At 58.5% G+C, this 51,791-nt stretch carries 65 protein-coding genes and 1 other RNA gene; 13 read left to right on the forward strand and 53 right to left on the reverse strand.

Annotated features, from left to right (window positions below; genetic code table 11):
* The first annotated feature begins 27 nt into the window (after nucleotides 1–27).
* Nucleotides 28–492 (forward strand): Lrp/AsnC ligand binding domain-containing protein, encoded by a 465-nt coding sequence (locus AKL25_RS22105; RefSeq protein ID WP_050479885.1) that lies wholly within the window; start codon nucleotides 28–30, stop codon nucleotides 490–492.
* A 23-nt stretch (nucleotides 493–515) separates the two neighbouring features.
* Here the strand turns inward: AKL25_RS22105 and AKL25_RS22110 are convergent, their stop codons facing one another.
* The 9 genes from AKL25_RS22110 to gpmA all read right to left on the reverse strand — a co-directional run bounded on the left by AKL25_RS22110 (nucleotide 516) and on the right by gpmA (nucleotide 10,654).
* A complete protein-coding gene (locus AKL25_RS22110) occupies nucleotides 516–1,667 on the reverse strand; it encodes a branched-chain amino acid ABC transporter substrate-binding protein (RefSeq protein WP_050479886.1) in 1,152 nt (383 codons plus the stop codon).
* Nucleotides 1,668–1,803: 136 nt separating this feature from the next.
* Complete coding sequence (locus AKL25_RS22115) at nucleotides 1,804–3,825, reverse strand: TonB-dependent receptor (protein ID WP_050479887.1); 2,022 nt, start codon at nucleotides 3,823–3,825, stop codon at nucleotides 1,804–1,806.
* A gap of 142 nt (nucleotides 3,826–3,967) precedes the next feature.
* Nucleotides 3,968–4,531, reverse strand: a complete 564-nt coding sequence (locus AKL25_RS22120) for a hypothetical protein (protein ID WP_240475833.1) — start codon at nucleotides 4,529–4,531, stop codon at nucleotides 3,968–3,970.
* Between the two features lie 293 nt (nucleotides 4,532–4,824).
* Complete coding sequence (dksA, locus tag AKL25_RS22125; protein WP_050479889.1) at nucleotides 4,825–5,229, reverse strand: RNA polymerase-binding protein DksA; 405 nt, start codon at nucleotides 5,227–5,229, stop codon at nucleotides 4,825–4,827.
* 753 nt (nucleotides 5,230–5,982) lie between these two features.
* Nucleotides 5,983–6,738 (reverse strand): HesA/MoeB/ThiF family protein, encoded by a 756-nt coding sequence (locus AKL25_RS22135; RefSeq protein ID WP_050479891.1) that lies wholly within the window; start codon nucleotides 6,736–6,738, stop codon nucleotides 5,983–5,985.
* An 85-nt stretch (nucleotides 6,739–6,823) separates the two neighbouring features.
* Nucleotides 6,824–6,898: non-coding RNA, sX9 sRNA (locus AKL25_RS23965), on the reverse strand.
* 61 nt (nucleotides 6,899–6,959) lie between these two features.
* Nucleotides 6,960–8,489, reverse strand: a complete 1,530-nt coding sequence (locus tag AKL25_RS22140) for a S41 family peptidase (RefSeq protein WP_050479892.1) — start codon at nucleotides 8,487–8,489, stop codon at nucleotides 6,960–6,962.
* A gap of 3 nt (nucleotides 8,490–8,492) precedes the next feature.
* Entirely contained in the window at nucleotides 8,493–9,893 is a 1,401-nt protein-coding gene (locus AKL25_RS22145; protein ID WP_240475834.1) for a murein hydrolase activator EnvC family protein, read from the reverse strand.
* A 14-nt stretch (nucleotides 9,894–9,907) separates the two neighbouring features.
* Nucleotides 9,908–10,654, reverse strand: coding sequence for a 2,3-diphosphoglycerate-dependent phosphoglycerate mutase (gene gpmA, locus AKL25_RS22150; protein WP_050479893.1), 747 nt, complete (start codon nucleotides 10,652–10,654; stop codon nucleotides 9,908–9,910).
* Between the two features lie 112 nt (nucleotides 10,655–10,766).
* Between gpmA and AKL25_RS22155 the strand changes: the two genes are divergently transcribed.
* The 5 genes from AKL25_RS22155 (at nucleotide 10,767) to AKL25_RS22175 (ending at nucleotide 13,760) form a co-directional block, all read left to right on the forward strand.
* Nucleotides 10,767–11,192 (forward strand): rhodanese-like domain-containing protein, encoded by a 426-nt coding sequence (locus tag AKL25_RS22155; protein WP_050479894.1) that lies wholly within the window; start codon nucleotides 10,767–10,769, stop codon nucleotides 11,190–11,192.
* On the forward strand, nucleotides 11,189–11,449 hold the full coding sequence (gene grxC / locus AKL25_RS22160; protein ID WP_050479895.1) for a glutaredoxin 3: 261 nt from the start codon (nucleotides 11,189–11,191) through the stop codon (nucleotides 11,447–11,449). The genes AKL25_RS22155 and grxC overlap by 4 nt, the downstream gene beginning before the upstream one ends.
* A 77-nt stretch (nucleotides 11,450–11,526) precedes the next feature.
* Entirely contained in the window at nucleotides 11,527–12,021 is a 495-nt protein-coding gene (gene secB, locus AKL25_RS22165; protein WP_007875372.1) for a protein-export chaperone SecB, read from the forward strand.
* Between the two features lie 138 nt (nucleotides 12,022–12,159).
* Nucleotides 12,160–12,612: an SH3 domain-containing protein gene (locus AKL25_RS22170; RefSeq protein WP_050479896.1), complete on the forward strand. Its 453-nt coding sequence runs from the start codon at nucleotides 12,160–12,162 to the stop codon at nucleotides 12,610–12,612.
* 146 nt (nucleotides 12,613–12,758) lie between these two features.
* Complete coding sequence (locus AKL25_RS22175) at nucleotides 12,759–13,760, forward strand: NAD(P)H-dependent glycerol-3-phosphate dehydrogenase (protein WP_050479897.1); 1,002 nt, start codon at nucleotides 12,759–12,761, stop codon at nucleotides 13,758–13,760.
* A gap of 92 nt (nucleotides 13,761–13,852) precedes the next feature.
* Here AKL25_RS22175 and AKL25_RS22180 read toward each other — a convergent pair whose 3' ends face one another.
* The 6 genes from AKL25_RS22180 to AKL25_RS22205 form a co-directional block, all read right to left on the reverse strand.
* Nucleotides 13,853–14,095 carry a hypothetical protein gene (locus AKL25_RS22180; RefSeq protein ID WP_050479898.1) on the reverse strand — a complete coding sequence of 81 codons (243 nt, stop codon included), beginning with the start codon at nucleotides 14,093–14,095 and terminating at the stop codon, nucleotides 13,853–13,855.
* 246 nt (nucleotides 14,096–14,341) lie between these two features.
* Nucleotides 14,342–14,974: a protein-methionine-sulfoxide reductase heme-binding subunit MsrQ gene (locus AKL25_RS22185; protein WP_050479923.1), complete on the reverse strand. Its 633-nt coding sequence runs from the start codon at nucleotides 14,972–14,974 to the stop codon at nucleotides 14,342–14,344.
* A 219-nt stretch (nucleotides 14,975–15,193) separates the two neighbouring features.
* Nucleotides 15,194–15,853, reverse strand: coding sequence for an HAD family hydrolase (locus tag AKL25_RS22190; RefSeq protein ID WP_050479899.1), 660 nt, complete (start codon nucleotides 15,851–15,853; stop codon nucleotides 15,194–15,196).
* Nucleotides 15,854–15,865: 12 nt separating this feature from the next.
* Nucleotides 15,866–17,017, reverse strand: a complete 1,152-nt coding sequence (gene ccsB, locus AKL25_RS22195) for a c-type cytochrome biogenesis protein CcsB (protein ID WP_050479900.1) — start codon at nucleotides 17,015–17,017, stop codon at nucleotides 15,866–15,868.
* Nucleotides 17,018–17,128: 111 nt separating this feature from the next.
* Nucleotides 17,129–19,249 (reverse strand): cytochrome c biogenesis protein ResB, encoded by a 2,121-nt coding sequence (locus AKL25_RS22200; protein WP_050479901.1) that lies wholly within the window; start codon nucleotides 19,247–19,249, stop codon nucleotides 17,129–17,131.
* A gap of 121 nt (nucleotides 19,250–19,370) precedes the next feature.
* On the reverse strand, nucleotides 19,371–20,039 hold the full coding sequence (locus tag AKL25_RS22205) for a c-type cytochrome (RefSeq protein ID WP_050479902.1): 669 nt from the start codon (nucleotides 20,037–20,039) through the stop codon (nucleotides 19,371–19,373).
* Nucleotides 20,040–20,221: 182 nt separating this feature from the next.
* Between AKL25_RS22205 and yihA the strand changes: the two genes are divergently transcribed.
* The 6 genes from yihA (at nucleotide 20,222) to cuyB (ending at nucleotide 25,993) form a co-directional block, all read left to right on the forward strand.
* Nucleotides 20,222–20,947, forward strand: coding sequence for a ribosome biogenesis GTP-binding protein YihA/YsxC (gene yihA / locus AKL25_RS22210; protein WP_050479903.1), 726 nt, complete (start codon nucleotides 20,222–20,224; stop codon nucleotides 20,945–20,947).
* Nucleotides 20,948–21,303: 356 nt separating this feature from the next.
* Complete coding sequence (gene hemB, locus AKL25_RS22215) at nucleotides 21,304–22,317, forward strand: porphobilinogen synthase (protein WP_050479904.1); 1,014 nt, start codon at nucleotides 21,304–21,306, stop codon at nucleotides 22,315–22,317.
* Between the two features lie 254 nt (nucleotides 22,318–22,571).
* On the forward strand, nucleotides 22,572–23,603 hold the full coding sequence (locus AKL25_RS22220; protein WP_083444835.1) for a taurine ABC transporter substrate-binding protein: 1,032 nt from the start codon (nucleotides 22,572–22,574) through the stop codon (nucleotides 23,601–23,603).
* 55 nt (nucleotides 23,604–23,658) lie between these two features.
* Complete coding sequence (locus AKL25_RS22225; protein ID WP_240475835.1) at nucleotides 23,659–24,486, forward strand: ABC transporter permease; 828 nt, start codon at nucleotides 23,659–23,661, stop codon at nucleotides 24,484–24,486.
* Nucleotides 24,483–25,295, forward strand: coding sequence for an ABC transporter ATP-binding protein (locus AKL25_RS22230; protein WP_050479906.1), 813 nt, complete (start codon nucleotides 24,483–24,485; stop codon nucleotides 25,293–25,295). Before AKL25_RS22225 ends, AKL25_RS22230 begins: the two co-directional genes overlap by 4 nt.
* Nucleotides 25,292–25,993, forward strand: a complete 702-nt coding sequence (gene cuyB / locus AKL25_RS22235; protein ID WP_050479907.1) for a cysteate racemase — start codon at nucleotides 25,292–25,294, stop codon at nucleotides 25,991–25,993. The genes AKL25_RS22230 and cuyB overlap by 4 nt, the downstream gene beginning before the upstream one ends.
* 262 nt (nucleotides 25,994–26,255) lie before the next feature.
* On the opposite strand, the gene AKL25_RS22240 is transcribed toward cuyB, so the two are convergent.
* The 3 genes from AKL25_RS22240 to AKL25_RS22250 form a co-directional block, all read right to left on the reverse strand.
* Nucleotides 26,256–27,428 carry an ABC transporter substrate-binding protein gene (locus AKL25_RS22240; protein WP_420840727.1) on the reverse strand — a complete coding sequence of 391 codons (1,173 nt, stop codon included), beginning with the start codon at nucleotides 27,426–27,428 and terminating at the stop codon, nucleotides 26,256–26,258.
* A 134-nt stretch (nucleotides 27,429–27,562) separates the two neighbouring features.
* Entirely contained in the window at nucleotides 27,563–29,158 is a 1,596-nt protein-coding gene (locus tag AKL25_RS22245; protein ID WP_050479908.1) for an aldehyde dehydrogenase (NADP(+)), read from the reverse strand.
* 14 nt (nucleotides 29,159–29,172) lie between these two features.
* On the reverse strand, nucleotides 29,173–30,312 hold the full coding sequence (locus AKL25_RS22250; protein ID WP_050479909.1) for an iron-containing alcohol dehydrogenase: 1,140 nt from the start codon (nucleotides 30,310–30,312) through the stop codon (nucleotides 29,173–29,175).
* Nucleotides 30,313–30,495: 183 nt separating this feature from the next.
* Between AKL25_RS22250 and AKL25_RS22255 the strand changes: the two genes are divergently transcribed.
* Entirely contained in the window at nucleotides 30,496–31,437 is a 942-nt protein-coding gene (locus AKL25_RS22255; RefSeq protein WP_050479910.1) for a LysR family transcriptional regulator, read from the forward strand.
* 73 nt (nucleotides 31,438–31,510) lie between these two features.
* On the opposite strand, the gene AKL25_RS22260 is transcribed toward AKL25_RS22255, so the two are convergent.
* The 35 genes from AKL25_RS22260 to AKL25_RS22425 all read right to left on the reverse strand — a co-directional run.
* On the reverse strand, nucleotides 31,511–32,149 hold the full coding sequence (locus AKL25_RS22260; RefSeq protein ID WP_007875357.1) for a peroxiredoxin: 639 nt from the start codon (nucleotides 32,147–32,149) through the stop codon (nucleotides 31,511–31,513).
* Between the two features lie 167 nt (nucleotides 32,150–32,316).
* On the reverse strand, nucleotides 32,317–34,077 hold the full coding sequence (dsbD, locus tag AKL25_RS22265; RefSeq protein ID WP_050479927.1) for a protein-disulfide reductase DsbD: 1,761 nt from the start codon (nucleotides 34,075–34,077) through the stop codon (nucleotides 32,317–32,319).
* 55 nt (nucleotides 34,078–34,132) lie between these two features.
* Nucleotides 34,133–34,465 (reverse strand): divalent-cation tolerance protein CutA, encoded by a 333-nt coding sequence (cutA, locus tag AKL25_RS22270; RefSeq protein ID WP_050479911.1) that lies wholly within the window; start codon nucleotides 34,463–34,465, stop codon nucleotides 34,133–34,135.
* A 34-nt stretch (nucleotides 34,466–34,499) separates the two neighbouring features.
* Nucleotides 34,500–35,276 (reverse strand): ABC transporter permease, encoded by a 777-nt coding sequence (locus AKL25_RS22275; protein WP_050479912.1) that lies wholly within the window; start codon nucleotides 35,274–35,276, stop codon nucleotides 34,500–34,502.
* A gap of 15 nt (nucleotides 35,277–35,291) precedes the next feature.
* Complete coding sequence (locus tag AKL25_RS22280; RefSeq protein WP_050479913.1) at nucleotides 35,292–36,224, reverse strand: ATP-binding cassette domain-containing protein; 933 nt, start codon at nucleotides 36,222–36,224, stop codon at nucleotides 35,292–35,294.
* 440 nt (nucleotides 36,225–36,664) lie between these two features.
* A complete protein-coding gene (rplQ, locus tag AKL25_RS22285) occupies nucleotides 36,665–37,054 on the reverse strand; it encodes a 50S ribosomal protein L17 (protein ID WP_050479914.1) in 390 nt (129 codons plus the stop codon).
* A gap of 189 nt (nucleotides 37,055–37,243) precedes the next feature.
* Nucleotides 37,244–38,221: a DNA-directed RNA polymerase subunit alpha gene (locus tag AKL25_RS22290; RefSeq protein WP_007875351.1), complete on the reverse strand. Its 978-nt coding sequence runs from the start codon at nucleotides 38,219–38,221 to the stop codon at nucleotides 37,244–37,246.
* 104 nt (nucleotides 38,222–38,325) lie between these two features.
* Complete coding sequence (gene rpsD, locus AKL25_RS22295; protein ID WP_016836019.1) at nucleotides 38,326–38,949, reverse strand: 30S ribosomal protein S4; 624 nt, start codon at nucleotides 38,947–38,949, stop codon at nucleotides 38,326–38,328.
* Between the two features lie 167 nt (nucleotides 38,950–39,116).
* On the reverse strand, nucleotides 39,117–39,521 hold the full coding sequence (rpsK, locus tag AKL25_RS22300; RefSeq protein ID WP_007875349.1) for a 30S ribosomal protein S11: 405 nt from the start codon (nucleotides 39,519–39,521) through the stop codon (nucleotides 39,117–39,119).
* Between the two features lie 51 nt (nucleotides 39,522–39,572).
* Nucleotides 39,573–39,938 (reverse strand): 30S ribosomal protein S13, encoded by a 366-nt coding sequence (gene rpsM, locus AKL25_RS22305; RefSeq protein WP_007875348.1) that lies wholly within the window; start codon nucleotides 39,936–39,938, stop codon nucleotides 39,573–39,575.
* A 28-nt stretch (nucleotides 39,939–39,966) separates the two neighbouring features.
* Complete coding sequence (gene rpmJ / locus AKL25_RS23970) at nucleotides 39,967–40,080, reverse strand: 50S ribosomal protein L36 (protein WP_014004415.1); 114 nt, start codon at nucleotides 40,078–40,080, stop codon at nucleotides 39,967–39,969.
* A 38-nt stretch (nucleotides 40,081–40,118) separates the two neighbouring features.
* Nucleotides 40,119–40,337 carry a translation initiation factor IF-1 gene (infA, locus tag AKL25_RS22310; protein WP_005663428.1) on the reverse strand — a complete coding sequence of 73 codons (219 nt, stop codon included), beginning with the start codon at nucleotides 40,335–40,337 and terminating at the stop codon, nucleotides 40,119–40,121.
* A 33-nt stretch (nucleotides 40,338–40,370) separates the two neighbouring features.
* Entirely contained in the window at nucleotides 40,371–41,702 is a 1,332-nt protein-coding gene (secY, locus tag AKL25_RS22315) for a preprotein translocase subunit SecY (RefSeq protein ID WP_050479915.1), read from the reverse strand.
* 25 nt (nucleotides 41,703–41,727) lie between these two features.
* Nucleotides 41,728–42,159, reverse strand: a complete 432-nt coding sequence (gene rplO, locus AKL25_RS22320) for a 50S ribosomal protein L15 (protein ID WP_050479916.1) — start codon at nucleotides 42,157–42,159, stop codon at nucleotides 41,728–41,730.
* 27 nt (nucleotides 42,160–42,186) lie between these two features.
* Complete coding sequence (rpmD, locus tag AKL25_RS22325) at nucleotides 42,187–42,366, reverse strand: 50S ribosomal protein L30 (protein ID WP_007875342.1); 180 nt, start codon at nucleotides 42,364–42,366, stop codon at nucleotides 42,187–42,189.
* A 10-nt stretch (nucleotides 42,367–42,376) separates the two neighbouring features.
* The gene (gene rpsE / locus AKL25_RS22330; RefSeq protein ID WP_007875340.1) at nucleotides 42,377–42,895 is read right to left on the reverse strand and encodes a 30S ribosomal protein S5; all 519 of its coding nucleotides are present in this window, start codon (nucleotides 42,893–42,895) and stop codon (nucleotides 42,377–42,379) included.
* Between the two features lie 11 nt (nucleotides 42,896–42,906).
* Nucleotides 42,907–43,269: a 50S ribosomal protein L18 gene (gene rplR / locus AKL25_RS22335; protein WP_007875338.1), complete on the reverse strand. Its 363-nt coding sequence runs from the start codon at nucleotides 43,267–43,269 to the stop codon at nucleotides 42,907–42,909.
* Nucleotides 43,270–43,281: 12 nt separating this feature from the next.
* Complete coding sequence (gene rplF, locus AKL25_RS22340) at nucleotides 43,282–43,815, reverse strand: 50S ribosomal protein L6 (protein ID WP_007875337.1); 534 nt, start codon at nucleotides 43,813–43,815, stop codon at nucleotides 43,282–43,284.
* Nucleotides 43,816–43,825: 10 nt separating this feature from the next.
* Nucleotides 43,826–44,221, reverse strand: a complete 396-nt coding sequence (rpsH, locus tag AKL25_RS22345; RefSeq protein WP_007875335.1) for a 30S ribosomal protein S8 — start codon at nucleotides 44,219–44,221, stop codon at nucleotides 43,826–43,828.
* A gap of 14 nt (nucleotides 44,222–44,235) precedes the next feature.
* Nucleotides 44,236–44,541, reverse strand: coding sequence for a 30S ribosomal protein S14 (gene rpsN, locus AKL25_RS22350; RefSeq protein ID WP_007875333.1), 306 nt, complete (start codon nucleotides 44,539–44,541; stop codon nucleotides 44,236–44,238).
* A 7-nt stretch (nucleotides 44,542–44,548) separates the two neighbouring features.
* A complete protein-coding gene (rplE, locus tag AKL25_RS22355) occupies nucleotides 44,549–45,088 on the reverse strand; it encodes a 50S ribosomal protein L5 (protein ID WP_007875323.1) in 540 nt (179 codons plus the stop codon).
* A gap of 6 nt (nucleotides 45,089–45,094) precedes the next feature.
* Complete coding sequence (gene rplX, locus AKL25_RS22360) at nucleotides 45,095–45,409, reverse strand: 50S ribosomal protein L24 (protein ID WP_050479917.1); 315 nt, start codon at nucleotides 45,407–45,409, stop codon at nucleotides 45,095–45,097.
* Nucleotides 45,410–45,418: 9 nt separating this feature from the next.
* A complete protein-coding gene (rplN, locus tag AKL25_RS22365; RefSeq protein ID WP_006464924.1) occupies nucleotides 45,419–45,787 on the reverse strand; it encodes a 50S ribosomal protein L14 in 369 nt (122 codons plus the stop codon).
* 202 nt (nucleotides 45,788–45,989) lie between these two features.
* Complete coding sequence (rpsQ, locus tag AKL25_RS22370) at nucleotides 45,990–46,262, reverse strand: 30S ribosomal protein S17 (RefSeq protein WP_007875319.1); 273 nt, start codon at nucleotides 46,260–46,262, stop codon at nucleotides 45,990–45,992.
* On the reverse strand, nucleotides 46,259–46,450 hold the full coding sequence (gene rpmC, locus AKL25_RS22375; protein WP_007875317.1) for a 50S ribosomal protein L29: 192 nt from the start codon (nucleotides 46,448–46,450) through the stop codon (nucleotides 46,259–46,261). Before rpmC ends, rpsQ begins: the two co-directional genes overlap by 4 nt.
* A gap of 12 nt (nucleotides 46,451–46,462) precedes the next feature.
* Nucleotides 46,463–46,882: a 50S ribosomal protein L16 gene (gene rplP / locus AKL25_RS22380; RefSeq protein ID WP_007875315.1), complete on the reverse strand. Its 420-nt coding sequence runs from the start codon at nucleotides 46,880–46,882 to the stop codon at nucleotides 46,463–46,465.
* A gap of 2 nt (nucleotides 46,883–46,884) precedes the next feature.
* A complete protein-coding gene (rpsC, locus tag AKL25_RS22385; protein ID WP_050479918.1) occupies nucleotides 46,885–47,703 on the reverse strand; it encodes a 30S ribosomal protein S3 in 819 nt (272 codons plus the stop codon).
* Between the two features lie 9 nt (nucleotides 47,704–47,712).
* Nucleotides 47,713–48,045, reverse strand: coding sequence for a 50S ribosomal protein L22 (gene rplV / locus AKL25_RS22390; protein WP_183381547.1), 333 nt, complete (start codon nucleotides 48,043–48,045; stop codon nucleotides 47,713–47,715).
* A gap of 6 nt (nucleotides 48,046–48,051) precedes the next feature.
* A complete protein-coding gene (gene rpsS, locus AKL25_RS22395) occupies nucleotides 48,052–48,327 on the reverse strand; it encodes a 30S ribosomal protein S19 (RefSeq protein ID WP_007875308.1) in 276 nt (91 codons plus the stop codon).
* A 9-nt stretch (nucleotides 48,328–48,336) separates the two neighbouring features.
* Nucleotides 48,337–49,161 carry a 50S ribosomal protein L2 gene (gene rplB, locus AKL25_RS22400; RefSeq protein WP_050479919.1) on the reverse strand — a complete coding sequence of 275 codons (825 nt, stop codon included), beginning with the start codon at nucleotides 49,159–49,161 and terminating at the stop codon, nucleotides 48,337–48,339.
* On the reverse strand, nucleotides 49,161–49,475 hold the full coding sequence (gene rplW, locus AKL25_RS22405; protein WP_050479920.1) for a 50S ribosomal protein L23: 315 nt from the start codon (nucleotides 49,473–49,475) through the stop codon (nucleotides 49,161–49,163). The genes rplB and rplW overlap by 1 nt, the downstream gene beginning before the upstream one ends.
* On the reverse strand, nucleotides 49,472–50,092 hold the full coding sequence (gene rplD, locus AKL25_RS22410) for a 50S ribosomal protein L4 (RefSeq protein WP_050479921.1): 621 nt from the start codon (nucleotides 50,090–50,092) through the stop codon (nucleotides 49,472–49,474). Before rplD ends, rplW begins: the two co-directional genes overlap by 4 nt.
* Before the next feature lie 3 nt (nucleotides 50,093–50,095).
* Entirely contained in the window at nucleotides 50,096–50,752 is a 657-nt protein-coding gene (gene rplC / locus AKL25_RS22415) for a 50S ribosomal protein L3 (protein WP_007875299.1), read from the reverse strand.
* 205 nt (nucleotides 50,753–50,957) lie between these two features.
* Entirely contained in the window at nucleotides 50,958–51,275 is a 318-nt protein-coding gene (gene rpsJ / locus AKL25_RS22420) for a 30S ribosomal protein S10 (protein WP_017453024.1), read from the reverse strand.
* Nucleotides 51,276–51,346: 71 nt separating this feature from the next.
* The coding region (locus AKL25_RS22425) for an EF-Tu C-terminal domain-related protein (RefSeq protein ID WP_240475836.1) at nucleotides 51,347–51,791 on the reverse strand (445 nt) is incomplete at its 5' end.

Below are 51,791 nucleotides of genomic sequence, written 5' to 3' on the forward strand. Positions count from 1 at the left end.
TGAACGCATCTCACGGAGATTGACGAAATGAGTTCCCTCGATAAAATCAGCAAAAAAATTCTGTCGGAGCTGCAAAACGACGGCCGCATCAGCAATGTCGACCTGGCAGCGCGCGTCAATCTGTCTCCTGCTGCCTGCCTGGAACGGGTGCGCAAGCTGCAGGATGCGGGTTATATCCTGGGCTACGCCGCCCAGCTCAATCCGGAATTGCTGGATGTTTCGCTGCTGGTATTCATCGAGGTAGTGCTGGACCGCACCACGGCGGACGTGTTCGAAGCGTTCAAGAAAAGCGTCCAGAGCATCCCCGAAATCATGGAATGCCACATGGTGGCGGGTGGTTTCGATTATCTGGTGAAGTCGCGCGTGAAGGACATGAACGCCTATCGCGAGTTTCTCGGTAAATCGCTGCTGCAGCTCAAGGGCGTGCGCGAGACGCATACCTACGCCGTGATGGAAGAAGTGAAAAGCACGATCCGGCTGCCGATCAAATAAGCCCCATCCTGATGCGCCCGGCATCAGAAACTGGACAACGGCGCCAGCTTGCCATCCTGCAGCCGCAGGATGGTCACGGTCGAATCCTTCATGTTGTGCCTGGCATCGAATTCATAGGTGGCCGTTACGCCCTTGTAACGCATGCGCGCCAGCACCGGCGCAAAGACATGGGGATCGATCGCATTGGCAGATTTCATCGCCCGTTCCAGCAGCAGCACGCCGTCGTAGTACGTCGGCGCAAATATGCCCGGCATGGCGCCGTATCTGGCTTGATAGGCGGCGGCAAAGACCGCGCCGTCCGACACCCGCGTCAGCCAGACGCCGCCTTGCACGCAATACGTCCCTTCGCCGACGCCGCTGCCGGCCTGCATCATCATGGTGACTGAACACAAGGTGTCGCCGCCAAGCAGCGGTATCGACATCCCCATCTGTTGCATCTGCTTGAGCATTGCGCTGGCTTGCGGTGCGTAGCCGCCGAAGAAGATGGCGTCGCCCCTGGCTTCGCGGATCTTGCCCAGCACGCCACGAAAATCGATTCTCCTGTCGCTGACGACCTCCCGCAGCACGATCTGCATGCCGTTCTGTTTGCCGGTTTTCTGGAATTCCTCGATCAGGCCCTGCGCATAAACGGATCCGTCATCGATGATGGCGACGGCTTTGAGCTTCAGGTTGCGTGCGGCGTACAGCGCCATCTTGCTGCCCATGTCAGTATCGCTGGCGGCAATGCGGAAGACCTGACTGGCCTGGCGATTCGACGGCGACAAGGTCGCCTTCGGATTGGAAGCGACGGTGAGCGAGACGATGCCCGCCTCGTTGTAAATCGGGGCGGCCGCCAGCGTCACGCCGGAATTGAAAGGACCAAGCACCGCCCGCACGCCGGCGTCGACCAGCTCCTTCGCGCGGATGGCGCCGATGCCGGGATCGGCTTCGTCATCCTTTGCCAGCAACTCGAAACGCAAAACTTTGCCGTCGATACTGGAGCCCTGCTGGTTCAGGCGATCGATCGCGAGCTGCGCGCCGTTCAAGGCATCCTTGCCGACGGAGGCTTGCGGCCCCGACAAGGGACCGCTGAACCCGAGCCTGACGACCAGCGATGCCGGCGCGGCAGATGCCGTAGCGGCCGCAGAGGCGACCAGCAGCAACAGCCACGCTGAGATATTGCGAATAATCAACATACCTTCCCCTGTAACCCGCCAGGGCGGCGTTTTCACCCTTTGGCAGGACAGAGAATAGAGCAATCCGGCAACAGCTGCTGTTGAGACAACCCGGCGAAAAGGCGCCCTTTTCGCCGGATCGGGACATGCCGACGGATCAGAACGCGCTGCGCACGCCCACGATCAGATTACGCCCCGTTTGCGGCACCGTGTCCTTCAATACGGATGTCGAGAAGCGGATGTCCTGGTTCAGCAGGTTCTTGACCAGGGCGAACCAGGTGACGCGCATCGATTGCAGTTTTTGGGTGTAGGACAGATTGGCGTCGACCTGCGTGTAGGACGGCGTCACGTTTTGCTCGAACGATGCCAGGCGGTCTTGCTTGAGCGCTCGCAATACGCGCACACCGCTGACCCATGGCCCCTGGCGATAGCCGAGATCGACGCCGTAGCGCGTGGCCGGTTGCAGCGGCAGGCTGCCCTGGTTGTCAAGGCGGCCGCGCGAGGTGTCGGTAAAGCCGCGCGCCGAGAAACCCTCGCCGCTGAGGTTGTAGCTGACCTCCGCTTCCGCGCCGTAAATCGTGGCGTCGCCCTGCGACCAGAAACGTTGCAGGAACTCGCCGGCCGGATCGGGATTGCCGCTGTCGTCGACCTGGCCATTGGTGCGGCCGTAGACGAAGTTCTTGACCTTGTTCTGGAACAGGTTGCCCTTCCAGCGCACCAGTCCTTCGGTCTTTTGCAGCGTCAGCTCGATATTGTGCGAAGTCTCTTTTTGCAGGTTGCTGTCGCCGACGTCATAGGTCGACGTCGAATCGTGCGGCCCCTTGGAATACAGCTCTTCCACGGTCGGCGCGCGTTGCGCCACGGAATAGGTTGCGCCGAGACCGTAGCCGGGCATGAAGCTCCACATCGCGCCGGTTGACCACGAGAACAGATTGAAGTCGCGGTTGAGCAAACCTTCCGGACGACGCTGTACGGATTCCAGACGCAAGCCGGCGCTGGCCAGCACGTCGCCGAACTTGCGCTCTTCCACCAGGAATCCTGCGAAGGAGCTGGATTTGGTTTTAGGCGTCAACTGCGGCGAGCCGTCCACCGCCGACAAGGCCGCGTAGTTGCTATTCTCGGTCTGCACCCCGAAGTTACCGCGCCAGCCGGCCAGCGGTTTGTGGGTCAGTTCCCAGCGCGTCTGCAGGGAACGGTTGGTGAATACAGTGTCGGAGCTGCCGTCTTCCTTCTTCTCGGTATGCGTGTAGTCGGTGTAACCGAGCTTGAACTTGAACGATTCGATGCCGGCAAACGGCTCCCGGATCAGACTGTCGATGTCGTAGCGCGTCTGGTGCAGATCGATGAAGGACTTCTCTGCCGTCGGAATGCCGTAATGGTCGTCCAGCGACGACACCGACGCGCCGATGTGGCCCCAATCGGCGATGTACGAACCGCCGACGCCGACGCTGCTCTCATGCGTGAAGGAATTCGGCAGGCGGCCGGACGCCGTTGTGGCATCGCCTTGTCTGGCGTTGCCGGGAATCTTGTAGTTCTCGGTGTCGCGGTAATTGCCGTCGATGTGCAGACCGATCTGGCCGGCAGAACCATCCACGCCGAAGGAGGTATTTTTCTGCCCATCGACGGTGCCATAGCGCGCTTCGACCTCGCCGGTCGGCTTGCCCACCAGTTCGGTCGGAATGCGATCGTTGACGACGTTGACCAGGCCGCCGATGGCGCCCGATCCGTACAGCAGCGCGGCCGGACCGCGCAGGATTTCAATCTGGCGCGCGGTCGCGGCTTCGGTGGCGACCGCGTGATCGTTGGAAACGGTCGACACGTCGGCCGTCGACATGCCGTTTTGCAGCATCATCACGCGCGGCCCTTCCATGCCGCGGATGATAGGGCGCGAGGCGCCGGCGCCGAAGCTGGAGGCGGACACGCCCAGCTCGTGCGACAAGGTGTCGCCGAGCGAATTGCCGAGCTTGTTGCGCAGTTCTTCTCCGGACAAGACCTTGGCCGGCGTGAGGATTTGCGCATTCTCTTCAGAGGAAAACGGGCTGGCGGTGACGACGACTTCCTGCAATTTTTGTTGCTGCTGGTCGGGTTGTTGCGGCGCCGTTTGCGCGATGGCGGCCGAAGACATGGCGGCGAGCGCGGACAGGACGGCGCTTGCCAAAAGAGTTGGCTGGACTTGCATGGTGTTCCTTGACTGACAAATGAAGGTGGAAGCCGGCCCGGGCGAATGGTCGCAGCAATCACGGCGGCGGCAGGCGGGAGCCCGCGCCGGCGCGATGGAAATCGCCATGGCAATCCGGTCGGCAAATCGAAACGTTCAGCAGTCAGCGCGGCGGTGCGCGCGAGGAAAAATGGCAGACGACCGGCGCATCCCAGGAGGCAAATGCCTGCCACAAAGCAAGCACCTGCACGCCGGGAATCAGCGGAGGAGAAAAAAAGTGGACATGAATGCCGGTGGCGCCGCTGGCAGCATCGTATTCGACGCAGGAATGGTGATGCTTTTGATGTTCGACGCGCTGTACGCTGACCGCTTTCTCGTCGGCGTCGGCCTCGTCGCCATCGACGTAGTTGAACAACGCGGCGTTGAACGAGGCTTCAGCGACACGCTCCATCGCAGGCGGCCAACCGGCATGCGCGATGCCATGCAACAGACCGAGGAACTGGGAAAACAGCAACATCAGCGCCAGCAGCAGCGCCCCGCCCATGCGCCGCGCCGGTGATCGCCATGCCGGCACGCGCCCTGCTCGCGCGTACGCGCGAAGGCTAAGTGCATGCAGCGATGTCGCGATGGCAGCGGCCATGATGATCGGGCGGTTCCAGCAAAAATGAATGACGGGAGAGGACAAAACGGCATCCATGCGGGGCCGTGAAATGCCTGCGCCGAGCATGCCGGCGAGCGCGAATTATATCAGCATATTGCAACACTGTTGCATTTAAAGATCGCACTTTCAGAATGGCGTCACGCCATGAAAACGGCACAAAGGGAGCCTGTCGGGACCAGCGGGAGTGCGCCGTATAGCGCAGCTCTGCGCAACGACAAGCAGCCGATGCACGTCACAGCGCCTGCGCGTACGGGCACGCAAACATTGCGGCCTGCAGCCGCGAAACGACAGAAAAAATGGAGGTTGGTGAGCGAATGGCGCCAGCCAGGTGGCGCCATTGCTTGGGATTGCTACAGAACTTAGTCGCCGTACAGCTTTTGTTTCAGTTCGCGGCGTTGCTGCGCTTCCAGCGACAGAGTTGCGGTCGGACGCGCCAGCAGACGAGGGATGCCGATCGGCTCGCCGGTTTCTTCGCACCAGCCGTATTCGCCGCCATCGATGGAGACGATGGATTGCTGCACTTTTTTGAGCAGCTTGCGCTCGCGGTCGCGGGTGCGCAATTCCAGCGCGTGCTCTTCCTCGATGGTCGCACGATCGGCAGGATCGGGAACCAACACGGTTTCACGCAAATGCTCAGTGGTTTCGCCTGCGTTCTTGAGCAGATCTTTTTCCAGCTGTTGCAAACGGGCCTTGAAGAAAGCAAGTTGCGCTTCGTTCATGTAGTCCTTCTCGCCCATCTTGAGGATTTGTTCCTCAGTGAGCAAGGTTTGCGTATCAGGGGTAGTTTTGGGAGTTTTAGTTGCCACTTCGCTTACTTTCAATACTACGGGTTTTTCAATTTTATCCTTTAATCCGGCGCTGGCTTTGCTGCTGCCTGCGCTGATGCCGGATTTGGTCGCTTTTGAATCCACTTCCCTTGCTGCCGATGGTACTGACTTCCTGGGCATGCTATCGACTGCCTTGCCTGCGCTCTTCCCTGTGCCGGGCTTCGCCGACGCTGGTGCCGTTTTTTTAACGGTCAGGGATTTTACTACAACAACATTGCCTGTCGACGAAGTTGTGTTTTTCTTCGGCGCCACTGCGGTTTTTGCTGCGCTTGCAGTGTTTGTCCCGGCCTTGCTGCCTGCCGGCGATGCTTTGCCGGACGTGGTCTTGGTTACCGGCGTTGCCGCCCTGCTTGCCATTTTCGGAGGTGTCTTGACGGCCGTTTTTGGCGCTTTGACAACAGACTTGGCGGCGGCTGTGCCGACTGCGGCTACCTTGCCCGCAGCGGGGGTGCTTTTTTTGACGGTTTTTTTCGCGATGACGCCCATAGACTTCCCTTTCCCCGGACCACCCGGTTTGCGGTAGATCATTCGCCGTCTCCGGCTCGCAACGCGTACAAATGCAAATCCAATACAGTGTATACCAGAACTTGACGCATAAATAGCACTTCGCAAACCCCTTTTGCGACAGGCCAACCGTGCTGCAAGCGCCCTTGCAGGCCTTTGCGGGCGTTTTCGTCGTCGCGCCGCCGTTCAGGCGTGAGAAGCGCCGCACACCGGGCAGGCGGCATTGCGCGCAAAGCGGATGCTGGTCCACTCCATGCTGCGAGCGTCGAGGATCTGCAGGCGTCCGGACAGCGACTCGCCGATGCCGGCCACCAGCTTGAGCGCCTCGGCCGCCTGCATGGTGCCGATAATGCCGACCAGCGGGGCAAACACTCCCATGGTCGAACACTGCACCTCGTCAAACTTCTGATCCGGCGGGAACAGGCAGGCGTAGCACGGCGCATCGTCCCGGCGCGTGTCGAACACGCTGATCTGGCCGTCGAAACGGATCGCGGCGCCCGACACCAGCGGCACCTTGTGCTGCACGCAGGCGCGATTGACGGCGTGGCGGGTGGCGAAGTTGTCGCTGCAATCGAGCACGACGGACGCCGTTCGCACCAGCTCCGCCAACCGCGCATCGCTGACGCGCTCGGCGACGGCGACAATCTCGATGTCGGGATTGATCTCTTCCAGCGCCTGCCGGCCGGACTCCACCTTGCGCTGCCCGACCCGCGCCGTGGTGTGCATGATCTGGCGCTGCAGGTTGGTCAGGTCGACGGTGTCGTCGTCCACCAGCGTGATCTTGCCCATGCCCGCCGACGCCAGGTACAAGGCCGCCGGCGAACCGAGGCCGCCGACGCCGATCACCAGCGCATGCCCCGCCAGCAGTTTTTCCTGGCCTGCGATGTCGATGTCGTCGAGAAGGATGTGGCGCGAATAGCGCAGCAATTGCTGGTCGTTCATGGCGTGATGGCGGTACAGCGGTAAATGAAAAGAGGGCCGCATTTCTGCAGCCCTCTTAATGTAACGCAATTCAGCGCTTCAAACCTGTTCGCGATCCGTAGCGAGAGGCCATCAGCCGGTGGCGGCCGGAGCGCAAGAACCGGAATGTACTTGAGTACATGAGGATTCTGAGCACCGCCGGACGCCGGATCATGGCCTCGCAGTAGGATCGTGGACAGGTTTTACTTCTTTTCGATCTTCTCTGCCGGCGCCTTTTCAATCTTTTCCGGTGGGGTCTTGCTATCCTTGCCGTCCTTGCGGATATCCTTCAGCGGCTTGTCGTCCTTGCTGGTGGTGTCGCGGATCTCTGCCTTGACCTTGGAGACTTGCACCGGCAAACCCTTCAAATGGTTCAGCGCCTGCGCCAGCTGGAAGTCGTCCTTGCTGCCGAATTCGAGCGGCTTGCGCTTCTTTTCCTGCGCGATCAGACGTTCTTCTTCTTTCTCATCGACGGTGGTGGCCTTGACTTCGGTCGCGTCCTTGTCCTTGTCGTTGATCAGATGCTTGGTCAGGTCGGCTTCGCGCAGACGCAGACCGTTCAGGCCGTCGCCGTCGGCGTATTCATCGACCATGATGTCCGGCACGATGCCGCGCGCCTGGATCGAGCGGCCGTTCGGCGTGTAGTAACGCGCGGTGGTCAGCTTGACGGCAGTCTGGCGGTCAGGCGGCAACGGGATGACCGACTGCACCGAACCCTTGCCGAACGACTGCGTACCCATGATGGTGGCGCGCTTGTAATCTTGCAGCGCGCCGGCCACGATTTCGGAAGCCGAAGCCGAGCCCGAGTTGATCAGCACGACCATCGGCACCTTCTTGATCGCATCCGGCAGACGCGCCAGCGGATCGGTCAGGGAGCCTTGTGCATATTCGTCGCGCTTGGCGGCGTAGATGACCTTGGAGCTGGCCAGCTGGCCGTTGGTCGTCACGACCACGGCATCCTTGGGCAGGAAAGCGCCCGATACGCCGATCGCGCCAGGCAAGACGCCGCCCGGATCGTTGCGCAGGTCGAGCACGATGCCCTTCAGATTCGGTTCCTGCGCGTAGAACGCCAGGATCTTCTTGGCCATGTCGTCAACGGTCGGTTCCTGGAACTGGGTCACGCGCAACCAGGCGTAGCCGGGTTCGATCACCTTCGACTTCACGCTTTGCATGCGGATTTCCTGGCGCATGATGGTGACGATGATCGGGCGATCTTCATCCTTGCGGGCGATGGTCAGCGTGATCTTGGTGTTGGGTTCGCCGCGCATTTTCTTGACGGCTTCGTCCAGGGTCAGGCCCTTGACCGGCGTCGTGTCCAGACGGGTGATCAGATCGCCCGCCTTGATGCCTGCGCGGTAGGCAGGAGAATCTTCGATCGGCGAGATCACCTTGACGTAGCCGTCTTCCATGCCGACTTCGATCCCCAGGCCGACAAACTTGCCCATGGTGCTTTCGCGCAATTCCTTGAAAGCCTTCTTGTCGAGGTAGGCGGAGTGCGGGTCGAGCGAGGCGACCATGCCGGAAATCGCTTCGGTGAGCAGCTTCTTGTCTTCGACAGGTTCAACATAGTTGGACTTGATCATCCCGAACACGTCGGTCAGTTGCCGGACCTCTTCCAGCGGCAGCGGTTCCGCTCCGCTTTTCTGTGCGATGGCGTCCAACTGCATCGAAGCCGCCACACCTGCAATCATGCCCAGACCGATAAGACCGATATTCTTGAGTTTGCTGCCCATGTTTCACCTAGTAGTTACCCAGCCGAGTGGGTCGAAAGCGCGGCCCTGATGCCGCACTTCAAAGTATAAACCCGATTGCTCATTGCCGCCGCTATTACCTGCGCTGGCGATGACATCCCCGGTTTTGACGAGATCCCCTGCCCGTTTCAAGACGGACTGATTATTGCCATAAATGGTCATGTACTGATTGCCGTGGTCGACGATGATCAGGTTGCCGAAACCGCGCAGCCAATCCGCATAGACCACCCGCCCGGCCGCCACGGCCTTGACTTCCGTGCCTTCCGGCGCACGGATGAAGAGGCCCTTCCAGCTCGGCCCGTCGCCGCGCTTGCCGCCGAACTTGGCCAGCAGGTCGCCGCGCACCGGCAGGCGCAACTGGCCGCGCAGGCTGGCGAAAGGTTTACCAAAATTTTCCTCTGCCGACGGCGTGGCCTCGTTGCGGCCCAGCGATTGCGGCGCTTCGTCGTCGTCAATTGCCTCCGACGGCGCCGGCTTGCTCTTGGTTCCCGGCGCGGCCTTGGCTTGCTGGGCGACGCGCTTGTCGTGTTCGGCCTTGGCTTTGGCCAACTGTTCCTGGCGGCGCTTTTCGCGCGCGGCGGTTTCGGCCTTCTTTTGCTCTTCGATGATCTGCGCCAGCTTGTCGACCAGGCCGGAAAGGCGCTGTTCGTCACGCTGCAGGTTGCCGACTTCCTTGCGCTGGGCGGTGAGTTTGGTCGACAACTGGGCCAGCAAACCGCTGCGTTTGGCCTTTTCCTTCTCCAGCAGTTTCTTTTGTTCGTTCTCTTCCTGGGCGATTTCTTCCAGTTCGAACTTGGCGTTCTGGGTCGCGGCCTTGTTGTCCTTGATCGCCTGCAGGTTCACGCGCAGGGTCTCGATCAGGCGCGCCTGCGCCTGCGAGACGTAGCCCATGTACTGCAATTCGCGGTTGATGCGGTTGGGGTTGTCGCCGGAGAGCAGCAGCTTGATGCGGTCTTCGTTGCCGGCCACGTACTGCTCGCGCAGCAGTTTGGACAACTGCGCCTGCTGGACATTGACCACGCCGGACAGCTCCGACTGCTGCTTGACCAGCACGCCCAGCTTGGACTCGGTGTCGGCCTGTTCCTGCGTCAGTTCGCGCAGCGAGCGGTTGGCTTTGGAAATGGCCTGCTCCGATTCGGCCAGCGCATCGGCAGCGTTTCCCTTGGCGGTTTCGGTCTTGTCGATGTCGCGTTTGAGATTGGCCAGTTTTTGCTGCAGGTCGGCGCGCTCTTTCTCCGCCGCCTGCTTTTGCCGGGTGCGTTCCGTAACCTGCTGGGCCGAAGCACATGGCTGCCAGAACGCCGCCGACAGGAAAACCGCAGCCACGGCCGCCGAGAGTAGGCTGGCCGGCCGCAGACGCAATGACGGAATGTGCCGCCTGAGCATGCCGCGAAAGGTAGTTATTTCGATTTCCCTTGGCTGGCGACCGCCTTCAGGGCCGCTTCGATGGCCGACTGGTCGCCGAGGTAGTAGCTCTTGATCGGCTTGAGGTCGGCGTCCAGTTCATACACCAGCGGCTGGCCGTTGGGGATGTTGAGGCCGACGATGTCGTTGTCGCTGATGCCGTCCAGATACTTGATCAGGGCGCGCAGGCTGTTGCCGTGGGCCGAGATGATGATCTTCTTGCCGGCGCGGATGGCGGGAGCGATGGTGTCGTTCCAGGCCGGCAGCACGCGGGCGACGGTGTCCTTGAGGCACTCGGTCAGCGGAATTTGTTCGCGCTTGAGATCGGCATAGCGCGGATCGCTGAACGAGGCGCGCGGGTCGGTCGGCTCCAGCGGCAGCGGCGGCGTGTCGTAGCTGCGGCGCCAGACCAGCACTTGCTCGTCGCCGTACTGGGCGGCGGTTTCCGCCTTGTTCAGGCCTTGCAGGGCGCCGTAGTGACGCTCGTTCAGGCGCCAGTCGTGCTGCACCGGCAGGTACATCAGATCCATTTCGTCGAGCGTGGTCCACAGCGTGCGGATGGCGCGCTTGAGCACCGAGGTATAGGCCAGGTCGAAGGTGAAACCGGCTTCCTTGAGCAACTTGCCGGCCTGTTTGGCTTCGGCCACGCCTTTTTCGGTCAGATCGACGTCAACCCAGCCGGTGAAGCGGTTGGCAAGATTCCAGGTCGACTCGCCGTGGCGCATGAAAACGATTTTGTACATAGTGAGGAACAGTCAGAAAAAGGAAGCGATGAGAAAATAGCAATTGAAGATTCAAATAGCATGTCAGCTTCTATTTTATAATGCCGGGATTCAGTAAACCCATTGAGATCCCGTGAAATTCATCGTAGACAATATTTTCCTGATCGGCCTCGTCATCATTTCCGGTGGCGCGCTGCTCGTTCCCTTCCTGCAACAGCGCGGCAGCAAGCTGACATTGCTGCAGGCCACGCAACTGATCAACACCGGCAAAACCCTGGTTCTGGACGTGCGCGACGTCGAGCAATTCAACGCCGCGCATCTGCGCGACGCCCGCAACATCCCGCTCAAGGACCTGGCGCAGCGCGTCGGCGAACTGGACAAGTTCAAGGGCAAGAACGTGATCGTCGTCTGCCAGTCGGGTACGCAAACCGCCAAGGCGGAAGGCATCCTGAAGAAAGCCGGCTTCCCTGAAGTGCACGGCCTGACCGGCGGTATCGCGGCCTGGCAGGCGCAAGGTCTCCCGACCGCCAGCCAGAACAGCCCGAAGGTCGCCAAATGACAGCCCGCGTCGTCATGTACAGCACTGCCGTCTGCCCGTATTGCATGATGGCTGAGCGGCTGCTCAAGAGCAAAGGCATCGAAGACATCGAAAAGATCCGTGTCGACCTCGATCCCCAGCAACGCGAGATCATGATGCAGAAGACCGGCCGCCGCACCGTGCCGCAGATCTATGTCGGCGACACCCATGTCGGCGGCTTCGACGATCTGAGCGCGCTGGACCGTGCGGGCGGGCTCGATCCCCTGCTGCAAGCCTGATTCATCTAGTCATTCCTGCGTTATTTGCGCGATGTTGCGCAATTTGTATTTAATCCAACCTGAAACGAGAGCATTCCATGGCGGAAGAGAACCAACAAGCTGAACAGCAACCCGTATTCCAGATCCAGCGCGTCTACCTGAAAGACCTGTCGCTGGAGCAACCGAACTCCCCGGCGATTTTCCTGGAGCAGGATGCGCCGGCCATCGAAGTGTCGGTCGACGTCGGCGCCGAAGCGCTGGCTGACGGCATTTTCGAATCCACCGTCACCATCACCGTGACCGCCAAGGTCAAGGACAAGGTCGCGTTCCTGGTCGAAGGCAAGCAAGCGGGCATCTTCGAAGTGCGCAACGTTCCTGCCGAGCAACTGGATCCGCTGCTGGGCATCGGTTGCCCGAACATCATCTATCCTTACCTGCGCGCCAACATCGCCGACGTGATCACCCGCGCCGGTTTCCCGCCGATCCACCTGGCCGAAATCAATTTCGAAGTGTTCTATCAGCAACGCCTGCAAGCGCTGGCCGAGCAACAAACCGATGGCACACTGGTCACCGGTTCGACTACCGTCAACTGATTCTGCCGTACCGCTGCATTGCCGTTGCGCCTGGCGCGAGCGACAATGCAGCGCGCCTCTTTCCTGCTATTCGACGCCTTCGTGTACGTTCCAAGCTTTCCGGACACACGGCTTCCACCTCTACAGCGGAGCAAGTCCATGAAATTTTCCTCTCTCATCCTGTCCGCTCTCGTACTCGGCTCGGCCGCCGCTGCGCCCGCCTATGCGCTCGACTTCAAGTCGGTCGGCGCCGCGCCCGCGATCCTGTACGATGCGCCGTCTGAAAAAGGCCGCCGCGTCTCCATCGCGCCGCGCGGCATGCCGGTTGAGGTCGTACTGACCTACGGCGACTGGAGCAAGGTGCGCGACGCCTCCGGCGCCTTGTCGTGGGCTCAGTCGAAGGCCCTGGTCGCCAAGCGCAACGTCGTCGTCAGTGCGGCCAATGCCAAGATCCATGCGGCCGCCGATGAAGCCAGCGCGACCGTCTTCAGCGCCGACAAGAACGTGCTGCTGGAACTGACCGACCCGACTCCCCAATCAGGCTGGGTCAAGGTCAGGCACCGTGACGGCCAGAGCGGCTTCATCAAGACTTCCGAAGTCTGGGGCGATTGATTTCCCCGGCATTCCAATTTCAGACAGGCGCCCGATCAGCATCAATCTTGCTTTCCCCGGTGCCGGGCCGGGCGCATACTCAAAGCATCATCGGGCCATACTCCGCCTTCACCAGCCATAGTCACTAGCCACTAGCGATAGCCCTCATGAACATTTCGATACTCGGCGCCGGCGCCTGGGGTACTGCACTGGCCATCAACCTGGTGCAACGTCACCAGGTCGTCCTGTGGGGCCGCAATGCCAAGGCCATGCAAGACGCCGCCATGCAGCGTGAAAACATGGACTACCTGCGCGGCTTCCATCTGCCGGAGTCGCTCAGGGTGACTTCGGATTTCGACCTTGCCGTCAGACACGTGACGCAAAGCCCGGACGACAGTCTGCTGATCGTCGCCTCGTCGGTGTCCGGCCTGCGCGCACTGGCGGAAACCTTGCGCGACCGCAAGGTCCCCAACATCGTCTGGCTTTGCAAAGGCCTGGAAGAACAAACCCGTTTGCTGCCGCATCAGATCGTGCGCGAGGTGATGGGCGAGGCCGTGCCTGCCGGCGCCTTGTCGGGACCGTCCTTCGCCCAGGAAGTGGCGCGCGGCCTGCCGTGCGCGCTGACCATTGCCAGCAGCGACAAGACCTTATGCGAGCGCGTCGTCGCCGCAGTGCACGGCGGCAACCTGCGCGTGTATTCAAGCGATGATCTGGTCGGAGTGGAAATCGGCGGCGCCGTGAAGAATATTCTGGCCATCGCCACCGGCGCGGCGGACGGCCTGCAACTGGGCCTGAATGCGCGCGCAGCCTTGATCACTCGCGGCCTGGCGGAAATCAGCCGGCTCGGCATCGCCCTCGGCGGACGGGCGGAAACCTTCATGGGCTTGTCCGGCGTAGGCGATTTGATTCTGACCTGCACCGGCGATCTGTCGCGCAATCGCCGCGTCGGCCTGGGTCTGGCGCAAGGAAAAAAACTGGAAACGATCGTCGCCGAACTCGGCCATGTCGCCGAAGGCGTGCGCTGCGCGCAAGCTGTGCGCTCGCTGGCGCAGGAGCTGAACATCGACATGCCGATCACCGATGCAGTGGCCGGCGCCTTGTTCGATGGCATTTCCGTACAGGAAATGGTTGCGCAATTGCTGTCGCGCGATCCGCGCGAAGAAAACTAGAAAAACTTAACCGCGCCGAAGCAGACGCTGAAACCGGGGACGTCGGGCTGCACGATCAACACCCGCTGCAGCCCCGGCCAAGCGAATGCGCATTAACGGGCAACGATATCGCTATCCATCTTGGGGCGCTTGAAACGCTTCGGTGACTCGCCCTCGACGATATCGTCAATCTGCTTGGGCAGCTTGTCGTACATGGAGCAATCGTCTTCGCGCTCCTTGGCGCGGAACGATTTTCCTGCTTTGCTGCTGAAACGGCCTTCCTTGGCGGAAAGCACATAGGACTGGCGGTGGCTGGCGCCAAGCGTAGTCTTTGGATTGCGTTCGATGGCTTGCATAACTCTGTCCTTACCCGTCTTCTGACGTTCCTGTTCGTGACTTCCGCAGCAACATCGATTCTGTGAGCTGTCGTAGCTGCGCGTTTGTAGCTGCGCGTTTTTGGCGCGCTGTACGTCATCTAACGCACCAAATACGATTTGGAATACGTGGAAATCGATTTTTTGTCAGGAAATAGCAAGAAAAGTTAGACTGCTCGCATTTTTTTGCAACGCAGCAAATAAAAATTATCGTTTATTTTCAATAATTTACATCTTCTTCTGCGGCCTGAATTTGAAGAACATACGCAGTAGCAGCAACAGGGTAACAATTGTTGCAAAAAGTATCGGCTGGGCCAGCAGATTCTTCCCCGCCTTCATCCACCAGAAGTGCAAGATACCCAGCGGCAAGATTATGTACATCAGGCGATGCAGCCATTGCCAGCGTTTTCCGCCCAGCCTGCGCACCATGCCGTTGGTGCTGGTCGCCGCCAGCGGGATCAGCAAGACGAAGGCAATGAAGCCGACCGTGATGAAAGGCCGCTTGAGCACGTCCTTCCACATCTCCTCGACGTCGAAGAAATGATCGAACCACAGGAAGGTCGTGAAATGCAGGACGACGTAGAAAAACGAGAACAGTCCGAACATGCGGCGCAAGCGGATCAGCCAGTTCCATCCCGTCAGCCGGCGCAAGGGCGTGATCGCCAGCGTGATGCACAGGAAATACAAGGTCCAGTCGCCGGTATTGCGCGTGATGAACTCGATGGGATTGGCGCCCAGCCGGTCGGTGAAGGCGAACACGGCAAGACGCAGAAACGGCAGCAGCGACGCCGCAAACAGCAGCGCCTTGAGGATGCCGACCTGCCGGGTCGTCAGCTTGCGGATGACGTGGACGGGATTCATATCGCTGCCGCCAGCCGGTTTGCGGCGCACCGCGCGATGCCGGGACAAGGAAGGACTTCCATGCTGCAGGGCAAGCACTTGATCAACATGAGGACTCCGTAAGCGGTAGCAGGCAATACATGACGAAAGCGGCCACCGGCCGCATCGGCACCATCTTACAGAACTTCGCGATGTTGATTTTTCCCGGCGGCTGGCCGGAGATGAACGGCGAAAACGGCCTCAGGCCGCGGCCCGCAGTCGCCCGGGCAATTCGGCCAGCTCGCGGATGACGTGTACGCCGTCGGGCAAATCCGGAATATGGTCTTCCGGCTGCAATGCAAACACGGTCATGCCGGCCGCAAGACCCGCCTGAATGCCCGGCAGGCTGTCTTCCACGACGGCGCAGCGATGCGGCGCCGCGCCAAGGCTGGCGGCGGCGTGCAGGAACAAGGCAGGATCGGGTTTCCACTTCTGCACGTCGTAGGCGCTGAAAATGCGGCCGGCGAAATACGGCAGCATGCCGGTGACGCGCAGGCATAATTCGATTTTGGTACGCGGGGCGTTGGAGGCAAGGCAGAACGGCATCGACAGCGCCTGCACCATGTCCAGCGCACCATTGATCGGTTGCAGGCGTTCGCTCAGCATTTCGGTCATGACGCCGCGCAACTCTTGCTCGAATACCGCCGGCAGCGGCGCGCCGTGCAATTCTTCGATGCGCGCCAGGCACAGTTTCATGCTGGTGCCGCGAAACTGCTGCAAGGCCTCCTGCGCCGTAAGCGTGACGCCGTAGCGTTCCACGTACTGCGACCAGGCATCGGCAACCACCACTTCGCTGTCGACCAGGGTGCCGTCGCAATCGAACAGCACCAGGTCGAAGCCGGACCTTGCTACTTTGTTCAAATCGACATCCTTTTACAGTTCGCCGTAGGAATGCAAACCGGACAGGAACATGTTCACGCCCAGGAAGGCAAATGTCGTCACCAGCAGACCGACCAGCGCCCACCATGCCGCGACCTGCCCGCGCAAACCCTTCATCAGGCGCATGTGCAGCCACGCCGCGTAATTGAGCCAGACGATCAGCGCCCAGGTTTCCTTCGGATCCCAGGACCAGTAACCGCCCCAGGCTTCCGCCGCCCACAAGGCGCCGAGGATGGTGGCGATCGTGAAGAAGGCGAAACCGACCGCAATGGCCTTGTACATCACGTCGTCCAGCACTTCCAGCGACGGCAGGCGATCGGCCAGATAGCCTTTGGATTTGAGCAGATAGGCCACCGCCACCATGGCCGACAAGGCGAAGGTGCCGTAACCGATGAAGTTGGCCGGCACGTGGATCTTCATCCACCAGCTTTGCAGCGCCGGCACCAGCGGCTGGATCTCGGCCGCGTCGCGCGACATCGTGTACCAGAACAGGAAACCGACCGCCGCCGTGATCACCAGCAACACGAAAGCGCCCAACTGGCGAGTTTCATAACGCTCTTCGTAGTACAGATAGAACAGCGCCGTGATCATGCAGAACAGGATGAACACTTCGTACAGGTTGGAAATCGGAATGTGACCGACATCGGCGCCGATCAGGTAGGACTCGTACCAGCGCACCAGCATGCCGGTGAAGCCCAGCACCACCGCCGCCCAGCACAGTTTGGAGCCGATCGCGGAGCCGACCGGCGAACGGCCGATCAGGCCGATCCAGTAGAACAAAGTCGACAGCACGAACAAGGCGCTCATCCACAGGATGGCGGACTGGCTGGAGAGGAAGTATTTGAGGAAGAATTTCTTGTCGGCCAGCTCCAGATTGCCGCCGTACATGGCGATGGTGGAGAGTGCCAGCACCGCCAGCAGCGCCATCAGCCAGCGTACCTGCTTCCAGTGCCAGCCGAGCCAGGCGAAGGTCGGCGCCGCCAGCACCAGGACCGCCTTTTCGTAGTAGTCCATGTGATCGCCGTAGCGATTCAGCGCAAACAGCGAGGCTGCGACCAGGGCGGCTGCATAAATCCAGTCCAACACACTGAGACGTTTAAAAAAGCCGATATCCTGCGAGTAAGCGTGGGTTTGGCTCAATTCCATCATATTCTCCGATTTGTCTCCTGCCGCCATCCTACCCGTCTGCGGTGCGGGAGATATGTCGTTTCAGGCATAAGCGTTAAACGCCAATACCAATAATCTCTGGCCCGTAGCTTACGCCGTTTGGGTTAATTTCGCTTTGAGTAATTCGAATTCCTTGTCGAAATCCATCGTCTTGCGCTGCGTGCTCATGGCCATGAGCGCATGCGAGCCGCCGGCGTCGCCGGCCTGAGGACGAATCCAGACCCACAGGCGACGCTCGCGGATATACAGCATCGAGAACACGCCCAGCACCAGGAACAGACAGCCCAGATACACCACCTTCTTGCCCGGCGAGCGGGTCACCTGGAACACCGAGGCCTTGATCTCGTCGAAGCTGCTCAGTTGCAGATACACCGGCGCGTGATAAAAACCGGCGTCGGCCATGGCGTTGATCGCCAGTTGCAGGAAGCGCGCATGCTTTTCGTCGGTCGCCATCGGCGGCTGGCCGGCCTTCTCGCGCGCGACCTGCCACAGCTCCCACATGCTGCCGTTGAGGATTTTCATGAAGATGTCGGCGGCTTTTTCCTGCTCTGCGGCCGGGATCTTTTCGATGAAGCGCGACACGGCGATGTAGCCCGAGTCCTTGCCGTCGCCGGCAAAAATGCTCAGACCGCGCAGCGCCGATTGCTGCACCTGTTCGCGCAACTGGTCGGATGCGCTGCTGGTGCCTTTCATGGCCTGGCGCGCATAGCGCGCAGCCGCTTCTTCGCGCAGCGCCGGATTGGCCAGCGCGGCGCGCAGGCGCATCCATTCGTTGACGCTGTCGTTTTCATCGGCCGGGATGCGCAGATAGCGGAACGGCTCGTCCGGCATGTCGCGTACGCCGGCCAGGAACACGTAAGCGCCGTCGACCTGCACCGACATCATGTAATTGAGAAACTCGCGCGCCTGACCGGTCTTGTCACGCAATTTATATTGTACGCTCGGCCCGACGTTCTTCAGGTCTTTGTTGTTGGCGTTCTTGGCGCCGGAACCGAGATGCTTATCGAAGCCTGCGGCAAAGCCCTTGTTGACGCTTTTATTGACGCTGCGCACATCCTGCCCGGCGCTGTTGCTCATGTTCTCGACGTTGAAGGGGCGGAAACCGGTCCATTCGACGGTGTAGTCGCTGTCCTTGCCTTTGTCGGCAGAGGCCAGCGGGGTGCTGCCATTGACTTCGCCGGCGATCTGGAAGCTCTTGTCTTCGGCGCCGCTCATCGCATGGCCGGTCAGGCGCAGCTTGCTGCCGCCGTCTTCAAAGCTGGACTGATAGACCGCCACGCCGTTGTAGATCAGCGGTTCATTGACCTTGATGGTCGCGGAGAAATCCTTGCCGGTGGCGTTGTCGCGCACCACCACGTCGCTGGCGAACAGCTTAGGCATGCCGGTCGAGTAATAGTCGATCACGAAACGCTTGAGCTGGATCGTGAACGGCAGATCCTGGATCATCACGCCGTTTTGCTGCGGGATAATGGCGGTGCTGCTGCTGGCGCCTTCGGGGATCAGCGTGTTGCCGCGGAAGGTCGGGTTGCCGAGGCCGAGGCGATGCTCAGCCGGGATCTGCGAAATCAAACCGTTGCCGGAGAATGGCGTCTTGCCGTAAAACCATTGCTGGAAGCGGATCGGCAAGTCCGAGTCGAGCAGGCCGCCGACGCAGATGATGACGATGGCGCTGTGCGCAAAAATGTAACCCCACTTGTTGGCGGCGCCCTTCTTGGCGGCGATCAGCGTGGCGCCGTCCTTTTCCACCAGCTTGACCTTGTAGCCGTTGGCGCCGATGCGTTGCGCCAGCTGCTGCGCCAGGCCTGCTACCGGCGAGGCGGCAATCCATTCCGCCTTGTGATGGAAATTCTGCAGCGATTGCTCGCGCACGTTTTCTCGCCAGCTTTTGACGTCCTTGACCATCTTGGGGCCGTTGCGCGCGATGCACAGCGAGGTCGACAACACCAGAAAGCCCATGATCAGCAAGAACCACCAGGCCGAATAAACGGCGTACAAACCCAGCTTGTTGAATACCTCGAACCAGAACGGACCGAACTGGTTGACGTAGTTCGGCATCGGTTCGTTCTGCTTGAGCACGGTGCCGATGATGGAGGCGATGGCGATCAGCGTCAGCAGGCTGATGGCAAAGCGCATGGAGGAAAACAATTCAACGAGGTCGGCCACCCAGCGCTGCCGGGTTTTCAGTTGGATGCCTGCGGTACTGCCTGTCATAAGTGCTACCTTTATCGATGCTGCTTGTGCAGTTTGTCAGCGACTGCCCCGCGGCCCTTGCGCGGAAATGAAAAAGGGGCGGCTTCTCAGCCACCCCCTCCAATTTGTTACCAGCTAGTTTTTACTTCAAACCGGCGATGTAGTCTGCAACCGCCTTGATTTCTTTATCCGACAAACGTTCCGCAATCGTGGTCATTTGCGGGCTGTTGCTGCGTGTGCCGCCACGGAAATTGGTCAGCTCGGCCACGGTGTAATCCTGATGCTGGCCCGCCAGACGCGGATACTGTGCCGGGATGCCGGCGCCGTTCGGGCTGTGGCAGCCTGCGCAGGCCGGGACATTCTTGGAGGCGATGCCGCCGCGCCAGATGTGCTTGCCCAGTTCGATGGTGTCTTTGTTCTTGGCCGCACCCGGTTTCGGCGCCTGCGCGTTGAGGTAGGCCGCGATGTTCTTCACGTCCTCATCCGACAGCGATTTGGCCAGCGGCGTCATGATCGGATTATTGCGGCTGGCGGTGCGAAAATCGGTCAGTTGCTTGATGATATAAGCGGTATGCTGGCCGGCCAGACGCGGATTGGCGGTAATCGTGGAGTTGCCCGCGGCGCCATGACAGGAAACGCAGGCAAGGATGTTGCGGGTGGCATCGCCGTTGGTGTAAAGCGCCTCACCTTTGGCCGGATCAACCTTGGCGACTGGCTCTGGTTTCTTTTCTTCGGCTGCAAATGCTGTGGAAGACACCGCCAGCACTGCAATAAACAAGGATTTCAACAATGGTGAAAAGGCACGATTCATTCAAACACCCTGAGACTTGATTATATTAATAAATTGCCAGGTTGGCGACGATGCTTCTTTCCTCAATCTTTCCAAAACATGCCTGAAAAGTGTTTCCTCCAGCACAACACAACAAGAGGTAACCCCTTATTGTACAATAGCTTTTCGGCATTTTTGCCCACTTTTAATGCATTCCTCCTACTATGTCCCAACTTTGGCAAGCCCGTTTCTTCACCACGGTGAATCATCTCCGTGATTTGCCAACCACTCAGGTACCCGAGATTGCCTTCGCCGGCCGCTCCAATGCCGGCAAATCTACCGCAATTAATGTGTTGTGCAATCAAAAGAAGTTGGCTTTTGCTTCAAAAACGCCAGGACGGACACAGCATATCAATTATTTCTCCATCGGCGGCGCTCATGTGGCGCAGCATCGCAAAGATGAGACAAAAGTCGATGAGATCCGCGCCCTGCTGGTCGACTTGCCCGGTTACGGCTACGCCGAAGTTTCCGGCTCGGCCAAACTGCACTGGCAGGAGCTGCTGGGCGACTACGTTCGCCGCCGCGAGCAGCTTGCCGCGCTGGTGATGATCATCGATTCGCGCCGGCCGTTTACCGAACTCGATATTCAGATGGTCGAATGGTTTGCACCGACCGGCAAACCCATGCATTGCATCCTGAGCAAAGCCGACAAGCTCAACCGCAATGAAGCCACCAACGCGCTGCGTCAGGCTGAGACGTTTTTGGCCAGTTATGTCGATGCGGACGGCAAGCCGTTTCCGTTCACGGCGCAATTGTTTTCGGCGCTCAAGCGTACCGGCATCGACGAAGCCAACGACAAGATTCTGGAATTGGCCGGGCTGACGACTGAAGATATCGATCATGCTGCTGACGACGACGCCGGCGACGCCACTCCTGGCGAGGATAAGTAAGCAAAAGGGCGAACAGGTGAAAACCTGGCGCCAGACGTAAAAATGCCCTGGAAGGGGGGAAACCATTCCAGGGCAAACGCCTATCGTTTGCACGATGAGCCCCGCTCAGGGAGGGAAGGGGAAGCGGGAGGCAACATACATTGCCTATGCGTAAGAACCCCTACCCGAGAAAAAGTTTCAGGGGCTGAATGGATTTTTTAATTATCGTCTTTTGACTATTTTTTGATTGAATTTGCTTGGATTTGTCCGCATTTAGCGCCGCCGACAACATACCGGGTGCAAGGTAGTTTTAACGCCCGCCACATCGCCCCGGCTGCGCCTTCATGTACTGTTCATGCGCTTTAGCGAGTATCGACATGTCATCATCTACCAACTCATCTTCCCGATTCCCCGCCATTCGCATGCGCCGCATGCGCAAGGACGCGTTTTCCCGCGCCATGATGCAGGAAAACGTCATTACCCCGGCCGACCTGATTTATCCGGTCTTCATCCAGGAAGGCCAGAACCTGCGCACGCCGGTCGGCTCCCTGCCCGGCGTCGAGCGCCTGTCAATCGACCAGTTGCTGCACGTCGCCGAAGACACGGTCGCGCTCGGGATCCCGGTGCTGGCCTTGTTCCCGGTCATCGATCCGTCGCTGAAAACGCCGGACGGCATTGAAGCCACCAACCCCGACGGCCTGGTGCCGCGCGCCGTCGCCGCGCTGAAACAACGCTTCCCCGAACTCGGCATCCTCACCGACGTCGCGCTCGATCCCTATACCAGCCACGGCCAGGACGGCGTGATGGACGACAGCGGCTACGTCCTCAATGACGAAACCACCGCCCTGCTGGTCCGGCAAGCGCTGACGCAGGCGCAGGCCGGCGTCGACATCGTGGCGCCGTCGGACATGATGGACGGCCGCATCGGCGCCGTGCGCAATGCGCTGGAAGCGGACAAGTTCATCTACACCCGCATCATGGCCTACTCGGCCAAATACGCCTCGGCGTTCTACGGCCCTTTCCGCGATGCGGTCGGCTCGGCCGCCAATCTCGGCAAGGGCAGCAAGAGCACCTATCAGATGGATCCGGCCAACAGCGACGAAGCGCTGCGCGAAGTCGCACTAGATCTGGAAGAAGGCGCCGACATGGTCATGGTCAAACCCGGCATGCCCTATCTCGACATCGTGCGCCGCGTGAAAGACGAATTCAAAGTCCCGACCTTCGCGTACCAGGTCAGCGGCGAATACGCCATGATCAAGGCCGCCGCACAAAACAGCTGGCTCGATCACGACAAGGCCATGATGGAAGCCATGATGGCCTTCAAACGCGCCGGCGCCGACGGCGTGCTGACTTACTTCGCACGCGACATCGCGCGCTATCTGAAGAAGTAATCTTTCCGGCGTCGCCGACCTGGTGACGCCTGCACTCTTATCTTTTCCTCCTGCGAATTTCACTACGCCTGTGCGGCATAGTTGAAATCCGGATATGCAATCTCTGAATTGGTATTTTTACAAAGCCGTCGGACTCTTTATAGTCAGCGGAATACGGAGTCCTGTCGGGCTCCGATTCTTTTGGCGGCCACGCTTTGCACTCCCATGACAATGCCGTGCCCGCCTCTCGCTCAACAAGAAAAAAGGGTCCGGGAATGTCATTGAAAAATCTGCTCAAGAAACTCGCGGCGGTCGTCGCCATCACGCTCAGCGTCGCCAATATAAGCGTCGCTCATGCCGAAGACGTGCCGCAGGAAGTGCGTTTCGCCTGGGCCGGCGGCCCGCGCGTCTGGGTGCTCGGCAAGATCGACAAGTCCTTCGACAAATCCTTCGGCGCACCGGTAAAATGGATTCCCTTCGCTACCGGCGCCGACGTGCTGTCGCTGTTCGCCGCCAAGGAAATCGACATCGCCCGCTTCGGCTCCAGCCCGGCAGTGGCAGGTGTGGCGCGCAAGCTGCCGATTGAAATCATCAGCGTGCCCGAGGTTATCGCCACCAGCGAACGCCTGATCGGCCGCAAGAGCAAGAACATCAACAGCATCAAGGATATCGAAGGCAAGACCGTCGCCTATCCGCCCAACTCGACCGCGCAATATGCGCTGGAACTGGCGATCAAGGTCAACCGTCTCGACAAATCCAAGATCCGGCTGGTGCCGCTGAAGCCGGCCGACCAGGTCGCGGCGTGGAAGCGCGGCGACATTGATGCAGCCTACGTCTGGGGTCCGTTCACACAGCAATTCGAAGCCGACGGCGGACATGAAATCTTCGTCACCAGGCAACTGCAAAAAGACGGCTTCCTGATCTACAACAACTTCGTCGTGCGCAAGGAATTCGCCGAGAAATATCCGCAACTGGTGGTCAAGTTTCTGCGCACCTATCAGGAAAAAGTCGACCAGTACAAGAAGGATCCCGATGGCTCCGCGCAACTGATCGCCAGGCATCTCGACATCCCGTTTGACACGGCGCGCAGCGTGCTGACCGGTCTGGAATATCCGTCCAACACCGAGCAGCTGACACCGGCCTATCTCGGCAACGGCGCGACGACGCCGACCTCCGGCATCGCCAAGGCCGCCAAGGACACCGCCAACTTCCTGGTGGAAATCGGCGACCTGCGCAAGAGCGATATTCCGGAATCTTTCGCGCCGGCGATCAACACGACTTACCTGAAGCAGGCTGTGACGAAATAATGCCGCACACTATGCAATACACGATGCACGGCGGCGGCCGGCAAGGAGCCCTCACATGAGTACATCGGCGATCACACCTGCCGGCATCAGCACGCGCTCGCGCTCCGGCATGAGCGCCACCCGGCGCGCGGCGGTCAGCACCTGCGCCGTGGCGCTGGTGCTGGGGATCTGGCAACTCTCCGGCTCCCTGAAATGGATCGATCCGCTGCTGTTGCCGCCGCCGACCGAGATCTTTCACACCACCGTGGACATCCTCGCCGATGGCTACCGCCAGGTCTCGCTGTGGCAGCACATCTGGGTCAGCGTCTTGCGCGCAACCGTGGCATTTGCCGCCGCCATCCTTGCCGGCATTCCGCTGGGGCTGGCGATGGGCTTGTCGCAACCGGTCAGCGCCTTACTGGAACCGTTCGTACAGTTCTTGCGACCGCTGCCGAAGATTGCGCTGATTCCCCTGACCGTGGTGTGGTTCGGCATCGATGAAGGCTCCAAGTTTTTCCTGATCTTTATCTCCTGCTTCCTGAGTGTGGTGGTCAGCGCCGCCGCTGCTGCCGTTGGCGTCAACAAGAACCGCCTGCGCGCGGCGCAGACGCTGGGCGCCAATCGCTACCAGCTGTTCACGCGCGTGGTGTTGCCCAATGCCTTGCCGGAAATCTTCACCGGCGTGCGGCTGTCGATCGGTATCGGCTGGACGTCGCTGATCGCCGCCGAAATGGTGGCGGCCAACTCCGGCCTCGGTTGGATGGTGATCAATGCCGGCACCTATTTGCGCACCGACGTCGTCATGCTCGGCATTCTGCTGCTGGGCGGCATCGGCTATCTGTTTGACCTGGCGCTGGTGCTGTTGCAGCGCGCCGTTGTACCTTGGGCGGGACGAGACGCATGAACCAGATTGCACAACTGCCCGCACGCGTGCGGCTAGCCGGCATCAGCAAGAGTTTTGCTTCCGGCAAGCAGGCGGCCACGCCGGTGCTGTCCGACATTTCGCTGGATCTGGAACAGGGCGAGCTGGTCTGCCTGCTCGGTCCGTCCGGCTGCGGCAAGTCGACCATCCTCAACCTGATTGCCGGCTTCGAACAAACCGACAGCGGCGCTATCCTGCTCGACGGCGCGCCGGTCAACAAACCCGGCCCGGAACGCGGCGTCGTGTTCCAGCAGCCGACGCTGTTTCCGTGGCTGTCGGTGCTGGACAACGTGAGCTTCGGCCCGCGCATGGCGGGTGTCAAGAAGTCAGTCTATCTTCCTGAAGCGGAGCGCTATCTGCGCCTGGTCGGCCTGCAGGATTTTCATCATCACATGCCGTGGCAGTTATCCGGCGGCATGCGCCAGCGCGTCGCCCTCGCACGCGCCTGGCTGCCCAATCCCGAAATCCTGTTGATGGACGAACCCTTCGGCGCGCTCGATGCGCAGACGCGGCTGATGATGCAGGAACTTCTGACCGACGTCTGGCAAAAAACCGGCACCACGATTCTGTTCATCACCCACGATGTCGACGAAGCGCTGTTCCTCGCCGACCGCGTGCTGGTGATGTCGGCGCGGCCGGGACGCATCTGCGCCGAGTTCAGGATGCCTTTCCCACGGCCACGCGATGTCGAAGCGCTGGTGGGCGATGCCGGCTACGGCGCGCTCAAGCAAAAGATCCTGCACATCGTGCGTGAAGAAGCTCGCAAGAGCATGGCCGGCACAACATCATGACGACGCCGCTGCTGGGCGTGCTCGGCGGCATGGGGCCGCTGGCGGCGGTGGATTTCGCGCGCAAGCTGCTCGAACTCAATCCCGTTGAGACCGAGCAGCAGCACATCCCGACGCTGCTGTGGAACGTGCCGCAGATCCCGGATCGCCAGCTCGCTCTGTCGCGTGGCGGCCCCTCGCCTTTACCCGCGATGCTGCAAGGCATCGCCGTACTGAACGCCGCCGGCGCCACGCGTATCGCGATTGCCTGCAACACTGCCCATCACTGGTTCGATGAGCTGGCCGCAGCAAGCCCGGCGCCGCTGTTGCACATCGTCGACGCCACGCTGGCGCAACTGGGCGAGAAGCCGGAAATCATCGGTCTGCTGGCCACGCGCGGCGCATTGCAGTCGCGCTTGTATCAAGATCGTTTCGACGCCTTGCAGCGGCGCTACATAGTCAACACGGAAGACGAACTCGACAAGCTGTTCATGCCCGGTTGCTATGCCGTCAAACACGGCAAGATCGAGGAAGGCGGCCGCCTGCTGGAAGCTGCCGGACAACGCTTGCTGGCGCGCGGCGCAACCCGCCTGGTGCTGGCCTGTACGGAAATCGCCACGGGTCTTGAGCGCATCAACTCCCCTCTTCTCGCCGCATCGGTCGACACCAACGAAGCCTTGGCCCACACCTGTCTTCAGTATTGGCGCGAGCAAAAAAAATAGGCTTTTCTAACTCCGCATAAAAAAAGCGCACCCCGACGTGAGTCGAGATGCGCTGAAATGCATCGGCTTGCGCCGACTTCTGCTCAGAAGCCATTAACCTGCCTTTGCACCTACTGCGAGGCCATGATCCGGCGTCGGGCGGTGCTCCGAATCCTCATGTACTTAAGTACATTCCGGTTCGTCCGCTCCGTCCGCCACCGGCTGATGACCTCTCGCTACGGTCCAAAGACAGGTTGATATTTCGTTGATATTCAGTTGACGTTTATTTCCACAAGGAGCACTTCGACTCCGCCTTGGTCATGTAAGCCTGATCTCCAGGAATCGTCTGCACCAGCTTGTAGTAATCCCATGGGCGCTTGGATTCGGACGGCTTTTTCACTTCCATCAGATACATGTCGTGCACCATGCGGCCGTCGGGACGCACCACACCGTTGGAGGTATAAAAGTCGTTGATCTTGTTCTTGCGCAGGTAGTCCATGATCTTGTCGGCGTCGGTGCTGCCGACCGCCTTGACCGCCTTCAGGTACTGGCCCACAGCCGAGGCATCGCCGGCCTGGAACATCGTCGGCATCTTCTTCATCTTGCCGAAGTAACGATTGCCCCATGCGCGCGACTGGTCGTTCAGATCCCAGTACCAGCCGTCGGTCAGGTACATGCCTTGCGTGACTTGCAGACCCAGCGAATGCGTATCGGTGATGAAGATCAGCAGACCTGCCAGCTTCATCGTCTTGTTCACGCCGAATTCATTGGCCGCCTTGATGGCGTTGATCACGTCGCCGCCCGCCACTGCCAGGCCCAAGATTTGCGCCTTGGAGGATTGCGCCTGCAGCAGGAAGGACGAGAAGTCGGACGTCGCCAGCGGTGCGCGCACCTGACCGACAACACTGCCGCCGCCGGCCTTGACCACATCGCTGGTGTCTTTTTCCAGCGAGGTGCCGAACGCATAATCGGCCGTCACGAAGTACCACGACTTGCCGCCTTGCTTGGTGATGGCAGCGCCCGTGCCGCGCGCCAGCGCAGTGGTGTCATAGGCGTACTGGATGGTGTAGGCGTTGCATTCTTCATTGGTCTGGCGAGTAGTGCCGGCGCCGACCGAGATGAACACCTTTTTCTTTTCACCGGCGACTTTACCCATCGCCAGGCTAGCTGCGGAATTGACGCCGCCGATCAGCATGTCGACGCCGTCGCGGTCGAACCATTCACGCGCCTTATTGGCGGCGATGTCGGCCTTGTTCTGGTGGTCGGCGAAAACGAATTCGACCTTCTTGCCGTTGATGGTGCCGCCGGCGTCCGCAATCGCCATCTTGATGGCTTCGATGCCGCCCTGGCCGTCCATGTCGGCATAGGTGCCGGACAGGTCGGTGATGAAGCCGATCTTGATGGTGTCGCCGGCGGCGTTGGCCGCCGTCATATTGCTTGCGAATGCTGCGCACATTGCAGCGGACAGCGCTGCCAGTTTCAGAAATTTCTTCAAACCCGTCTCCTCTGTTGTTATGGTCCTGCCATGGCGCGCAATGTCATGGACGATTGCGCGCCACCTCCCTGTTCACATCAATCCATCTCCATCCATCACGCAGTACGCGAATCCTTCACGACGTCCTTGGTTTGCTCGCCGTCGACCAGACGCATCAGGCCCAGCGGATTGGCGTTTTGCAACGCCGCCGGCAACAGTTCGTCCGGATAGTTCTGATAACAGATCGGACGCAGGAAACGATCGATCGCCAGCGTGCCCACCGAGGTGCCGCGCGAATCGGAAGTCGCCGGATACGGACCGCCGTGCACCATCGCATCGCTGACTTCCACGCCGGTCGGGAAACCGTTGACCAGCAGACGACCGGCCTTGTGTTCCAGCAGCGCGATCAGGTCCTGATAGGCGCGCAGATCTTCCGGTTGCGCCTGCAGCGTCGCGGTCAGCTGACCGTGCATGTTGCGCGCGAAGTCGATCAGTTGTTCGCGGCTTTCCAGCTCGACGATGACCGTTGCCGGGCCGAACACTTCTTCTTCCAGCGGCGCATCCTTGGTGAACAACACCGACGCTTCGGCCTTGAACAAGTGCGGCACGGCCTGGGTATCGCTGCTGCCGCCGGCGGCAACGGCGACCACGCCCGGGACCTTGCTCAGGCGCTCCACCCCGCCGCCGTAGGTCTTCAGACCGGCGCTGTTGAGCATGGTTTGCGGCGATTGTGCTGCCATCGCTTCACGCAGTTGTTCGATGAACTTGGTCAGTTCCGGCGAACGCACGCCCAGCACCAGGCCCGGGCTGGTGCACAACTGGCCGACGCCGACCACAACCGAGGCGATCAGGTCGCGGGCAATCGCTTCGCCGCGTGTTGCCAATGCTTGCGGCAACAGGATGATTGGATTGATGCTCGACATTTCCGCGAACACAGGAATCGGTTGCGGACGCGCTGCGGCCATGTCGCACAAGGCGCGACCGCCGCGCAGCGAACCGGTGAAACCGACCGCCTGGATACCGGCGCTCTTGACCAGTTGCGCACCGACGCGATCGCCGTAGATCATGTTGAAGGTACCGGCCGGCACGCCGCTGCGCTTGACGGCGCGCTCGATGGCGTCAGCTACCAGCTCGGACGTGATCAGATGGCCACTGTGGGCCTTGAATACCACCGGGCAACCGGCTGCCAGTGCTGCTGCGGTATCGCCGCCGGCCACCGAAAACGCCAACGGGAAATTGCTGGCACCGAACACGCCCACTGGACCGACGCCGATGCGATATTGACGCAAATCGGGACGCGGCAAGGGCTGGCGTTGCGGCAATGCCGTGTCAATGCGTGCACCGTAGAAATCGCCACGACGCAAGACCTTGGCGAACAGACGCATCTGGTTGCTGGTGCGGCTGCGCTCGCCTTGCAGACGCGCTGCCGGCAAGGCGGTTTCGCGCGACACTTCAGCGATGAAGTCGTCGCCGAGGGCGTCGATTTCTTCTGCGATGGCATCGAGGAATTTGGCGCGTGCTTCCGACGACAGTGCGCGATACACCGGGTAGGCTGCGCTGGCGGCATCCACCGCGGCGCTGACTTCCGCTTCGGTCGCGGTCAGGAATGGAACGGCGTGGGCTTCGCCGGTCGCTGCTGCGATGCTGAGCAACTTGACGTCGCCCTTGCCGCTGCGTGCGCCACCAATGTAGTTGTGTCCGAGGATGGTCATTTGTCTCTCTCCGTTTACATCGATTGTGTGAGCATGCGCGTGTAGTCGTCTTCCGACGCGACACGCGGATTGGTTTTGTGGCTGTGGTCGGCCAGCGCGCCCTTGATGATCTTGGGGAACATGTCTTCGGTCACGCCCAGTTCGGCCAGGCCGGTCGGCAGGCCGAGGCGCTTGCTCATGTCCTTGATCGCCGGGCCGATGTCGGCTTCGTTCGTCAAGCCCATGGCGTGCGCCATACGCGCCAGCTTCTTTTCCTTGATGACCGATTCGGCATCCTTGTTGAACTCGATGATGGCCGGCAGGAAGATCGCGTTCAGGGTGCCGTGGTGCAGGCGCGGATTGATGCCGCCCAGCGAATGACTCAGGCTATGCACGCAGCCGAGACCCTTCTGGAACGCCATCGCGCCTTGCATCGATGCGCTCATCATGTTCAGGCGCGCTTCGCGGTCGTGCGGTTCTTTGGTGGCGCGTTCGATGTGCGCCCAGGCACGCCACAAACCGTCCAGCGCGATGCCGTCGGCCGGCGGATTGAAGGACGGCGCCATGAAGGTTTCCAGGCAGTGCGCAATCGCGTCCATGCCGGTGGCGGCGGTCATCATGGCCGGCAGATTCAGCGTCAGCTCCGGATCGCAGATCGCCAGGCGCGGCACCAGGTACGGCGACAACACGCCGACCTTGCGGCCGTCGTCGAGGATCAGGATGGCGCCGCGGCCGACTTCGCTGCCGGTGCCGGCGGTGGTCGGGATGGCGATCACCGGCGCGGTCTTGGCGGTAATGTTGGCCAGGCCGCCTTCGATCAGGGCGAAGGATTTCAGCGTGCCTTCATGCGTGCCGCACACGGCCACGCCCTTGGCGAGGTCGATCGAGGAACCGCCGCCGACGGCGATGATGCCGTCGCAAGCGCCGTCGCGGAACATCTTGACCGCAGCACGCACGGCGGTTTCATTCGGATTAGGCGGAGTCTGGTCGAAGACCGCGACTTGCGCGCCGTCTTTCAACTGGGCCACGACCTTGTCGAGGATGCCGGCGTTGCGGATACCCATGTCGGTGACGATCAACGGCTTGCGGATGCCGATGCGGTCGCATTCCTGCTGCAGCAGCGCCAGCGCGCCGTAGTCGAACTGAACCTGGGTAATGTAGTTAATCAGTGCCATTACATAGCCTTAAAGTTATAGATATACTTGCAGTGCCATTCGGACCCGGCGCTCTCCGAAGGTCTTTGCGCATGGCATTTTCCCTGCACAAATCAAGCTTTAGAGGCGAAACTGTATGCCAATCATGGCGCTTTGCCTAATGAGAGCTGCTGATACAGCTATAACTCGGACTCATATAAAACGATGCAAGATATCCCCTCCCTCAGCTCCATCACGTCCCGCCTGCATCTGAAGCAACTGCGGCTGCTGACAGCGCTCGCCGACCACGGCTCGCTGCTCAAGGCGGCGGAGCAGGTTGCACTGACACAACCCGGCGCCAGCAAGGCTTTGCAAGAGATTGAGACGACCCTGGGCGCGCAATTGTTCGTGCGTACCAACCGCGGATTGGAGGCCACCGACCTCGGCCATTGCGTGATCCGCTATGCGCGCCTGATCCAGACCGATCTGGCCCACCTGCGCGAAGACATGATCGGCATCCTCCAAGGCCATGGCGGACGGCTGGCGCTGGGCGTGATCATGGGCGCGGTGCCGCTGCTGACGGATGCGCTGACACGTTTGCTGGAGAAGCGCCCCGCCCTGTCGGTGGAAATCGTCGAAGACACCAGCGCGCGGCTGCTGCGCATGCTGGATCAGGGCCGGCTGGACATGGCGATCTGCCGCACCAGCATCAGCCAGCAGCCGCACCTGTACGACAGCGTCAATATCCACAATGAAAAGCTGGCGGTGGTGGCCAATATCCATCATCCGCTGGCGCAGCGGCAAACGCTGCAACTGGCCGATCTGGCAGATTCGCGCTGGGTGGTGTATTCGGCCAACATGCCGATGCGGCTGCTGCTGGAGCGCGAATTCCACGAAGCCAACCTGCGCTTCCCGCTGCATCTGCTGGAAACCACCTCGGCCTTCACCACCTTGTCGCTGTTGCAGAGGAACCCCTCCTTCGTGGCGCTGATGTCGGTCGACGTGGCGCAGTTCTGCACCCGCTTCGGCATGACCACCATCCTGCCGCTGGCGCTGCAGTCGCGCAGCGAGCCGTATCAGTTGGTGACGCGCCACGGCAGCATGCGCTCGTCGGTGGCGCAGTTGTTCATCGACGAATTTGCCGAAGTGCCGCCGGAACTGGCATAGCTTCGGCGGTTGCGACGGACGTAAAAAAAGCGCCCCGGTCTGGAGCGCTTTTTGATGATGCCTGAACGTCAGCTTATTTGTTCGGCTGCGGCGTGATGCGCAGATACGGACGTGGCGACGTATAACCCTTTGGATACTTTTGCTTGATGACTTCTTCGTCCTTGACCGACAAGGGGATGATGACGTCGTCGCCGTCTTTCCAGTTGCCCGGCGTGGCGACGGTGTAGCCGTCGGTCAGTTGCAGCGCATCCAGCACGCGCAGCACTTCGTCGAAGTTGCGGCCAGTGCTCATCGGGTAGGTGATGATCAGGCGCACCTTCTTCTTCGGATCGATGATGAAGAGCGAACGGACTGTCGCGGTTTCCGACTGGTTCGGGTGGATCATGTCGTACAGGCCGGCGACTTTCTTGTCGACGTCGGCAACGATAGGGAAACCGACCACGGTCTTTTGCGTGTCTTCGATGTCCTTGATCCACTGGTTATGCGCTTCGGCGCCGTCCACCGACAAGGCGATGGCCTTGACGTTGCGCTTGTCGAATTCAGGTTTGAGTTTGGCGGTCAGGCCCAGCTCGGTGGTGCAGACCGGCGTGAAGTCGGCCGGGTGCGAGAACAGGACCACCCAGGAATCGCCCGCCCACTCGTGGAACTTGATTTTGCCGATGGAAGAATCTTGCTCGAAATCCGGTGCGGTATCGCCCAAACGTAAGGTCATCTCAGTCTCCTTGGTCATGAAAGTAGTAAGGGAAATGCGCTTCGACAAAGTGCGAGACGCATCCAGAACAGGGCGTTAACTATAAGTCCGCGCCGGTCACGTTTCAACAACTATTAATGCGTAACCTAATAACTTCAGGCTATGACAAATCAATCGCCGCCGAGGCCTTACCGGACGGCTTGCAGGCTCTGCAAAAACTGGTCCGCGTTCTGATAGCCGATCACGCGCTTGCCAGGCAATTCACGCCCCTGACGATCAAACAGGATGATGCCCGGCGGCCCGAACAGCTGGAAGCGCTTGAGCATGGCTTTGTCGTCGGCGTTGTTGGCGGTGACGTCGATCTGCAGCAGGACCATTTTCGAAAACTGCTCACGCACGCGCGCATCGGTGAAAGTGAATTTTTCCATCTCCTTGCAGGAGACGCACCAGTCTGCATAGAAGTCGAGCAGCGCCGGCTTGCCGCCGGTCTGCGCCAGCGCGGCATCGAGCTCGGCAATCGAGCGCACGCGCACGAAGTCGGTATGCGCAGCCTGGGCACCACTTCCGCCGCGCAGATGCGACAAGGGCGCCAAGACATCGCGCCCGCCCGTGGCGACGCTCACCAGTTGCAGCAATCCCAACGCGGCAAACACCAGACCGAGGGCGCGCGAGGTCCAGCGCACCGGCGGGCTCCACAGCAGGTACGCGCCATAAGCAATGCCCAGCGCCGCCCAGCCGGCGACAAACAGCCATGCGGGAATGACCGGCGAGACCATCCACAGTGCGGTGGCCAGCATCAGCACGCCGAAGAAGCGCTTGACCGATTCCATCCAGCCGCCGGCGCGCGGCAACAAGGCGCCGGCCGATGCACCGATGATCAGCAATGGCACGCCCATGCCGATCGCCAAGGCGAACAAGGCGCTGCCGCCCAACACCACGTCGCGCGTCTGGCTGATGTAGAGCAAGGCGCCGGCCAGTGGTGCAGCGACGCACGGGCCGACGATCAGCGCCGAGATGGCGCCCATGATGAAGACACCCGCCAGCTTGCCGCCGCCCTGCTGCTCGGACGCCTGGGTCAGCTTGGACTGCAATGCCGACGGCACCTGCAATTGATAGAAATCGAACATAGCCAGCGACAATCCCACCATCAGCAAGGCGAACAGGCCGAGCACCCAGTGATTCTGCAAGGCCGCCGACAAGCCTTCGCCTATCATGCCGGCGGCGACGCCCAGGACGGTGTAGACCAGCGCCATGCCAAGCACATAGGTCACCGACAGCAGCAGGCCGCGTCTGCGGCTGGACTGCGCGCCTTCGCCGACGATGATGGAGGACAGGATGGGCACCATGGGCAAGACACACGGCGTAAACGACAAGCCGATGCCGAACAGGAAGAACAGCGACAGCACGGCCAGCAGTTTGCCGCTCTTGAGAACGGCGCTGATCCTGTCCATGTCGGTAGCATCTGCCTCTGCTGCGCTATTGCCTGCTGCAGCAGCGCCGTCGGCGGCCCCGGCTTTCATCACCTGGCCGATGGCGTCCGGCGACAGGATGGCGACAGTGTCCATCGGCGGATAGCACAGCCCCTTATCGGCGCAGCCCTGCCCGGTCGCGGTCAGCTTGAACGGGCCGGCAGCTTCAACCGGAATGCGAATGCTGACGCTGTTGTGATAGGTCTCGACTTCCTTCTGGAAATTGTCGTCGTACTTGACCTTGCCGTGGGGGAAATCGGGTTGACCGAGTGTCGCGCCTTCCGCTTTGAAATGGAAGCGATCGCGGTACATGTAGTAGCCGTCGGCGATCGCATAGTCGACTTCCAGCGTCTTGGCGTCCAGCATCTTGGCGGAAAAGTTGAACGCCACTTCCGGCGCCAGGTAGTCTTCCGCATGCGCGGTCGCCGGCGCCATCGCCATGAGGATTGTGATCGGCACCGGCAGCAGTGCCGCCGCCATGCGGTTTTTCCAGCTTCCTCCCACGATGCCGTGTGTTACGGCGGCCAGCAAACGCTTAAACATTCAACTCTTTCCTTGTTTCTGCAACGATCCAGTTCAGGTAGGCCGGCAAGCCGGCGGCAATCGGGATGGCGATGATCTCGGGTACCTCATACGGATGCGCGGCCTTGATTGCCGCTTCCAGCTCAGCGTAACGCGCCTGCGTGGTCTTGACCATCAGCGTAAGCTCGCTGGCATGCTCGATGGCCCCTTGCCACTGATATACCGACTGTACCGCAGGCATGATATTGACGCAGGCGGCCAGTCGTTGTTCCACCAGCGTGCGCGCGATGCGGCCGGCCAGTTCTACGTCAGGCACGTTGCTCAGTACGAGCAGGGCTTGTTCCATGACACATCTCCCCAAAGCGTTGTTGGCGGCAACGTCAGAACCGGCGGCGCGTGAAAATCATCGCCACGTAAAAGCCGCCGCAACAATACACGGCCAGTATCGCCAGGTCCAGCAGCGACGCCTGCGGCCAGCCGCCCAGCACCAGCGGCCGCACCAGATTGACGGCGGCGCTCAGCGGCAGAAACTGCGATATCAATTGCAACCACGACGGCATCTGCGCAACCGGATAATACACGCCCGACAGAAAAACCATCGGCGTCAGGACCAGCGTGAAATAGCAAGTAAAGAAGTCGTAGCTGCGGGCCAACGCATTCATGATCAGGCCGAGCGCGGCGAAGGTCATGCCGGCCAGAAACAGCACCGGCAATACCAGCAGCACCGGCACATGCAATCCGATGCCCAGCGCGAACATGACGCAGAGAATGGCGACGCCGCTGAAGAGCGATTTGGACGCGCTCCACAGCAGTTCGGCCAGCACGATGTCGTCCAACGCCAGCGGCGCGTTCATCAGCGCATCCCAGGTACGCTGCACGCTCATGCGCGAGTAGGCAGAATACAGCGCCTCGAACGACGACGCCATCATCACCGACATGCAGATCGAACCCGAAGCGAGATAGTGGACGTAGGGAATGCCGTCGACCTCTTTGAGCATGCTGCCCAGGCCGTAGCCGAACGCAATCAGCGTGATCAGCGGGTCCGCGATATTGCCGAGCACGCTGGCGACCATCCGCTTTTTCCAGACCAGAAAGTTGCGTCGCCAGATCGGGTAGAAGCGCAGCGAGAATGCAGGAACGGCGTAGATGCTTGTCATGTTTTTCCCTTGTTCTCAATCTCGCATTTCGCGGCCGGTCAGCTTGAGGAAGAGGTCTTCGAGATTCGCCGGCCGGTGCAGGTAGCGCACGCCTTGTACGTGCGGTAAGGTCGTCAGCAGCGATTGCGCATCATTGGTGTAGCAAAATGCCGTTTCACCGCTGTGCTCGATACGCGCGGCGTGGTCGCGACCATGCCGTTCCGCCCAGGCCCGGGCATTCTCGCCGTAGGCCTCGATGACCTCGGCTTCGATATGCTGCGCAATCAGATCCTGCGGCGAACCCTCCGCAATCATCCTGCCGTGATCGATGACGGCGAGACGATCGCACAGGCGTTCGGCCTCATCCATGAAATGGGTGGTCAACAAAATCGTCTTGCCGCGCGCGAGCAGGCTTTTGAGGCGCTCCCAGATCATGTGGCGCGCCTGCGGATCAAGACCGGTGGTCGGCTCGTCCATGAAGATCAGGTCGGGATCGTTGACCAAGGCGCGCGCCAGCGTCAATCTGCGCTTCATGCCGCCGGACAGTTCGCCGATGCGCGCGTCTTTCTTGGCCGACAGATTGGCAAATTCGAGCAGATCCGGAATACGCTGAGTCATCACGGCATCTGCAATGCCGAAGTAGCGGCCGAAAACCTGAAGATTTTCCTGCACCGTGAAGTCGGGATCGAGATTGTCCGCCTGCGGCACCACGCCGACATGCATGCGCGCCGTCCGGGCCTGATCAGGGATGGGCTTGCCGCTCAGCCGAATCTCGCCGCTGTCGGGAACAGACAACCCCAGGCAAAGCCGCAAGGTAGTCGTTTTCCCTGCGCCGTTGGGACCGAGCAATCCGTAGCATTCGCCGGTACGCAATGCAAAGGACAGGTCATTGATGATGGACGTGCGCTCGGCACCTACGCCAAAGGCTTTGTGCAGCTTGCTGACTGAAAGTATCGGTGTCTCTGTCATGGCTTCCTGACGCTGCGATGTTGAATCCGGACAGCATTGCCACTGTCAGGTCTGCGATGCTGTGCTTGCCGTGGCAACGTCGCCTGCCGCGAATGATTGCGACGCCGCCTGGCGTGCCACGATGATAGCGAAGTTAGGTGGCGCTGGTGCAACCACTGCGGTGCGGTCTGACATCGTCATGCGATTGTCGCTACGACTGTGGCGATGGTGTCTCAGGATTGCGTTGTTGAGTCCGACCTTGGCGCGGCCTCTGCACGACCTCAGCACCGGCATGCCCTCTCATGTCCCTGTTCGACCGCCAGCCTCTCGACTTGTTCCAGTGATCCCGGATCGGATCAGCATACGGAGCGCCTCTTTTCACCGACGCCGAAATGCAAAAAGCCAGGCATAGCCTGGCTTTTCTTCATCGTGCTTGACGCGATGTCTGCATGCAGCGGAGATTACTCAACGCTTGGCGCTTCTTCGGAGACGTCCGGACGATCGACCAGCTCAACGAAAGCCATCGGTGCATTGTCGCCGACGCGGAAACCCATTTTCAGGATACGCAGGTAGCCGCCGTTACGGGTAGCGTAGCGTGGGCCCAGTTCGGAGAACAGCTTGCCGACGATTTCGCGGTCGCGCAGGCGGGAGAATGCCAGACGCTTGTTAGCCAGTGTGTCGGTCTTGCCCAGAGTCAGGATAGGCTCGACGACGCGGCGCAGTTCCTTGGCTTTTGGCAGGGTTGTCTTGATGGCTTCGTGACGCAGCAGGGATACTGTCATGTTGCGCAGCATTGCCAGGCGGTGCGAAGAAGTACGATTCAGTTTACGGAGACCGTGACGGTGACGCATGATATTTCCTTTCAGATTACAGTTTTAATCCAGCTCTTCTATCGGCAGTGTCTAGTTGCCGCGGACCGGTATCGATTAGGTGATTGCCTGTTGCCAGGACTTGTTGCTTCTACTTCGGTGCTGCTTGATTCTTTACTGCCTTGCTTCGCATGGCGAACGGCTTTTCAACCGTCCGCCATCATTGCGTGATTACTTTTCCAGGCCGGCTGGCGGCCAGTTTTCCAGCTTCATGCCCAGGGTCAGACCGCGGGATGCCAGAACTTCCTTGATTTCGTTCAGGGACTTGCGGCCCAGGTTCGGTGTCTTCAGCAGTTCATTTTCGCTACGTTGGATCAGATCGCCAATGTAGTAAATGTTTTCGGCCTTCAGGCAGTTTGCCGAACGGACAGTCAGTTCCAGATCGTCGACCGGACGCAGCAGGATAGGATCGACTTGCGGTGCGCGCGATGGAGCTTCGGCAGTCGCTTCGGTACCTTCCAGAGCAGCGAACACGTTCAGTTGATCAACCAGGACGCGCGCCGATTGACGGATCGCTTCTTCCGGTGTGATCACACCGTTGGTTTCGATGTTGATGACCAGCTTGTCCAGGTCGGTACGTTGTTCCACACGCGCCGATTCGACAGCGTAGGAAACACGGCGCACCGGCGAGAACGACGCGTCCAGGATGATGCGACCGATGGTCTTGTTGGCATCTTCGGACAGACGACGAACATTACCCGGCACGTAGCCGCGGCCCTTTTCGACCTTGATCTGCATGTCCAGCTTGCCGCCTGCGGTCAGGTTGGCGATCACGTGATCAGGGTTGATCAGCTCGACATCGTGCGGCAGATCGATATCCGATGCCAGCACCACGCCTTCGCCTTCTTTCTTCAGGGTCAGAGTGACTTCGTCGCGGTTATGCAACTTGAAGACCACGCCCTTCAGGTTCAGCAGGATGTCCACGACGTCTTCCTGCACGCCGTCGAGGGACGAATATTCATGTACAACGCCGGCGATGGTGACTTCGGTTGGGGCATAACCGATCATCGACGACAGCAGAACGCGGCGCAGCGCGTTGCCCAGGGTGTGGCCATAACCACGTTCGAACGGTTCCATCACGACTTTGGCGTGACCGGCGCCGAGCGCTTCAACTTCGATAATACGTGGCTTCAACAAACTATTTTGCATGAAATGTCCTTTTCAATACCCTCGGTTCGTTACACCGATAAGGCTGATGGCATGTCGGAAAAATGCCCACCGAGAGGTGGGCACGGGGAAAATCAGGGTACGGATTAACGCGAATACAATTCGACGATCAGCGATTCGTTGACGTCGTTAGCGATTTCGTTACGGTCCGGGGAAGTCTTGTAAGTACCTTCGAGCTTCTTGGCATCGACGGAAACCCACGATGGGAAACCGGATTGCTCAGCCAGCGACAGGGCTTCAGCGATACGCACTTGCTTCTTGGCCTTTTCGCGAACGGCAACGACGTCGCCTGCTTTGACCTGGTACGAAGCGATGTTCACGACGATACCGTTGACAGTCAGCGCCTTGTGGGACACCAGCTGACGCGCTTCAGCGCGGGTCGAGCCGAAGCCCATGCGATAAACGACGTTGTCCAGACGGGCTTCCAGCAACTTCAGCAGTGTTTCGCCGGTGTTGCCCTTGCGACGGTCCGCTTCAGCGAAGTAGCGGCGGAATTGGCGCTCGAGCACGCCGTAGATACGCTTGACCTTTTGCTTTTCGCGCAATTGGTTGCCGTAATCCGAAGTACGAGCGCCCGAAGTGCGACCGTGTTGGCCTGGCTTGGAATCCAGTTTGCACTTGGAATCCAGCGAGCGGCGTGCGCTCTTCAGGAACAGGTCGGTGCCTTCGCGGCGGGAAAGTTTTGCTTTTGGTCCGATATAACGTGCCACGGTATTTCCTTTATTAAATGACGTCCCAAAGCCATCGCTGGCCTGAACGCTAGTTTGATCTGCGTGCGATCAAACAGTGGGCTTAAGAACAAAACCCGCCAAGGTCATTGGCGGGTGATTTCCGACACTTCCGCGTATTCGGCGAAAGCGCAAGATTATACTACAGATTAGATACGACGACGCTTTGGTGGGCGGCAGCCGTTGTGCGGGACCGGAGTCACGTCCTGGATCTGGGTGATCTTGATGCCCAGATTGTTCAGTGCGCGCACAGCCGATTCACGACCTGGGCCTGGGCCCTTGATGCGAACTTCCAGATTCTTGATACCGCATTCGATTGCAACCTTGCCGGCAGCTTCAGCAGCGACCTGAGCAGCAAACGGAGTCGATTTACGCGAACCCTTGAAACCGGCACCGCCCGAAGTCGCCCAAGACAAAGCATTACCTTGGCGATCAGTGATCGTGATGATGGTATTGTTGAACGAAGCGTGAACGTGAGCGATACCTTCTGCAACGTTCTTCTTAACTTTCTTGCGCACACGTGCTGCTGCGGCGTTATTTGGGGCTTTTGCCATAATTATTTCCTTGATTCCGAACCGACTAGCAGTTACAGAGACGCTAGGGGATTATTTCTTCAACGATTGAGCGGCCTTGCGCGGACCCTTGCGAGTACGTGCATTGGTGCGGGTACGTTGGCCACGGCAAGGCAAGCCCTTACGGTGACGCATACCACGGTAGCAGCCCAGATCCATCAAACGCTTGATGTTCATGGACAGTTCGCGACGCAGGTCACCTTCGACGACGAATTTTGCAATTTCGTCACGAAGCTTTTCCAGCTCGTTATCGTCCAGATCCTTGACCTTTTTGTTGGTCGGAACACCCGTAGCGACGCAGATTTCTTCTGCGCGTGGGCGGCCAACACCGTAGATGGCTGTCAGGCCGATAACAGTGTGCTGATGGTTGGGGATATTCACCCCTGCAATACGTGCCATGCGTTATTCCTCGATCAATAACGTTAAATTAACCTTGGCGCTGTTTATGACGCGGTTCTGTGCAGATAACACGAACTACGCCTTTGCGCTTGATGATTTTGCAGTTGCGGCAGATCCGCTTAACTGATGCGAGCACTTTCATTGTGGCCCTCTTTCTTTCAATACTAGGTTCGTTTCACACTACTTGGTACGGAACACGATACGTGCCCGGCTCAAATCATAAGGAGTCAGTTCCACTGTCACCTTATCTCCTGGGAGGATGCGAATATAGTTCATCCGCATTTTCCCGGAAATATGGCCGAGTACAACATGTCCGTTTTCCAACTTAACTCTGAATGTCGCATTAGGCAGATTCTCCAGAATCTCGCCTTGCATCTGAATAACGTCGTCTTTTGCCATTCCGCGTCTGTTCCTTTGGGCGCTACCCTTCACCTATCGTGAAGTCATGCCGCCCTTGAAATTTGCTTTACGAAGCAACGATTCATACTGCTGTGACATTACATAATTCTGAACCTGCGCCATGAAATCCATGGTGACGACCACAATAATCAGAAGGGAAGTTCCACCGAAGTAGAAAGGCACCTTCCAACGTGCGATCAGGAATTCCGGCAACAAGCAAACCAGTGTGATGTACACCGCACCAGCCAACGTCAAGCGCATCAAGATCTTGTCGATGTAGCGTGCTGTCTGGTCACCAGGACGAATACCGGGAACAAACGCACCGCTCTTTTTCAGGTTATCTGCAGTTTCTTTGCTGTTGAATACCAACGCAGTGTAGAAAAAACAGAAGAAAACAATTGCGATCGCATACAGCAGCGCATGAATCGGTTCACCTGGCGCCATCGATGCTGCCAAATCCTTCAGAAAACGAACGAAAGGATTCGATGTGTCGCCGGAAGTGAACCAGCTCGTAATCGTCGCCGGGAACAAGATGATCGACGAAGCGAAAATAGGAGGAATCACACCAGCCATATTCAGCTTCAACGGCAAATGACTGCTTTGACCGCCGTAAATCTTGTTACCAACCTGACGCTTCGCATAATTCACCAGGATCTTGCGCTGGCCGCGTTCAATGAACACCACCAGGAAAGTCACCAGGGCGACAATCAGGCAGATCAGAATTGCCGACAATGCGTTCATCGAGCCTGTACGGACCAGCTCAAACAAACCACCCAATGCGTTCGGCAAACCAGCTGCGATACCGGCAAAGATAATGATGGAAATACCATTACCCAGGCCACGCTCTGTAATTTGCTCGCCCAACCACATCAGGAACATCGTACCGGTCACCAGCGTCACCACCGTCGTCAGGCGGAACGCCAGACCCGGATCCAACACAAGACCAGCTTGCGATTCCAATGCGACAGCAATACCCAGCGCCTGGAACGTTGCCAGCACCAGAGTGCCGTAGCGGGTGTACTGAGTAATCTTGCGACGACCAGCTTCACCTTCTTTTTTCAACGCTTCCAGTTGCGGCGATACGACCGACAACAACTGCATGATGATCGACGCCGAGATATACGGCATGATCCCAAGAGCGAAAATTGTGAAACGCGACAGAGCACCACCGGAGAACATGTTGAACATGCCCAGAATGCCGCCCTGATTTTGTTTGAACAATTGCGCCAACTGCGTCGGGTCAATTCCTGGCACAGGAATGTGAGCACCGATGCGATATACAACTAATGCTGCCAGCAAAAACCACAAACGGCCCCAAGGGAAACCTTTTGCAGCGCCTTTAGCAAGTTGGGGTGTAGTCGCCAATTAATGCTCCGCGTCAACTGTCAGATTAAGCTACCGAACCACCGGCAGCTTCAATAGCTGCTTTAGCGCCCTTGGTAGCAATCAGACCTTTGACTGTTACTTTTTTGGTCAGCTCGCCCGACAAAATGATACGGACAACCTTGGCCAATTCACCGATGACGCCGGCTTGCTTCAATGCCAGGATGTCGATTTCGGATACTGGCAGGCTTTCCAGGTCGGACAAACGAACTTCAGCCTTGTACGGCGTTGCCAGCGATTTGAAACCACGCTTTGGCAGACGGCGTTGCAGAGGCATCTGACCGCCTTCGAAACCGACTTTATGGAAACCGCCCGAACGCGATTTTTGACCCTTGTGACCACGGCCGGCTGTCTTACCTAGGCCAGAACCGATACCACGACCGACGCGACGCTTGTAGTGCTTGGCGCCATCTGCGGGTTGGATTGTGTTTAATTCCATGATTTGCTCCGTTCGCAAGCCGGGGGCTTACGAAACCACTTTCACAAGATAGGACACTTTGTTGATCATGCCGCGAACCGATGGAGTGTCTTGCAATTCGGAGACCGAATTAACGCGACGCAGTCCCAGACCGCGCACTGTTGCACGGTGGTCTTGGCGAGTACCGATCAAACCCTTGACCAGTTGTACTTTGATTGTGTTTGCCATCTGTTTCACCTTAGCCCAGGATATCTTCAACAGACTTGCCGCGCTTGGCTGCAATTTCTGCTGGAGTGTTCATTTTGGCCAAACCGTCGAGTGTTGCACGGACCATGTTGTAAGGATTGGTAGAACCATTCGACTTAGCAACGACGTTGGTCACGCCCATCACTTCGAAAATTGCGCGCATTGGACCACCGGCGATCACGCCAGTACCGTCTTTAGCCGGCGACATCAGAACAGACGATGCGCCGTGCTTGCCGGTGACTGTGTGTTGCAGAGTACCGTTCTTCAAGGTGACTTTGATCATCTTGCGACGGGCTTCTTCCATTGCCTTTTGCACTGCAACTGGCACTTCCTTCGACTTGCCCTTGCCCATGCCGATGCGGCCATCGCCGTCACCAACAACTGCCAGCGCTGCGAAACCCATGATACGACCACCCTTCACCACTTTGGTGACACGGTTGACCGCGATCATTTTTTCGCGCATGCCGTCATCTGGCTTGTCGCTTTGCGTTTTGGATTGCATTTTTGCCATGATGATTTTCCTTAGAACTTCAGGCCGGCTTCACGCGCAGCTTCAGCCAGCGCTTTGACGCGACCGTGATAACGGAAACCGGAGCGGTCAAACGCTACTTCGGTGACTCCAGCTTTCAGTGCCTTCTCGGCGACGCGCTTGCCTACCAGTGTCGCGGCAGCAGCGTTGCCGCCCTTGCCGGTTTGGCCTGCCAACTGTTGGCGCACTTCTGCTTCCAACGTCGATGCCGAAGCCAGAACGTTTGCGTCGGGGCCGATGATGCTCGCGTAGATGTGCGTGTTGGTACGATGCACGGCCAGGCGATTGACCTTTAATTCTGCGATCTTGGCACGGGTTTGAGTCGCGCGGCGCAGACGTGATTGTTTCTTGTCCATCGTCAACCCCTATTACTTCTTCTTGGTTTCTTTGAGTACAACCACTTCATCCGAATAACGAACGCCCTTGCCCTTGTATGGCTCTGGCTGACGATATGCACGGATTTCAGCGGCGACCTGGCCAACAACTTGGCGGTCGATACCCTTGATTAAGATCTCGGTTTGAGTCGGGGTTTCACACTTGATGCCTTGTGGCATCTGGTGAACGACTGGGTGCGAAAAGCCCAGCGACAGATTCAGCTTGTCGCCTTGTGCTTGAGCGCGGAAACCCACACCAACCAAGTTCAGCTTCTTTTCGAAACCCTTAGTGACACCGTTGACCATGTTATTGACCAACGCACGCAGGGTACCGGACATCGCATTTGCTTCACGGCTGTCATTTGCAGCCTCGAAGTTCAGCGTGCCATTGTTGTTTGCAACCTTCACCAGGCCAGTCAATGGCTGGGAAAGCGAGCCCAACGGGCCTTTTACTGTGATCTGCGCTGCAGTAATGGTCGCTTCCGCGCCACTCGGCAGTGCAATCGGCATTTTACCAACACGAGACATATTGCACTCCTTAGGCCACGTAGCAAATCACTTCACCACCGACACCGGTAGCGCGCGCTTTGCGATCTGTCATGACGCCACGTGGAGTGGAAACGATTGCCACACCCAGGCCGTTCATCACGTTAGGAATCTCGTCTTTGCCTTTGTAAATACGCAGGCCAGGACGGGACACGCGCTCGAGGCGCTCGATAACTGGACGACCGGCGTAGTACTTCAGGCCGATTTTCAGTTCTGCTTTGCCGCCGGCTTCAGCCACGGCGAAATCTTCGATATAGCCCTCGTCCTTGAGGACGTTTGCAATTGCGATTTTGACTTTCGACGACGGCATTGCTACGGTCGTTTTTTGCACAACTTGCGCATTGCGGATACGGGTCAGCATATCGGCGATAGGATCGCTCATACTCATTGCTTGTTCTCCTATTACCAGCTGGCTTTAGTCAAACCCGGGATTTCACCACGCATGGCGATTTCACGGACCTTAATACGGCCCAAACCGAATTTACGGAATGTGCCACGTGGACGACCTGTCAGTGCGCAACGGTTACGTTGGCGGGTCGGAGCCGAGTTACGCGGCAGCGCTTGCAACTTCAGGCGCGCTTCGTAACGTTCTTCTTCCGACTTGGATTGGTCGTCGATGATAGCCTTCAACTCAGCGCGCTTGCCGGCGTATTTCTTCACCAGATCTGCACGCTTTTGTTCACGGTTAATCAGTGCCAGTTTTGCCATGGCAGCCTCAGTTTCTGAACGGAAATTTAAATGCGGCGAGGAGCGCTTTCGCTTCGTCGTCGGTCTTCGCGGTTGTCGTGATGCTGATATTCAAGCCACGCAGCGCATCGATTTTGTCGTATTCAATTTCGGGGAAAATGATCTGCTCTTTCACACCGATATTGTAGTTACCACGACCATCGAAAGCACGACCGGAGACACCACGGAAGTCACGCACGCGCGGCAGAGCCACGGTGATGAAACGATCCAGGAACTCGTACATCTGGGCGCCACGCAGGGTCACCATGCAACCAATCGGATAGCCTTCACGGATCTTGAAACCCGCGATCGCCTTACGCGCCTTGGTCACGACCGGCTTTTGACCAGCAATCTTGGTCAAATCGCCGACAGCGTGCTCGATGATTTTCTTATCCGCAACAGCTTCCGACAGACCCATGTTCAATGTGATCTTCAGAATGCGCGGAACTTCCATTACCGACTTATAAGCGTACTTAGCAGTCAAGTCGGCAACGACTTTTTCTTTATAGAACTCTTGGAGACGTGCCATGATCTATTAAACCTTAACAACTTCGCCGCTGGATTTGTAAGCACGGACTTTCTTACCGTCCACGCTCTTGAAACCCACGCGATCTGCCTTGCCGGACGCAGCATTAAACAATGCGATGTTCGACACATGAATTGGCATCAGCTTATCGACGATGCCGCCAGTTGCACCAGTCATTGGATTAGGCTTAGTCGCTTTTTTAGCAACGTTAATGCCGTCAACAACAACGTAATCAGCGCTGACACGCTGAGTTACCACACCGCGCTTACCTTTATCTTTGCCGGTCAGCACGATGACTTCATCGTTCTTACGAATCTTTCCCATGACCACTCCTTACAGAACTTCAGGCGCCAGAGAGACGATCTTCATGAAGCGCTCTGTACGCAGCTCACGAGTAACTGGCCCGAAAATACGGGTACCGATTGGTTCCAGCTTGGCATTCAGCAGAACGGCAGCATTGCCGTCGAACTTGACCAGGGAACCATCCTGACGACGCACGCCCTTAGCGGTACGAACGACGACAGCGTTGTAAATTTCACCTTTTTTGACGCGACCGCGTGGAGCTGCGCTCTTCACGGTAACTTTAATCACGTCGCCGATGCCTGCGTAACGGCGCTTGGAACCACCCAAGACTTTGATGCACAAAACTTCGCGCGCACCTGTGTTGTCGGCCACTTCGAGCCGGCTTTCAGTTTGAATCATGATATTTTCTTTCCCAACTTAATCCGCTCAAATCACACAATGTGAATCGCGGTCAGTCTTGGTCCTGTTAGCAAGCGAACTCGCTAGTTAGGGGACGATTAAGCTACGTAACTGCATCTTGCCTCTTACCCTTGCCAAACACCAAGAAGCAAAAGAAGAGCTGAGCATTATGGCACCATAATGCTCAGTCTGCAAGCCTTACTTATACAATCTGTGCCACTTGTACAACGCGTGTCACGCTCCAAGCTTTGGTCTTGGAGATAGGACGACCTTCCTGGATCTCGACGGTATCGCCAGTCTTCGCTTGATTCGACTCATCATGAGCGTGGTACTTGTTGGTACGCACGATGATTTTGCCGTACAGCGGATGCTTGACGTGACGCTCGATCAGAACGGTAACAGTCTTATCCATTTTGTCGGACACAACCTTGCCAATCAGCGTGCGCTTGAGCGCTTGTTTCACTTGATCGTTCATTGTTGACCCTTCGAATTGATGACTGTTTTCACACGTGCGATATCGCGACGTACTTTCTTCAGTTGCGCGGTATTGTTCAGTTGCTGCGTAGCCACTTGCATGCGCAAGCTGAATTGAGCCTTCAACAGCTCATTCAGTTCTTTGGCCAGAGCCGCTTCGTCTTTACCACGGAGTTCAGATGCTTTCATATTCCGCTCCTATTATTGACCGACTTGACGAACAACAAAAGTCGTCGACAGTGGCAATTTGGCTGCTGCCAAGCGGAACGCTTCACGCGCCAGAGCTTCGTCAACACCATCCATCTCGTACAGCATCTTACCTGGCTGAATTTCAGCCACGTAGTACTCTGGATTACCCTTACCGTTACCCATACGCACTTCTGCAGGCTTTTGGGAAATCGGCTTGTCCGGGAAAACGCGAATCCAGATACGACCGCCACGTTTGATGTGACGGGTCATAGCGCGACGAGCGGCTTCGATCTGACGTGCCGTGATACGACCACGACCAACTGCTTTCAGACCGAACTCACCAAACGATACGGCTGTACCACGCGAGTGCGAGATACCCGTATTGCGACCTTTTTGTTCTTTACGATATTTTCTACGTGCTGGTTGCAGCATGATTATTCTCCTGCTTTCTCAGCCGACACACCGGCATCGGCAGCTTGACGTGGAGCACGCTTGGCACCCGCACCTGCTGGAGCACCACCGGTCTTCGGACGAGGACGAGCACCTGGCTTGCCATCGTCACGACGTGGACCGCGACGCTTCTTGTCGTCTTCCGGCTCACCGACCAACACTGGTGCTTCGCCGTTAGCCAGACGATCGCCCTTGTAAACCCAAACCTTGATACCGATGATGCCGTATGTGGTTTGCGCTTCGCCGAAACCGTAGTCGATATCAGCGCGCAGAGTGTGCAGAGGCACGCGGCCTTCGCGATACCATTCCTTACGGGCGATTTCGATACCGTTCAGACGACCGGACGACATGATCTTGATGCCCTGAGCACCCAAACGCATTGCGTTCTGCATCGCACGCTTCATGGCGCGGCGGAACATGATACGCTTTTCGAGCTGTTGAGCGATCGAGTCAGCGATCAGCTGAGCGTCGGCTTCCGGCTTGCGGATTTCTTCGATGTTGACGTGCACTGGCACGCCCATCAATTTACCCAGCGCTGCCTTCAGCACTTCGATGTCTTCACCCTTCTTACCGATCACAACGCCTGGACGGGAGCTGTAAATGGTGATGCGGGCATTCTTCGCCGGACGCTCGATAACGACGCGACCAACCGAAGCGTTCTTCAGTTTTGCCTTCAGGTAAGCACGAACCTTCAGATCTTCGTTGAGCATGTCGGCAAAATTATTATTGCCTGCATACCAGCGCGATCCCCAGTTACGTGTAACCGCCAGACGGAAACCGGTTGGATGAATCTTCTGTCCCATCGTGACTCCTTAGTTTCCGACAGTCACGTAAATGTGACAGGATTGCTTGGAAATACGATCACCACGGCCTTTTGCACGCGCTGTGAAGCGCTTGAGGACCGTACCTTTTTCCACATAAATGGTCTTGACTTTGAGCTCGTCAATGTCGGCGCCATCATTGTGTTCGGCGTTCGCGATTGCGGACTCCAGAACCTTCTTGATGATGACCGCGCCCTTTTTAGGGCTGAAGGCCAAGATATTCAGTGCTTGATCAACTTTTTTGCCGCGGATCAGGTCTGCGACCAGACGGCCCTTCTGAGCCGACAGGTGCACACCACGCAGGGTAGCTTTAGTTTCCATCATAGGACCTTATTTCTTAGCCTTCTTATCGGCAGCGTGACCCTTGAACGTACGGGTCAGCGCGAATTCGCCGAGCTTATGACCAACCATGTTTTCGGACACATAAACCGGCACGTGTTGCTTGCCGTTGTGCACCGCGATCGTCAAACCGATGAAATCCGGCATGATTGTCGAACGACGGGACCATGTCTTGATTGGCTTCTTGTCTTTAGTCGCTTGAGCTGCCTCAACCTTTTTGACCAGGTGGGCGTCGCAGAATGGACCTTTTTTCAATGAACGTGTCATGTTTTATCCTTATTTCTTGCCGCGGCGCGAGACAATCATTGAAGTCGTACGCTTGTTGCTGCGTGTCTTCTTGCCCTTGGTCTGTTGACCCCACGGCGAAACTGGATGACGACCTGCTGCAGTCTTACCTTCACCACCACCGTGCGGGTGATCGACCGGGTTCATGACCACACCACGCACTGTCGGGCGAACACCGCGCCAACGCATTGCACCAGCTTTACCAATCTTGCGCAGATTGTGCTCGCCGTTGCCGACTTCACCGATCGTTGCACGGCATTCGATGTGAATGCGGCGCACTTCGCCGGAGCGCAGACGAACCTGAGCGTAAGTACCTTCGCGTGCCATCAGCACAACGCCGGCGCCGGCGGTACGAGCGATCTGAGCACCTTTGCCTGGCAACATTTCCACGCAGTGGATAGTTGTACCGACAGGAATGTTGCGGATCGGCAGAGCGTTACCGGCCTTGATAGGCGCTTCGGAACCGCTGACCAGCTGATCGCCGACAGCAATGCCCTTAGGGGCAATGATGTACTTGCGTTCGCCGTCTGCGTAGCACAGCAGAGCAATGTGCGCAGTACGGTTCGGGTCGTATTCGATACGCTCGACCTTGGCAACGATACCGTCCTTGTTGCGACGGAAGTCGACAACGCGGTAGTGTTGCTTATGGCCGCCACCGATATGACGGGTGGTGATGTGACCGTTGTTGTTACGACCAGCAGTCTTGGACTTCTTTTCGATCAGGCCGGCAAATGGACGACCTTTGTACAGGTCGCTGACGACCTTGACCATACCGCGCCGACCGGGCGAGGTTGGCTTAACTTTTACGAGTGCCATTATTTAGCCTCCTCGGTGAAGTTGATTTCTTGACCGGGCTTCAGGCTGACAAATGCGCGACGTGTGTGGTTGCGACGACCAACCGAACGGCCGGAACGCTTTTGCTTACCTTGACGATTCGCGACCTGAACAGACTCCACTTCGACCTTGAACAGCAGCTCGACCGCAGCCTTGACTTCCAGCTTGGTCGCATCTTGCGTTACCAGAAAAACGACTTGCTCGTTTTTCTCAGCGACGAAGGTTGCCTTTTCAGAGATCACCGGCGCCAGCAGCACTTTCATCAAGCGCTCTTCGCTATGTTTAATTGCGTTCATGCCAGCAACTCCTCAATCTTAGCCAGTGCTTGCTTGGTGATCAGCACTTTCTTGTAGAAAACCAGGGAGACCGGATCAGCTTGACGTGGCTCGACAACCAGCACGTTCGGCAGATTGCGCGACGCGAGCAACAGGTTTTCGTCCAGCGCGTCAGTAATGACCAGCACGGAGTCCAGACCCATGACCTTCAGCTTTTCGGACAACAGCTTGGTCTTCGGCGCTTCGACCGAGAAATTCTCGACGATCGACAGACGACCTTCGCGAGCCAACTGGGACAGAATCGAGCAGACACCTGCGCGATACATCTTCTTGTTGACCTTGTGCGAGAAGTTTTCGTCAGGCGAATTCGGGAAAATACGACCACCGCCGCGCCACAGTGGCGAGGACGACATACCGGCACGAGCGCGGCCAGTACCCTTTTGACGCCATGGCTTCTTGGTTGTGTGATGCACTTCTTCACGGTCTTTTTGCTTGCGGTTACCGCTGCGAGCATTGGCTTGATAAGCCACGACGACCTGGTGAATCAGCGCTTCGTTGTAATCACGACCAAAGATGGTGTCAGGAGCAGCGACGTTCGATGCGGCTTGACCTTGATCATTCAGGAGCTTGAGTTCCATGAATTAGGCTCCCTTCTTGACTTTAACTTTAACTGCCGGGGAAACGACCACTTGGCCGTTTTTCGCGCCTGGAACAGCACCTTTGACCATCAGCAATTGACGCTCAGCGTCGATGCGTGCGATTTCGAGGTTTTGCACTGTGCAGGTAACGTCACCCAGGTGACCGGTCATGCGCTTACCAGGGAAAACACGACCTGGATCTTGCGCCATACCGATGGAGCCTGGAACATTGTGCGAGCGGGAGTTACCGTGCGATGCGCGACCGGATGCGAAGTTGTAGCGCTTGATCGTACCAGCGTAGCCCTTACCGATGGACACGCCTTGCACGTCCACTTTCTGGCCAGCTTCGAACAAGCTTGCAGCGACGACGTCGCCGGCTTTCAACTCAGCAGCCTTGGCTGCATCAATGCGGAATTCTTTCAGAACGGTCCCGGCTTCGACGCCAGCTTTGGCGTAGTGACCGGCAGCAGCTTTAGTCACACGCGAGGCGCGACGCTGACCGAATGCGACCTGAACAGCGGAATAACCATCCACTTCAGGCGTTTTGATTTGGGTCACGCGGTTGTTCGACACATCCAACACAGTCACAGGAATAGAATCCCCGTCTTCCGTGAAGATACGCATCATACCAACCTTGCGACCAACAAGGCCTAGGCTCATTGTTTTTCTCCATTCCCGCCTGCGATTGGGCGGGGCTGATGTTTGTACTACTAAAATATGTGAAATCGCCGAGGCAAAAAGCCAGCGCGACTCCACCGAAGCCGATCAGTATAACCGGGTAAATTTTTATTTGCAATACCCGACAGTGTCGTGGTATGTCAAAGTCTTAGCCGGTCATACTTTTTACAACACTTGCTGCAAATGCTTATTGCAGCTTGATTTCTACATCAACGCCAGCCGGCAGATCCAGCTTCATCAATGCATCGACAGTCTTGTCAGTTGGATCAACGATATCCATCAGGCGTTGATGCGTGCGGATTTCAAATTGATCGCGCGAAGTCTTGTTGACGTGCGGGGAACGCAGAACGTCGAAACGTTGGATGCGTGTTGGCAGTGGAACAGGACCCTTGACGACAGCGCCGGTGCGCTTTGCTGTTTCGACGATTTCCAGTGCGGATTGGTCGATCAGACGATAGTCGAATGCCTTCAGGCGGATACGGATTTTTTGGCTAGGAACTGACATGATTTTCCTTTAAAGAACGAACCGCGGATGACAGCCATCCGCGGCAATGATAAAAAGTTGCTACCGAGCTATTACGCGTCAGCCAAGATCTTGGCAACCACACCCGCGCCGACAGTACGGCCGCCTTCGCGGATCGCGAAACGCAGACCTTCTTCCATCGCGATCGGGTTGATCAGCATCACGGTGATCGACACGTTGTCGCCTGGCATAACCATTTCCTTGTCCTTCGGCAACTCGATCGAACCAGTCACGTCCGTGGTACGGAAGTAGAACTGTGGACGGTAGTTGTTGAAGAATGGAGTATGACGGCCGCCTTCGTCCTTCGACAGAACATAGATCTCGCCTGTGAAGTGCTTGTGCGGCTTGATCGAACCTGGCTTCGCCAGAACCTGGCCACGCTCCACGTCTTCACGCTTGGTGCCGCGCAGCAGCACGCCAACGTTGTCGCCGGCTTGACCTTGGTCCAGCAGCTTGCGGAACATTTCAACGCCGGTGCAGACGGTGTCTTGCGTGTCA

It is taken from the genome of Herbaspirillum rhizosphaerae, assembly GCF_001189965.1.
In the GTDB taxonomy this organism is placed as follows: Bacteria; Pseudomonadota; Gammaproteobacteria; order Burkholderiales; family Burkholderiaceae_D; genus Herbaspirillum; species Herbaspirillum rhizosphaerae.

Excerpts from the sequence above, each read along its gene's own strand:
- AKL25_RS22230 (WP_050479906.1), top strand. The coding sequence starts at position 24,483 with ATGAACCAGATTGCACAACTGCCCGCACGCGTGCGGCTAGCCGGCATC.
- grxC (WP_050479895.1), top strand. The coding sequence starts at position 11,189 with ATGACAGCCCGCGTCGTCATGTACAGCACTGCCGTCTGCCCGTATTGC.
- AKL25_RS22200 (WP_050479901.1), bottom strand. The coding sequence starts at position 19,249 with ATGACAGGCAGTACCGCAGGCATCCAACTGAAAACCCGGCAGCGCTGG.
- rpsH (WP_007875335.1), bottom strand. The coding sequence starts at position 44,221 with ATGAGTATGAGCGATCCTATCGCCGATATGCTGACCCGTATCCGCAAT.
- ccsB (WP_050479900.1), bottom strand. The coding sequence starts at position 17,017 with ATGGAATTGAGCCAAACCCACGCTTACTCGCAGGATATCGGCTTTTTT.
- rpsQ (WP_007875319.1), bottom strand. The coding sequence starts at position 46,262 with ATGAACGATCAAGTGAAACAAGCGCTCAAGCGCACGCTGATTGGCAAG.
- rplX (WP_050479917.1), bottom strand. The coding sequence starts at position 45,409 with ATGGGAAAGATTCGTAAGAACGATGAAGTCATCGTGCTGACCGGCAAA.
- AKL25_RS22170 (WP_050479896.1), top strand. The coding sequence starts at position 12,160 with ATGAAATTTTCCTCTCTCATCCTGTCCGCTCTCGTACTCGGCTCGGCC.
- cutA (WP_050479911.1), bottom strand. The coding sequence starts at position 34,465 with ATGGAACAAGCCCTGCTCGTACTGAGCAACGTGCCTGACGTAGAACTG.
- AKL25_RS22245 (WP_050479908.1), bottom strand. The coding sequence starts at position 29,158 with ATGACCATCCTCGGACACAACTACATTGGTGGCGCACGCAGCGGCAAG.
- rpsK (WP_007875349.1), bottom strand. The coding sequence starts at position 39,521 with ATGGCAAAAGCCCCAAATAACGCCGCAGCAGCACGTGTGCGCAAGAAA.
- AKL25_RS22120 (WP_240475833.1), bottom strand. The coding sequence starts at position 4,531 with ATGCTCGGCGCAGGCATTTCACGGCCCCGCATGGATGCCGTTTTGTCC.
- AKL25_RS22250 (WP_050479909.1), bottom strand. The coding sequence starts at position 30,312 with ATGGCACTGATTAACTACATTACCCAGGTTCAGTTCGACTACGGCGCG.
- AKL25_RS22145 (WP_240475834.1), bottom strand. The coding sequence starts at position 9,893 with ATGCTCAGGCGGCACATTCCGTCATTGCGTCTGCGGCCGGCCAGCCTA.
- AKL25_RS22140 (WP_050479892.1), bottom strand. The coding sequence starts at position 8,489 with ATGGGCAGCAAACTCAAGAATATCGGTCTTATCGGTCTGGGCATGATT.
- AKL25_RS22115 (WP_050479887.1), bottom strand. The coding sequence starts at position 3,825 with ATGCAAGTCCAGCCAACTCTTTTGGCAAGCGCCGTCCTGTCCGCGCTC.
- AKL25_RS22175 (WP_050479897.1), top strand. The coding sequence starts at position 12,759 with ATGAACATTTCGATACTCGGCGCCGGCGCCTGGGGTACTGCACTGGCC.
- yihA (WP_050479903.1), top strand. The coding sequence starts at position 20,222 with ATGTCCCAACTTTGGCAAGCCCGTTTCTTCACCACGGTGAATCATCTC.
- rpmD (WP_007875342.1), bottom strand. The coding sequence starts at position 42,366 with ATGGCAAACACAATCAAAGTACAACTGGTCAAGGGTTTGATCGGTACT.
- rplO (WP_050479916.1), bottom strand. The coding sequence starts at position 42,159 with ATGGAATTAAACACAATCCAACCCGCAGATGGCGCCAAGCACTACAAG.
- rplR (WP_007875338.1), bottom strand. The coding sequence starts at position 43,269 with ATGGACAAGAAACAATCACGTCTGCGCCGCGCGACTCAAACCCGTGCC.
- rpsJ (WP_017453024.1), bottom strand. The coding sequence starts at position 51,275 with ATGTCAGTTCCTAGCCAAAAAATCCGTATCCGCCTGAAGGCATTCGAC.
- rplP (WP_007875315.1), bottom strand. The coding sequence starts at position 46,882 with ATGCTGCAACCAGCACGTAGAAAATATCGTAAAGAACAAAAAGGTCGC.
- gpmA (WP_050479893.1), bottom strand. The coding sequence starts at position 10,654 with ATGTACAAAATCGTTTTCATGCGCCACGGCGAGTCGACCTGGAATCTT.
- rplC (WP_007875299.1), bottom strand. The coding sequence starts at position 50,752 with ATGAGCCTAGGCCTTGTTGGTCGCAAGGTTGGTATGATGCGTATCTTC.
- rpsM (WP_007875348.1), bottom strand. The coding sequence starts at position 39,938 with ATGGCACGTATTGCAGGGGTGAATATCCCCAACCATCAGCACACTGTT.
- AKL25_RS22275 (WP_050479912.1), bottom strand. The coding sequence starts at position 35,276 with ATGACAAGCATCTACGCCGTTCCTGCATTCTCGCTGCGCTTCTACCCG.
- rpsE (WP_007875340.1), bottom strand. The coding sequence starts at position 42,895 with ATGGCAAAAATGCAATCCAAAACGCAAAGCGACAAGCCAGATGACGGC.
- AKL25_RS22105 (WP_050479885.1), top strand. The coding sequence starts at position 28 with ATGAGTTCCCTCGATAAAATCAGCAAAAAAATTCTGTCGGAGCTGCAA.
- rpmC (WP_007875317.1), bottom strand. The coding sequence starts at position 46,450 with ATGAAAGCATCTGAACTCCGTGGTAAAGACGAAGCGGCTCTGGCCAAA.
- AKL25_RS22255 (WP_050479910.1), top strand. The coding sequence starts at position 30,496 with ATGCAAGATATCCCCTCCCTCAGCTCCATCACGTCCCGCCTGCATCTG.
- AKL25_RS22220 (WP_083444835.1), top strand. The coding sequence starts at position 22,572 with ATGTCATTGAAAAATCTGCTCAAGAAACTCGCGGCGGTCGTCGCCATC.
- rpsN (WP_007875333.1), bottom strand. The coding sequence starts at position 44,541 with ATGGCAAAACTGGCACTGATTAACCGTGAACAAAAGCGTGCAGATCTG.
- rplN (WP_006464924.1), bottom strand. The coding sequence starts at position 45,787 with ATGATTCAAACTGAAAGCCGGCTCGAAGTGGCCGACAACACAGGTGCG.
- rpmJ (WP_014004415.1), bottom strand. The coding sequence starts at position 40,080 with ATGAAAGTGCTCGCATCAGTTAAGCGGATCTGCCGCAACTGCAAAATC.
- AKL25_RS22225 (WP_240475835.1), top strand. The coding sequence starts at position 23,659 with ATGAGTACATCGGCGATCACACCTGCCGGCATCAGCACGCGCTCGCGC.
- AKL25_RS22135 (WP_050479891.1), bottom strand. The coding sequence starts at position 6,738 with ATGAACGACCAGCAATTGCTGCGCTATTCGCGCCACATCCTTCTCGAC.
- AKL25_RS22185 (WP_050479923.1), bottom strand. The coding sequence starts at position 14,974 with ATGAATCCCGTCCACGTCATCCGCAAGCTGACGACCCGGCAGGTCGGC.
- rplW (WP_050479920.1), bottom strand. The coding sequence starts at position 49,475 with ATGAACGCAATTAAACATAGCGAAGAGCGCTTGATGAAAGTGCTGCTG.
- AKL25_RS22205 (WP_050479902.1), bottom strand. The coding sequence starts at position 20,039 with ATGAATCGTGCCTTTTCACCATTGTTGAAATCCTTGTTTATTGCAGTG.
- hemB (WP_050479904.1), top strand. The coding sequence starts at position 21,304 with ATGTCATCATCTACCAACTCATCTTCCCGATTCCCCGCCATTCGCATG.
- rplD (WP_050479921.1), bottom strand. The coding sequence starts at position 50,092 with ATGGAACTCAAGCTCCTGAATGATCAAGGTCAAGCCGCATCGAACGTC.
- AKL25_RS22180 (WP_050479898.1), bottom strand. The coding sequence starts at position 14,095 with ATGCAAGCCATCGAACGCAATCCAAAGACTACGCTTGGCGCCAGCCAC.
- cuyB (WP_050479907.1), top strand. The coding sequence starts at position 25,292 with ATGACGACGCCGCTGCTGGGCGTGCTCGGCGGCATGGGGCCGCTGGCG.
- AKL25_RS22290 (WP_007875351.1), bottom strand. The coding sequence starts at position 38,221 with ATGCAAAATAGTTTGTTGAAGCCACGTATTATCGAAGTTGAAGCGCTC.
- rplV (WP_183381547.1), bottom strand. The coding sequence starts at position 48,045 with ATGATGGAAACTAAAGCTACCCTGCGTGGTGTGCACCTGTCGGCTCAG.
- rpsC (WP_050479918.1), bottom strand. The coding sequence starts at position 47,703 with ATGGGACAGAAGATTCATCCAACCGGTTTCCGTCTGGCGGTTACACGT.
- AKL25_RS22260 (WP_007875357.1), bottom strand. The coding sequence starts at position 32,149 with ATGACCTTACGTTTGGGCGATACCGCACCGGATTTCGAGCAAGATTCT.
- infA (WP_005663428.1), bottom strand. The coding sequence starts at position 40,337 with ATGGCAAAAGACGACGTTATTCAGATGCAAGGCGAGATTCTGGAGAAT.
- rplQ (WP_050479914.1), bottom strand. The coding sequence starts at position 37,054 with ATGCGTCACCGTCACGGTCTCCGTAAACTGAATCGTACTTCTTCGCAC.
- AKL25_RS22240 (WP_420840727.1), bottom strand. The coding sequence starts at position 27,428 with ATGTGCGCAGCATTCGCAAGCAATATGACGGCGGCCAACGCCGCCGGC.
- rplB (WP_050479919.1), bottom strand. The coding sequence starts at position 49,161 with ATGGCACTCGTAAAAGTTAAGCCAACCTCGCCCGGTCGGCGCGGTATG.
- secB (WP_007875372.1), top strand. The coding sequence starts at position 11,527 with ATGGCGGAAGAGAACCAACAAGCTGAACAGCAACCCGTATTCCAGATC.
- AKL25_RS22280 (WP_050479913.1), bottom strand. The coding sequence starts at position 36,224 with ATGACAGAGACACCGATACTTTCAGTCAGCAAGCTGCACAAAGCCTTT.
- rplF (WP_007875337.1), bottom strand. The coding sequence starts at position 43,815 with ATGTCTCGTGTTGGTAAAATGCCGATTGCACTGCCGAGTGGCGCGGAA.
- AKL25_RS22110 (WP_050479886.1), bottom strand. The coding sequence starts at position 1,667 with ATGTTGATTATTCGCAATATCTCAGCGTGGCTGTTGCTGCTGGTCGCC.
- rplE (WP_007875323.1), bottom strand. The coding sequence starts at position 45,088 with ATGGCACGTCTCCAAGAGTTCTATAAAGAAAAAGTCGTTGCCGACTTG.
- dsbD (WP_050479927.1), bottom strand. The coding sequence starts at position 34,077 with ATGGCGGCGGCACTGCTGCCGGTGCCGATCACAATCCTCATGGCGATG.
- rpsS (WP_007875308.1), bottom strand. The coding sequence starts at position 48,327 with ATGACACGTTCATTGAAAAAAGGTCCATTCTGCGACGCCCACCTGGTC.